Here is a 57,671-nt window from a genome sequence, read left to right as displayed (position 1 = left end):
GATGAAGTCCATCACGATCAGGAAGTAACCCGGGAAACCCATCTGGATGATGATGTCGAGCTCGAAGTCGAGGCGCTGCCGGTAGCGGGCGTCGATCTCGGCCCACTCGGCGCCGTCGCGCGGGTACTTCTCGGCCGGATAGAGGAAGTCGAGGCGTTCGGTGAGCCCGTCATGGGAGACCTTGCGGAAGAACTCGTCCTGGGTCATGCCCTCGGGAATCGCGAACTCCGGCAGGAATATCTCGCCCAGGCGCACGTCGACGCTGCAGCGTGCGGCGATCATCACGCTGTTCTCGAGCGCCTCGGGGATGTCGGCGAACAGCTCGGCCATCTCCGCGGGGCTCTTGAGGTACTGCTCCTCGGTGTAGCGCCGCTCGCGTCGCTTGTCGTCGAGTGCCTTGCCCTCGCCGATGGAGACCCGGGTCTCGTGGGCCCAGTAGTCGTCGCGCTCGAGGAAGCGCACGTCGTTGGTGGCCACTACCGGCGTGCCGGTCTCGATGGCCAGGTCCACCGACAGGTGCACGCACTCCTCTTCCATCGACCGGCCGGTGCGGATCAGCTCCAGGTAGAAGCGCCCGGGGAAGGCGGCGTTCCATCCCTCGAGCAGGGCGCGAGCCTCGTCGTGGTGATCGCTGAGCAGGTGCCGACCGATCTCGCCCTCGCGACCGCCCGAGAGCGCGATCAGCCCCTCGCTCGCCGCCAGCACCCAGGCCTTGTCGAGCAACGCCCGGCCCTGGCGCTGCCCCTCCATCCAGCCCCGCGAGATCAGCTCGGTGAGGTTGCGATAGCCGACGTCGTTCATCGCCAGCAGGGTCAACCGGTAAGGGTGCTCCTCGTCGTAGGGGTTGGCCAGCCACAGGTCGGCCCCGATGATCGGCTTGAGGCCGGCGCCTTCGGCGCCCTTGTAGAACTTGACCAGGCCGAACAGGTTGGCCTCGTCGGTGACCGCCAGCGCCGGCGCCTCGTGCGCCACCGACGCCTGGATCAGCGGCTTGAGCCGCACCAGGCCATCGACCAGGGAGTATTCGGTATGGACGCGGAGATGTACGAAGGGCGTGGTCATGTTGAACTCAAGGGTTTGGTGGTTCAGAACAGCGCCAGCTGACGCCTGACCGGGCCGAAGGAGCGGCGATGCTCGGGAAGCGCGCCGAGACGCTCCAGGGCGGCCAGGTGCTCGCGGGTCGGGTAGCCCTTGTGGCGGGCGAAGCCGTAGTCGGGATAGCGGGCATCCAGCGTCACCATGTCGGCATCCCGAGCCACCTTGGCGAGTATCGAGGCGGCGGCGATGGCCGGATGGCGGGCATCGCCCTTGACCACCGCCTGGCCAGGAACATGATGCCCGGGCAGGCGATTGCCGTCCACCAGCAGATACTCCGGGGCCACCGACAGGGCATCGATGGCCCGCCGCATCGCCAGGTGGGTGGCATGATAGATATTGAGCTCATCGATCTCGGCGGCGCTCGCCTCGGCCACGGCGAAGGCCAGCGCCCGGCTGCGGATCTCGGCATCCAGCGCCTCGCGCCGCCGGGCGCTCAACTGCTTGGAGTCGGAGAGCCCGGCGATGGGCCGGGCCGGGTCGAGGATCACCGCCGCCGCCACCACGCTACCCACCAGGGGGCCGCGACCGACCTCGTCGACCCCGGCCAGGCGGGTGCCGCGATAGCCGATCTCCAGCGGCGGCAGGTCACGCACGCTGCTCATTGGCCTACCCCCTCGGGCGTCGCCTCCAGGGTCGAGACGCTCTCGGGCAGCGCGCGACCCTCCACCAGCGCCTCTATCGCCTCGGCCGCGCGGCGGCTGGCATCACGCTGCAGCCCTGCATGCATCTCGGCGAAGCGAGTCTCCAGGGCCGCACGCCCCTCGGCATCGTCGAACATCGCCGCGAGCCGCTCGGCAATTGCCTGCGGGGTCGCCGCCTCCTGGATCAGTTCCGGCACCAGCGCCTCGCGGGCGATCAGGTTGGGCAACGAGATCCACTCGGTCTTGACCAGCCGCCTGGCCAGCCAATGGGTCGCCGGGGCCATCTTGTAGGCCACCAGCATGGCGCGATGGCAGAGCATCGCTTCCAGCGCCGCGGTGCCCGAGGCGAGCAGCACCGCGTCGCTGGCCACCATGGCCTCCCGGGCCTGGCCGTCGAGCAGGCTCACCCGTTCGGCCAGGCCAGGCCGCATATCCAGCAGCGACTCCAGTTCCTCGCGGCGCCTTGGCGTCGCCGCCGGCACCACTACCCGCAGCTCGGGACGCGAGGCACAGAGCCTCTCGGCGGCGTCGAGGAAGGTCGCCCCGAGGAAGCGGATCTCGTTGGCCCGGGAACCCGGCAGCACGGCAAGCACCGGCGCCTCGGGCGCCAGTCCCAGCTCACGTCGCGTGGCGGTGCGATCGTTGACCAGCGGCAACTCGTCGGCCAGCGGATGACCGACGAAGGCCACCGGCACCCGGTGGCGAGCATAGAAGGCCGCCTCGAAGGGCAGGAAGGTGAGCATGGCATCGACGGACCTGGCGATGCCCTTGACCCGGCCCTGGCGCCAGGCCCACACCGAGGGGCTGACGTAATGGGCGGTGGTGATACCGGCCTCGCGCAGCTGACGCTCCAGCCCCAGGTTGAAGTCGGGGGCATCGATGCCGACCATGATATCGGGCCGCCAGTCGAGGGCATCCTGCCGGAGGGTACGCCTGACCCGGATCAGCGCGGGCAGGTGCCTGATCACCTCCACCAGGCCCATCACCGAGAGGGTCTCCAGGGGAAAACGACTGTCGATGCCCTCGGCGATCATGCGCGGGCCGCCGATGCCACGGAACTCGACGCGCGGGTGGCGCGCCTTGAGCGCGCGCATCAAGCCGGCGCCGAGGATATCGCCGGAAAGCTCGCCCGCGACGAGGTAGACGCGTCGAACCGTCATCTCGGCGATACCATGATCAGCGGATGATACCGCGGGTCGACACCTCGATGGAGGTGGCGAAGACCTCGGTCTCGGGCAGGGAGAAGCGCTCGCGAATCCCCTTCAGCGCCTGCTCCACGGTCAGCCCCTGGCGGTAGACCAGCTTGTAGGCCTCGCCCAGTGCCTTGATCGCCTCCTTCGAGAAGCCACGGCGCTTGAGCCCCACCAGGTTGAGGCCATGGACCTCGGCCGGGTTGCCGTTGATCATCACGTAGGCCGGGGTATCCTTGGTGATGATCGAGCCGCCGCCGGCCATGGCGTGGGCACCGAAGTGACAGAACTGGTGAATGGCGGAGAGTCCGCCGAGAATCGCGTGGTCACCCAGGGCCACGTGGCCGGCCAGGGTCACCTGATTGGCCAGGATGCAGTCGTTGCCGATCACGCAATCGTGGCCCACATGCACGTAGGCCATGAACAGGTTGCGCGAACCGATGGTGGTCTCGCCACGGTCCTGGACGGTGCCGCGGTGCAGCGTCACCCCTTCGCGGATGACGTTGTCGTCCCCCATCACCAGGCGAGTCGGCTCACCGCTATACTTCTTGTCCTGGCAATCCTCGCCCACCGAGGCGAACTGGAAGATGCGGGTGCGTGCGCCGAGCACGGTGGGGCCCTTGACCACCACGTGCGGGCCGATCCGGCTCCCGGGCCCGACCTCGACGTCGGGCCCGATCACCGAGAAGGGCCCCACCTCGACGTCGTCGGCCAAGCGCGCCGCGGGATCGATGATGGCAGTGGGATGAATCAAGCGACCTTCCTCTCGGCACAGATGATTTCGGCCTCGCAGGCCAGCTCGCCGGCCACCGTGGCCCGGCAGGCGAATTTCCAGATGCCGCGCTTCTCGCGAACCACGTCGGCCCGCAGCACCAGCTGGTCGCCGGGCATCACCGGGCGCTTGAAGCGGACATTGTCGCTGCCGACCAGGTAGTAGACATAGCCGTCGGCGGGCAGCTTGTTGACGGTCTTGAAGCCGAGGATGCCGCAGGCCTGGGCCAGCGCCTCGATCACCAGCACCCCGGGCATGATCGGGTGGTGGGGGAAGTGGCCATTGAAGAACGGCTCGTTGATGCTGACATTCTTGTAGGCGACGATGGATTCGCCAAGGGCAAGCTCCGTCACCCTGTCCACCAGCAGGAAGGGATAGCGGTGGGGCAGATACTCACGAATCTCGTTGATGTCCATTACCATCGTTACGACCTCTGAAATGACGAAATGCCCGCGGCACGGCGGGCACGAGCCGGCGGCCTCGGCCGTCGGACAGGCGGTGGATTATAGCGCCCCTCACCGTGCGCTCAACCGCCCTCCCCTCCACGACAGCGTTCACGAGCGTGGCGGCCTCAGCCGCCACGCCCGGACTTCTCGAGTCGCACCAGTCGCTTGGCGAGATCGTCGAGCTGCTTGAAACGCACGGCATTCTTGCGCCACTGGGCGTTCTTCATTGCCCCGGTGCCCGACGAATAGACTCCCGGCTCGAGGATCGAGTTGGTCACCAGGCTCATCCCGGTGACCTGCACCCCGTCGCAGATGGTGAGATGGCCCGAGAGTCCCACGCCACCGCCGAGCATGCAGTGCTTCCCCACCCGGGTGGAGCCGGCGATGCCGACGCAACCGGCCAGGGCGCTGTGATCGCCGATCTGCACGTTGTGGGCGATCTGCACCTGGCTGTCGATCTTGACGCCGTTGCCGATGACCGTGTCACCCAGCGCCCCGCGGTCGATGCTCGAGCAACTGCCCACCTCGACGTCGTCGCCCAGCACCACGCCGCCGAGCTGGGCGATCTTGTGCCAACCCGCGCCGTCGTGAGCGAAGCCGAAGCCGTCGCCGCCGATCACGCAGCCGCTGTGCAGGATGGCCCGTTCGCCGATCATCACGCCATGGCAGATGGTGACATTGGCATGCAGGCGAGATCCCGCGCCGATACCCGAATCGGCGCCGACCACGCAGCCCGGGCCGATCACCACGTCGTCGCCCAGGGTGGCGCCCGCCTCGATCACCGCCTGGGGGCCGACCTCGACCCTCTCGCCGAGACGAGCACTCTTCGCCACCACCGCCGAGGGGTGGATGCCCGCCGGTGCACGACTGGCCAGGGGATCGAACAGCCGCGACAGTGCGGCATAGGCCAGGTAGGGGTTGGCCAGTTCCAGCCGGTCCACCGGGCACTCCTCGCCAAGCTCGGGCGAGAGCAGCACCGCGGCGGCACGGGTGCCCGGCAGGTCCTTGAGATAGGCACGGTTGGCCAGGAAGGCGACCTGCTCGGGCCCGGCGTCCCGCAGGGTGGCCAGGCCGCTCACCCGTCGGCCGGCATCGCCGATCAGATGGGCGTCGAGTCGCTCGGCGAGCTCGCCGAGGGTGAAAGTGGGGGAGTCTGGATGCGTCATGGGACCTGATCCGGTTGAGTCGCCCGCTCAGAAGAGCGAATTGAGGACCTGGGTCACCTCGTCGGTCAGGTCCGGCAAGTCACGGTCGGCGTGCAGCACCCCCTGGGGCTCCACCAGCACCTCGACGCCGTGACGCTCGATGACCTGGTCCACGGCCTGCTCCAGCTTGGGCTCGGCCTCCTGCAGGAACTGCTGCTCGGCCTGCTGCTGGGCCTGCATGATCTGGCCGCGGAGCTGTTCGAACTCGGCGCCCTTCTGCTGGAACTCCTGCATGGCCGACTGGCGGTCGGACTCGGACATCGCATCCCCTTCCTGCTGCAGGCGCTGCTGCATCTGCTGCAGTTCCTCGCCCAGCGACCGGGCCTGTTGCTGCTGGCCGCCGATGCGGCCCTCCAGGTCGCTCATGGAACGCTGGGCCGCATCGGTCTCCATCAAGGCACGGCGCCAGTCGAGCATGGCCACCTCGGCGGCCTGGGCCGGCAAGGCGAGAGCTGCGAGCAGCAGCAGGCTGAGGGCGGCGGTCAAGTGGCGCATGGTCTTGCTCCTTGCAAGGCTCGATCAGAAGGTCTGGCCGAGCGAGAACTGGAAGAACTGGGTATCGTCGCCACTCTCGTCATTGAGCGGCTCGGCGATGCTGAAGGTCAGCGGTCCCACCGGGGTCAGCCAGGAGAGGCCGATGCCCACGCTGTAGCGCAACTCGCCCAGGTCGACGCCGGAGCTGCAGTTCGAGGTGCCGTCCTGGGTGGCATAGCAGTCGGTCAGGAAGGTGTTGCCGGCATCCACGAACAGCGAGGTCTGCATCGAGCGGCGGTCCTCGACGAAGGGCAGCGGGAAGAGCAGCTCGGCGCTGCCCTGCATCATCACGTTGCCGCCCAGGGTGCGGTCGCGGTCGCCGCCCGGGGGCGGGGTGGCCCGCGGCCCCAGGGTATTGGCGGTGAAGCCGCGCACCGAGCCCAGGCCGCCGGCAAAGAAATTCTCGTAGAACGGATAGGGGTCGTTGCCGACGCTGTCGGCATAACCCACTTCGCCGCTGAACTTCAGGGCCCAGTCATGGGCCTCGCTGAGCGGGAAGAGCTGGCGGGCCTGGGCGCGGAGCTTGTAGTACTCGGCGTCGCTGCCCGGTACGGCGCTCTCCAGCGACAGGCGCTGGTAGTTGCCGGCGGTGGGCATGATGCCGCGATTGAGGTTGTTGCGGGTCCAGCTGGCGGTGAGCTTGAGGCTCTGGGCGTCGGCGCCCTGGTCCTCCACGTACTGCTGGATCTCCTGGGACGTGTCGCTGTAGGTCTTGATCGACAGGTCCTCCACCGAGGCGCCGAAGTTGAGCCGGGTCAACTCGTTGATCGGATAGCCGAAGTTGATGCCACCACCGTAGGCGTCGGTGGAGTAGGTGGAGATATCGGAGTCCTCGTAGTCGGTCTCGCGGTAGAAGAGGTTGTAGCCCCGCGAGATGCCGTCCAGGGTCCAGTAGGGATCGGTGAAGCCGAAGTTGACGCTGGTGAAGGTGTCGCTGCGCTGGGCGCCGATATTCACGCGGTTGCCGGTACCGAGGAAGTTGTTCTGGGCCAGCGCCGCGCCGTAGATCACGCCGGCGCTCTGGGAGAAGCCGATGCTCGCCGACACCGACCCCGAGGGCTGCTCCTCGACGGTGTAGGTGACGTCGAGCTTGTCGGACTCGCCGGCCACCGGCTGGGTCTCGACGTCGACCTGGCGGAAGAAGCCGAGACGCTCGAGGCGCTGGCGCGACTGGCTGATCGACTCGGTGGAGGCCGGCGCCCCCTCGAGCTGGATCATCTCGCGGCGCAGCACCTCGTCCTGGGTGGTGGTGTTGCCGATGAAATTGATGCGCCGCACGTAGGCGCGCTGCCCGGCATCCACCCGGAAGGTGAGATCCACGGTCTCGCCGTCGGCGGCGATCTCCGGCACGCCGTCGACGTTGGCGAAGGCGAAGCCCTCGGCACCCAGGCGCGAGCGCAGTGCTTCGGAGGAGGCGGTGACGTCGCTGCGCGAGAAGATCTCGCCACTCTCCACCTGCAGCAGGTCACGCGCCTCGCGCTCGCCGATCTTCAGGTCGCCGACGAAGCGGATGTCCCCCAGGCGGTACTGGCGCCCCTCGTCGACATTCACGGTGATGAAGATCTGCGACTTGTCGGGGCTGATCGAGACCTGGGTCGAGGTGATGGCGAAGTTCACGTAGCCACGATCGAGATAGAAGGAGCGCAGCCGCTCCAGGTCGCCGGAGAGCGCTTCTCGGGAGTACTCGTCGCTGGAGAACCAGCCGAACAGGCGCCCGGGCCGGTCGTCGAGCTCGAAGACGTCGCGCAGGGTCTCGTCGTCGAAGTCCTGGTTGCCAACGATGTTGATCTGGCGGATCCTCGCCACCGCCCCCTCGTTGATGTCGATGTCGACCTCGACCCGGCCCTCGTCGATCTCCTCGACGCTGGCATCGATGGTCGCGCTGTAGCGGCCCTGGCCCTGGTAGACCCCCTCGAGCTCGCGCTGGATCTCCTCCAGGGTGGAGAGCTGCAGCACCTGGCCTTCGGCCAGGCCGGCCTCCTCGAGGCCCTGGCGCAACTCGTCGTCGCCGATCTGGCTATTGCCGGTGATGTTGAGGCGGGTGATGGTGGGGCGCTCGACCACCTGGATGATCAGGACGTCGCCGTCGCGGGCGAGCTGGATGTCCTCGAACAGGCCGGTGGCGAACAGGTTGCGCGTCGCCTCCGCCAGTTCACGGTCATCCACGCGATCGCGGGCGCTGACAGGAAAGGCATTGAATACGGAGGCCGCGGAGACCCGCTGCAGTCCTTCTACCCGAATGTCGGAAACTTCGAAAGGTTCCGCCTGGGCCAGGGTGGCCCCGGCGAGCAGCAGTGTCGCCAATCCGATGGTCTTGATTTTCATGCAGTCGATTCGCTCGCGTTGATCTGCCAATCCTGTCCAGAACAGGCACCTTATACATTTGTGCGGGTAACTGACAAGGCTGGAGACCGGGCCCCACCTCCTTGTGCCGCCCACGCGTTCGCGCGCTACCAGAGTCGCATCAGATCGAAGTAGACCGCCATCAGCATCAGGGTGCCGACCAGCGCCAGGCCGATGCGCAGTCCGATGGCCTGGGTCTGCTCCGACACCGGCCGACCGCGCACGACTTCGACGAAATAGTAGAGCAGATGACCGCCGTCCAGCACCGGAATCGGCAGCAGGTTGAGCACCGCCAGGCTGATCGACAGGTAGGCCATGAAGCTGACGAAACTCTCGAGACCGGTGCGCGCCGTGTCGCCGGCCACCCGGGCGATGGTGATCGGCCCCGAGAGGTTGGTCGGCGAGATCAGCCCGACCAGCATCTTGCGGATGGCATCCAGGGTCAGCACCGTCATCTCGCCGGTGCGCGCCACGGCGTGGCCCACCGCCGCCACCGGGCCGTAACGGATCTCGCGGCGATACTCCTCGGGCCACGCCACCGGCTCGACGCCGGCCCCGATGTAGCCGATGGCGCCCCCCTCCTCGAGCTCGTTGCGCCCGGGGGTGATGGAGAGCCGGAGCCGTTCCCCGTCACGCAGCACCTCGAGGTCGAGGGTCTCACCGGGGCTGGCTCGAACGGTATCGACGAAGTGCATCCAGTCGTCGACCGGGGCACCGTCCACCGCGACCACCTCGTCGCCGGGCTCGAGCCCGGCCGCCGCCGCCGCCTCGCCCTCGACGACCTGGCCGAGCACCGCCGGGTAGGGCGGGCGCCAGGGGGTGACCCCCAGGCTGGGCAGGGGTTGGGGCGGGTCCTGGCGTACCAGCCAGTCCTCCACCGGCAGGCGATGCTCACGGGAAGTGGCAGCGGCGTCGTCGCGGGCATCGACGCTGAGCTCACCGTTCACCCCGATGGCCGCGATCAGCTTGAGGTTGATCTCGTCCCAGGAACGTACCGCCTGCCCCTGCACCGCGGTGATCTCCTGGCCGGGGCGCAGGCCCCCACGATCCGCGGGCGAGTCGGGCGTGACGTCACCGATCACCGGCGCCACGGTGGTCGTGCCGACCACGAACAGCGCCCAGTAGACGACGATGGCGAGCAGGAAGTTGGCCAGGGGGCCGGCGGCGACGATGGCGATACGCTGCCACACCGTCTTACGGTTGAAGGCCCGGTCGAGCTGGTCGACGGGCACCGGCGCCTCGCGCTCGTCGAGCATCTTGACGTAGCCACCGAGGGGAATCGCGGCCACGGCGAACTCGGTCCCGTGGCGGTCGACACGGGACCAGATCGGCTTGCCGAAGCCTACCGAGAAGCGCAGCACCTTGACACCACAGCGCCGTGCCACCCAGAAGTGACCGTACTCATGAAAGGTGATCAGCAGGCCCAGCACCACGATGACGGCCAGCACGTTCTGGATCACGCCCAAGGCGGTCTCCTGTCGGGTTGCAGTAAGGGTTGCATCAGCAACGGTTCAGCCAGTCACGCGCCGCCTGGCGGGCTCGCGCATCGGCCTCGAGAACCGTCTCGAGGTCGGCGACCACCTCCACCGGCCGGGCGTCACGCACCCGGGCCACCAGCTCGCCGATCCCGGTGAAGCCGAGCCGGCCCTCGAGGAAGGCCGCCACGGCCACCTCGTTGGCGGCATTGAGCACCGCCGGTGCCGTGCCGCCGGCGGCCATCGCCTCCCGCGCCAGGCGCAGGCAGGGGAAAGCCACCTCGTCAGGGGCCTCGAAGTCGAGCCGCGCCACCGCGAACAGGTCCAGGGCCTCGACCCCGGCGTCGATGCGCTCCGGCCAGGCCAGTCCGAAGGCGATCGGCGTACGCATGTCCGGATTGCCCAGCTGAGCGATCACCGAACCATCGGCGTAGGCGGCCATGGAGTGGATCACGCTCTGCGGATGCACCACCACCTGCACCTGCTCGGGGCGGGCGTCGAACAGCCAGCACGCCTCGATCAGCTCGAGCCCCTTGTTCATCAGGGTGGCGCTGTCCACCGAGATCTTGCGCCCCATGGACCAGTTGGGGTGGGCGCAGGCCTGCTCCGGGGTCACCGCCGCCAGCTCGGCACTGGCCCAGCCGCGGAAGGGGCCACCGGAGGCGGTCAACAGCAGCCGGGTGACCCCATGACGCCTCAGCCCGCCGCGGTGCTCGGCTGGTAGACACTGATAGATGGCATTATGTTCGGAATCGATGGGCAGCAGGGTCGCCCCGGAGCCGGCCACGGCCTCCATGAACAGCGCCCCGGACATCACCAGCGCCTCTTTGTTGGCCAGCAGCACCCGCTTGCCGGCGCGCACCGCGGCCAGGGTCGGCAGCAGGCCGGCGGCACCGACGATGGCCGACATCACCACGTCCACCTCGCCCGCCTCCGCCACCTCGACCAGCGCCTCGCCCCCGGCGAGCACCTCGGTGGAGAGTCCGGCCTCGCCGAGCCGCTCGCGCAGCCAGACGGCATCCGCTTCGGCCTCGAGCACGGCCACGGCGGGCCGATGCCGACGACACTGGGCAAGGAGTGCCTCGCGGGAACGGTGGGCGGTCAGGGCGTGCACCCGGTAGCGCTCGGGATGGCGGGCGATCACGTCCAGGGTACTGGACCCGATGGAGCCGGTGGCCCCCAGTACGGTCACCGTGCGCGGGTGGGCGAGTGTGCCGGTCATCTACAGCGCTCCCAGGTAGAGCAGCGCGAACAGCGGCAGTGCAGCGGTCAGGCTGTCGATGCGATCGAGCACACCGCCGTGACCGGGCAGCAGGTGGCTCGAGTCCTTGATGCCGCGGTGGCGCTTGAGCATGCTCTCGAGCAGGTCGCCCACTACCGAGGCCAGGGTCACTGCCAGGGCCGCCGCCACCAGGATCAGGCCACCGCCGGCGCCGAGCCCCTGCCAGATGGCATAGCACACCGCCAGCAGCGCGGCGGCGGCCATCCCGCCCCCTACCCCTTCCCAGCTCTTGCCGGGGCTGACCCTCGGTGCCAGCTTGCGCTTGCCGAAGGCGCGGCCGGCGAAGTAGGCGCCGATATCGGCGCACCACACCAGCAGCAGCACGAACAGCAGCCAGATGGCACCGGAGTCGCGCAACACGTTGAGGCCGACCCAGGCCGGCAGCAGTACCCAGAGCCCCATGGCCAGGCGTCGTGGCGTGGACTGCCACTGTACCCGCCGCTCGGGGTAGCGGGAGACCCAGTAGAGATTGGTCAGCCAGCCCGCCGCCGCCAGCCACAGCGGCCAGGCCGCCAGGGCGGCGCCGCCGGCCCACATCACGGCCATCAGCCCGGCCAGGGCACCGACCAGCAGGAGGCGATTGTCGCGCTCCTCGACGCCGGCCAGGTTGGTCCACTCCCAGCCGGCGAGCAGCACGATGCCCCCGGTGAAGAGCGCGAAGGCGCCCCCCGAGAGGCCGAACAGCCCGGCCAGCATCAGTGGCGCCAGCCAGGCCGCGGTGAGGATCCGCTGTCTAAGCACCTTGCGCCTCGACCTGTTCGTCGGTCATGCCGAAGCGTCGCTGGCGACGCTGGAAGTCGGCCAGCGCCAGATCGAAGGCCTCGGCATCGAAATCGGGCCACAGCAGCGGCGTGAAATGGAGCTCCGCATAGGCCATCTGCCACAGCAGGAAGTTGGAGATGCGCTGCTCGCCACTGGTGCGAATGCAGAGATCCACCGGCGCGTCAGCGGCCAGGCAGACCTCACCGTCCATGGCATGCTCGTCGATCGCATCCGGAGAGAGCTCGCCGGCGGCGACCCGTTCGGCCAGGCGCCGGGCGGCACCGGCGATGTCCCAGCGACCGCCGTAGTTGGCGGCGACGACCAGGTGCATGCGGGTGTTGTCGCGGGTCTTCTCCTCGGCCTTCGCGATGTACTTCTGGATCGAGTCGGAGAAGGCCGTGCGGTCGCCGATCACCGAGAGGCGGATGCCGTTGTCGTGGAGCTTCCTGACCTCGCGCTTGAGCGCCATCAGGAAGAGCTCCATCAGCGCGCTCACCTCGGCCTTGGGACGCTTCCAGTTCTCGCTGGAGAAGGCGAACAGGGTCAGGGTCTCGATGTCACGCTCGGCGGCACGCCGTATCACGGCGCGCACCGCCTCGACGCCGGCACGATGGCCGCGGACACCGGAGAGGCCGCGGGCCTTCGCCCAGCGGTTGTTGCCGTCCATGATGATGGCCACATGGCGTGGCACCCCGCCCTCGGGGGCAGCTTGGTCGCTATCCCCGGAGCGGGGCTTGGGGGGCTGCGGTGACGTCATGATGTCTCGCGTGGGGGAGTGTGCCGGGCCGGGCGGGCCCTCACTCGGCGCGCCAGGGCCGCGAGGAGAGGGTCACCCGACCATCCTCAGACCTGCATCAGGTCCTGTTCCTTGGATTCCAGCGTCTTGTCGATGTCGGCGATGTACTTGTCGGTCAACTTCTGGATCGCCTCCTCGGCCTGGTGCTGCTCGTCCTCGGTGATCTCCTTCTCCTTGAGCAGCGCCTTGATATCACCGTTGGCATCGCGGCGCACGTTGCGCACCGCCACCCGGGCGTGCTCGGCTTCCTGGCGGGCCTGCTTGATGTAGCCCTTGCGGGTCTCCTCGGTCAGCATCGGCATCGGCACGCGGATGTTGTTGCCGGCAGTCGAGGGGTTCAGGCCGAGATCGGAGGTCATGATGGCCTTTTCGATCTTGGGCACCATGTTCTGCTCCCAGGGCACCACCGACAGGGTACGCGCATCCTCGGTGTTGATGTTCGCCACCTGGTTGAGCGGCACCTGGGTGCCGTAGTAGTCCACGGTCACCGAATCCAGGATGCTGGAGTGCGCACGCCCGGTGCGGATCTTGTTCAGGTTGCCATGAAGGGCCTCGAGGCTCTTCTTCATGCGGGATTCCGCATCCTTCTTGATGTCATTGATCACGTTGTCAACCTCTGTCTATCAGCGTGCCTTCCTCGCCGCCCACCACCAGATTCAGCAGGGCGCCCGGCTTGTTCATGTTGAAGACCCGAACCGGCATGTCATGGTCCCGCACCAGGCAGATGGCGGTCAAATCCATCACCCCGAGCTTCTGGTCGAGGGCATCGTCATAGCTCAACTGGTCGTACTTCACCGCGTCGTCGAACTTGACCGGATCCTTGTCGTAGACCCCATCGACCTTGGTGGCCTTGACCACCACGTCGGCGTCGATCTCGATGCCGCGCAGGCAGGCCGCCGAGTCGGTGGTGAAGAAGGGATTGCCGGTGCCGGCCGAGAACAATACCACGTCCCCGGAGGTGAGGTAGCGGATGGCGGTACGACGGTCATAGTGCTCCACCACACCACTCATGGGAATCGCCGACATCACCCGCGAGCGGATGTTGGAGCGCTCCAGGGCATCACGCATGGCCAGGGCGTTCATCACCGTGGCCAGCATACCCATGTGGTCACCGGTGACCCGGTCCATGCCCGCGGCATTGAGGGCGGCGCCGCGGAACAGGTTGCCGCCGCCGATCACGATGCCGACCTGGACGCCGATGCCGACCAGTTGGCCGATCTCCAGCGCCATGCGGTCGAGCACCTTGGGGTCGATACCGAAATCGTGCTCACCCATCAGCGCCTCGCCGGAGAGCTTCAGCAGGATGCGCTTGTACTTCGACTTCTCCGAACGGGACTTGTCCGAACGAGAGATCTCGGCCTTGGACGGGCGATCGATCGGCATGTCGGCATGATCGGATGTGGGCATGGCATCTCTCCCTGGGGCGTCAGCAGTGGGCTTCAACGATGGCCGGATCCACCGGCCGGATACGCGAAGGCGTGCGCTCCCGCGCACGCCATCGTCGAACTGGAACCTGTGACCTCAGCTACGCTTGGCCTGTTCCATCACTTCCTTGGCGAAGTCGACCTCTTCCTTCTCGATGCCCTCGCCCACCTCGAAGCGGGTGAAGCCGATCACCTCGCCACCCGCCGCCTTGACGAACTCGGCGACGCTCTGGTTCGGATCCTTGACGAAGGGCTGCTCGGTCAGGCTGTTCTCGGCCAGGTACTTCTTCAGGCGACCCTGGACCATCTTCTCGGCGATCTGCTCGGGCTTGCCGGCCATGTCGGGCTGGGCGAGGATGATCGCCTTTTCCTGGTCGAGCTGCGCCTGGGGCATGTCCTCGGGGCGCGCCACGGCCGGATTGATGGCGGCGACGTGCATGGCGACGTCCTTGGCCACGTCGGCGTTACCGCCCTTGAGCACGGTCAGCACGCCGATGCGGCCACCGTGGACGTACTCGCCCACCAGGTTGCCGTCGCCGGCCTCGACCACCACGCAGCGACGCACGCCGATGTTCTCGCCGATCTTCTGCACCAGCTGCTCGCGGGCGGTCTCGAGATCGCCGGCCATGACCGCGGCAACGTCTTCGCTCCTGGCGGCGAAGAAGGCGTCGGCGATCTTGTCGGCGAAGGCCTTGAAGTTGTCGTCGCGGGCGACGAAGTCGGTCTCGGAATTGATCTCGACCATCACCCCGTAGCTGCCATCCTCGGCCACGCGGGTCACCACGGTGCCTTCGGCGGCGGTACGGCCGGCCTTCTTGGCGGCCTTGAGGCCGGAGCTCTTGCGCAGGTTCTCGATGGCGACCTCGATGTCACCGTCGGCCTCGGTGAGGGCCTTCTTGCACTCCATCATGCCGAGCCCGGTACGCTCGCGCAGTTCCTTGACCTGGGAGGCGCTGATAGCTGCCATGGGTTTCACCTCTGAATGGTTTTGCCTGACCGGACCCATCGATCATCGAGAGCCCGGAAAAGTCTGCCCTGGGGAGAAAAAAGGGGGCCAGGGCCCCCTTACTCGCCTGCCCGGCCGCCGCAGCCGACGAACGGACAGACGGGCCGCGATCACTCGGCGGCGCTGTCGCTTTCCGGTGCCACCTCGTCGGTGACCTCGACGAACTCGTCGGGACGACCCTCCTTGGCACGACCGCAGGCGTCGGCGATGGCCTTGACATAGATCTGGATCGCACGGATGGAGTCATCGTTGCCCGGGATCACGTAGTCGACGCCGTCCGGATCGGAGTTGGTGTCCACCACGCCGATGACCGGAATGCCCAGCTTGTTCGCCTCGTTGATGGCGATGCGCTCGTGGTCGACGTCGATCACGAACAGCGCGTCGGGCAGACCACCCATCTCCTTGATGCCGCCGATGGAACGCTCGAGCTTGTCCTGCTCGCGGGTCGCCATCAGGACTTCCTTCTTGGTCAGCTTCTCGAAGGTGCCGTCCTCGCGCATGGTCTCGAGGTCGCGCAGACGCTTGATCGACTGACGGATGGTCTTGTAGTTGGTCAGCATGCCGCCGAGCCAGCGATGGTTGACGAACGGCTGGCCGACGCGGTTGGCCTCTTCCTTGATGATCTTGCTCGCGCTGCGCTTGGTGCCGACGAACATGATCTTGTTGTTGGCCGCTGCCATCTTCTCGACCACATCGATGGCCTCGTTGAGGGCCGGCAGGGTGTGCTCGAGGTTGATGATGTGGATCTTGTTGCGAGCGCCGAAGATGAACTTGCTCATCTTCGGGTTCCAGTACTTGGTCTGGTGACCGAAGTGAGCGCCTGCCTTCAGCAGGTCCCGCATGTTGACGTGTGCCATGGATGACTCCTGAAAAATCGGGTTAGGCCTCCACGCACCCCATGGATCCGACCGCCGGGATGAGCCGACGGCACCCGGGACCATGTGCCGGTGCATGTGTGTTTTCAAGGCGTTGCATTGCATTTCGCCCTCACTGCCGCTGCCCCCCGGCACGCCTCGCCAGTGGACTGGCCAGAAGGCGGCACGACAGGGCACAGCGATTGCAGGAAAGCGCGCAGCTTTATACCATGGATCGACTCCGAGATGAAGTCGCCCGACCGCCGTTCGTGCCTGCCGACGCCGGGCGACCCCACCCTGACCCGAGACTCCATGAACGTTCCCATCAAGACGCCCGACGAGATCGAGAAGATGCGCGAGGCCGGTCGCCAGGCCGCCAGCGTGCTGGAGATGATCACCCCCCACGTGACGGCCGGCGCCAGTACCGGCGAACTCGACCGCCTCTGCCACGACTACATCGTCCACGAGCTCGGCTCCACGCCGGCCCCGCTCGACTACCACGGCTTCCCCAAGTCGATCTGCACGTCCATCAACCACGTGGTTTGCCACGGCATCCCCGATGACGCCAAGCGCCTCAAGAAAGGCGACATCATGAACATCGACATCACCGTGAAGACCGCCGACGGCTACCACGGCGACAGCAGCATGATGTTCATCATCGGCGAGAACATCCAGGGCGAGCGCCTGTGCCGCGTCACCCAGGAGTGCCTCTACCACAGCATCGCCCTGGTCCGGCCAGGCGTTCGCCTCTCCGAGCTCGCGCGAGTCATCCAACAGCACGCCGAGGCCAACGGCTACTCGGTGGTACGCGACTTCTGCGGCCACGGCATCGGCGCCACCTTCCACGAGGAACCCCAGGTGCTGCACTACGACGGCTACGCCCCCGAGGCCGATATCGCGCTGGCCGCCGGGATGTGTTTCACCATCGAACCGATGATCAACATCGGCTCCCACAAGACCAAGGTGCTGCGCGACGGCTGGACCGCGGTGACCCGCGACAAGAGCCTCTCCGCCCAGTGGGAGCACACCCTGCTGGTCACCGAAACTGGTGTCGAGGTGCTCACCGCTCGTGGCGAGGAAGACTTCGCCTTCCTCGAGCGCTGAACGCCATGCTGCTGCACCACTATCGCTTCGACCCCGACGAGACGCTGTTCGACGTCGCCCGCTTCCGCGACGAGCTGGCGGGCAGTCGCTCGCCCGTCGCCCCCTTCAAGGCGGCGCTGCGCGGCATCCAGGCGCGCCTCGACGAACGCTTCCACGCCGGCGCCGACATCCGCGACCTGGTGCACGGCCGGGCCTGGTGCCTCGACCGGCTGCTGACGGTGGCCTGGGAGCAGCATGAGTGGCCCGACGGTGGCGTGGCGCTGCTCGCCGTGGGCGGCTACGGACGCGGCGAGCTGCACCCCAGCTCCGACGTCGACCTGCTGCTGCTGCTCGAGGACGACGACGACGCACCGTATCGCGAGGCGCTTACGGCCTTCATCACCTTCCTGTGGGACATCGGCCTGGAGATCGGCCACAGCGTGCGCTCGCTGGCCGACTGCGAGCGCGAGGCCGAGGCCGATGTCACGGTGATCACCAACCTGCTGGAGTCGCGCACCCTGGCCGGCCCCGAGCGGTTGCGGGAGGCGATGCAATCGCGCCTGACCACCGAGCGACTGTGGCCCGCCTACCGCTTCTTCGAGGCCAAGTGGCAGGAGCAGATCACCCGCCACTACCGCTACAACAACTCCGAGTACCACCTCGAGCCCAACATCAAGAGCTCCCCCGGCGGGCTGCGCGACATCCAGATGATCGGCTGGGTGGCCAAGCGTCACTTCGGCAGCGAGCGCTACGAGGACCTGGTGGCCAACGGCTTCATGAACGACGCCGAGCTGCACATCCTCAGCCAGGGGCAGGCCTTCCTGTGGCAGGTGCGCTACGCCCTGCACATGCTGACCGGCCGTGCCGAGGACCGCCTGCTGTTCGACCACCAGCGCACCATCGCCGAACTCTTCGGCTACCGCGACACCCCGGAGCGCCTCGCCGTCGAGCAGTTCATGAAGCGCTACTACCGTCACGTCACGGCGCTCGCCGGGCTCAACGACATGCTGCTGCAGCACTTCGACGAGGCGATCCTGCGCGCCGGCGAGGAGCTCGCCACGGTACCGCTCAACGAGCGCTTCGAGATCAAGGGCGGCTACATCCAGGCCCGCTCGCGCAGCGTCTTCCGCCACCGGCCCGCGGCGCTGCTCGAGCTCTTCCTGCTGATGGCCGAGCACCCGGAGATCGAGGGGGTACGGGCCGATACCATCCGGCTGATCCGCGACCACCGCCACCTGATCGACGACCTCTACCGCGACGACGTGCGTCACCAGAGCCTGTTCATGGCGCTGCTGCGCTCCGGGGGCAACGTCGCCCGCCAGCTGCGCCGCATGAACCGCTACGGGGTGCTCGGCAAGTACCTGCCGGAGTTCGGCCGTGCCGTGGGACTGATGCAGCACGATCTCTTCCACGTCTATACCGTCGACGCCCACACCCTGCGCCTGCTCAAGTTCATCCACGGCTTCCGCAAGCCCGAGGCCCGCGAGGAGTTTCCGGTGGCGGCGGCGCTGATCCCCCAACTCCCCAAGCTGGAGCTGCTGTGGATAGCCGGGCTCTACCACGACATCGGCAAGGGCCGCGGCGGCGACCACTCGCAGATCGGCGCCCGGGACGTCGAGGCCTTCGCCGAGCGCCACGGGCTCTCGCCCCGCGACACCCGCCTGGTCAGCTGGCTGGTGGAGCACCACCTGACCATGTCGATGATCGCCCAGAAGCGCGACATCACCGATCCCGACGTGATCGCCGACTTCGCCCGCATCGTCGGTGACGAGACCCGCCTCGACTACCTCTACGTGCTCACCGTGGCCGACATCAACGCCACCAACCCCACCCTGTGGAACGGCTGGCGCGCCACCCTGCTGCGCCAGTTGCACGGTGAGACCAAGCGCGCCCTGCGGCGCGGCCTGGAGAACCCGCTGGAGCGCGACGACTGGGTGCAGGAGACACGCAGCGAGGCGCGCTCGCTGCTCGCCGTGGTCGGCGCCGACATGTCCCGCGTCGACCGACTCTGGGAGTCCCTCGGCGAGGACTACTTCCTGCAGTACGCGCCCAGCGAGATCGTCTGGCAGACCCAGGGCATCCTGGCCCACGACGGCTCGGAGTTGCCGCTGATCCTGATCAATGCGCCCACCGAGGACATGGCCGAAGGCGGCACCAAGGTGTTCATCCACACCCGCTCGGTGAACGACCTCTTCGCCGCCACCTCGGCGGCCCTGGACCAGTTGGATCTCTCCATCCACGACGCCCGCATCGCCACCTCGAGCAACGACTGGACGCTGAACACCTTCATCGTGCTCGACGACGATGGCCTGGCGATCCGCGACCCCCGCCGTATCGAGGAGATCCGCCGCCACCTGGTCGAGGAACTCGACGACCCCGAGGACTACCCGCAGATCGTCACCCGCCACACCCCGCGCCAGCTCAAGCACTTCCGGGTGCCCACCGAGGTACTCATCGAGCAGGACCCGGCCAACGAGCGCACCATGCTCGAGCTCACCGCCCCCGACCGTCCCGGCCTGCTGGCCCGGGTCGGGCGTATCTTCATGGAGCAGGACATCGCGCTCTCGGCGGCCAAGATCGCCACCCTGGGCGAACGGGTCGAGGACGTCTTCTTCATCACCGACAAGGCCGGCGCCCCCCTCACCGATCCGGAGCGCCAGGCCCGCCTGCGCGCGCGGCTGATCGAGGTGCTGGACGTGTCGGGTTGAGCCCGTTTGAGGCCATCCGGCGCCTTCCCTATAATCGAGCCCCTTCCGACCACGACAACGACGCCCGAGGCCACGGCCGGAGCGGCGCACCTGGACACCCATGAACCCGGATCTCGACGCCCTCAAGCCCTACCCCTTCGAGCGGCTCGCCGCCCTCAAGGCCGGCGTGACCCCGCCCGAGGGGCTGGCCCATATCCCGCTGACCATCGGCGAGCCGCAGCATGCCCCCTTCGCCGCGGCCCTGGAGACGCTGGTCGCCCACCGCCACGAGATGGCCCGCTACCCGGCCACCGCCGGCATGGCCGAACTGCGCGGCGCCATCGCCGACTGGGCGACCCGGCGCTTCGGCCTCGCGGGCCTCGACCCGGCGACCCAGGTGCTGCCGGTCAACGGCACCCGGGAGGCGATCTTTGCCTTCGTCCAGGCGGCACTCGACCGCACCCGGCCGGCCCGGGTGGTGGTGCCCAACCCCTTCTATCAGATCTACGAGGGGGCCACGCTGCTCGCCGGCGGCGAGCCGCTCTACCTGGACTGCCGCGCCGAGACCGGCTTTCGCCCCGACTTCGACAGCGTGCCCGCCGAGACCTGGCGCGACGTCCAACTGGTGTTCCTCTGCTCGCCGGGCAACCCCACCGGGGCGGTGACCCCGCTGGCCGACTTCGAGCGCCTGATCGCGCTGGCCGATGAGCACGATTTCCTGATCGCCTCCGACGAGTGCTACTCGGAGCTCTACCTCGACGAGGCTGCGCCGCCGCCGGGCCTGCTCGAGGCCTGTGCCCGGCTGGGCCGCCACGACTACCGTCGCTGCCTGGTGTTCCACTCGCTCTCCAAGCGCTCCAACCTGCCGGGGCTGCGCTCCGGCTTCGTGGCAGGCAGTGCCGAGCTGATCGCCCCCTTCAGGCGCTACCGCACCTACCACGGCTGCGCCATGTCGCTGCCCGTGCAGCAGGCCTCGATCACCGCCTGGAACGACGAGGCCCATGTGCGCACCAACCGTGAGGCCTATCGCGAGAAGTTCGCCGCCGTGACCGAGCTCCTGGCCCCGGTGCTGGACTTCCCCGCCCCCGAGGCGAGCTTCTACCTCTGGCCGGCGGTGCCGGGCGGCGGCGACGAGGCCTTCACCCGGGCGCTCTACGCCGAGGAACATGTCAGCGTACTGCCCGGTTCGTATATGGGTCGCGGCGGCAGCGGTCGCAATCCCGGCGCCGGGCGACTGCGCCTGGCGCTGGTGGCCGAGCGAGAGGCCACGGTCGAGGCCGCCCGACGCATCCGCCGTTTCATCGAGAGGAGCGCCTGATGCCAATCCTTTACGTGATCAACACCTGCGACACCTGCCGCCGCGCTCGCCAGGCGCTGGACGCCAAGGGCATTCCCTACCGGCTCCACGACCTGCGCGAGGACGGCCTCTCCGCGGCCCTGCTCGAGCACCTCCTCGAAAGGGTGCCGGTGATGACGCTGCTCAACAAGCGCAGCACCACCTGGCGCAACCTGGACGAGGCCGACAAGGCCGGCATCGACGCCAACAAGGCCCGCGAGCTGATGATGGCGCACCCGACGCTGCTCAAGCGCCCGCTGCTCGATACCGGCGACGAGATTCGCGTCGGCTACCGCGACGGCGACTACGACGACCTATCCCCCATGTGACGAGCGTTTCCGCTCCGACGAGCCTTCCCACCTTGACGAGGACACCCCCATGCTGAGCTTTGCACTCGGAATCGGCACCCAGAACACCCAGGGCGACTGGCTGGAGATCTATTACCCGGCGCCGCTGCTCCATCCCGACACCGGCCTGGTCGAGGCCGCCGGCCAGGTGCTGGATGCCCCGGCCGGCAATGCCGCCGTCAGCTTCCTGCCCGAGCAGTGCGGCGACCTGGCCGCGGCCCTCAGGAGCGCCGGCCAGCCCGAACAGGCCGAGCTTGCCGAGTCCCTGGCGGCAAGCCGGCGGCCGCTGGTGGCCATGTTCCTGGAGAACGACCTGCCGCCCCAGAGCGTGCCGGAGGCCTATCTCAAGCTGCACCTGCTCTCCCACCGCCTGGTCAAGCCCCACGGCCTGGACCTCACCGGCATGTTCGGCCTGCTGCGCAACGTCGCCTGGACCAGCGAGGGCCCCATCGACATCGAGGAGCTGCCGGCCCGCCGCCTGCGCGCGCGCCTCGAGGGCCGTTCGATCTCGGTGGACTGCGTCGACAAGTTCCCCAAGATGACCGACTACGTGGTGCCGAGCGGCGTGCGCATCGCCGACACCGCCCGGGTACGCCTGGGCGCCCACCTGGGCGAGGGCACCACCGTGATGCACGAGGGCTTCGTCAACTTCAATGCCGGCACCGAGGGCCCGGGCATGATCGAGGGCCGCATCTCCGCCGGCGTGATGGTCGGCAAGGGCTCCGACCTGGGGGGCGGCTGCTCCACCATGGGCACCCTCTCCGGCGGCGGCAACATCGTCATCAAGGTCGGCGAGGGCTGCCTGATCGGGGCCAACGCCGGCATCGGCATCCCGCTCGGCGACCGCTGCACCGTGGAGGCGGGCCTCTACATCACCGCCGGCGCCAAGGTAGCCCTGCTCGACGACCAGGGCCAGGAAGTCAAGACCGTGGCCGCCCGCGAGCTCGCCGGCCAGGACGACCTGCTGCTGCGCCGCAACTCGCGCAACGGCCGCATCGAATGCCTGACCAACAAGAGTGCCATCGCGCTCAACGAGGCACTGCATGCCAACGACTGAGGCCCTCTCCCCGACCCTCCAGCTTGCCTTCGAGCTGATCCGACGCCCCTCGGTCACCCCCGACGACCTGGGCTGCCAGGCGCTGATGATCGAGCGGCTCGAGCGGCTCGGCTTCCACGTCGAGCGCCTGCCCTTCGGTGACGTGGAGAACTTCTGGGCGACCCGCGGCCACCACGGGCCGATGCTGGCCTTCGCCGGGCACACCGACGTGGTACCCAGCGGCCCCCACCTGCACTGGGATCATCCGCCCTTCGAGCCCTGTATCGACGATGAGGGAATGCTCAGGGGGAGAGGCGCCGCCGACATGAAGGGCAGCCTGGCGGCCATGCTCACTGCGGTGGAGCGCTTCGTCACCGCCCACCCGGATCACCACGGCAAGCTCGGCTTTTTGATCACCTCCGACGAGGAGGGCCCGGCGGTGGATGGCACCCGGGCGGTGGTCGAGCACCTGCGCGAGGCCCACGAACGGCTCGACTACTGCATCGTCGGCGAGCCCTCCTCCACCGCGCGGCTGGGCGACGCGATCAAGAACGGCCGGCGCGGCTCGCTCGGCGGCGTGCTGCACATCAAGGGCGTGCAGGGCCATGTGGCCTACCCCCACCTGGCGCGCAACCCCATCCACCAGGCGCTGCCGGCACTCGACGCCCTGGCCCGCGAGCACTGGGATGCGGGCAACGCCTTCTTCCCGGCCACCAGCTTCCAGATCTCCAACGTCCGTGCCGGCACCGGGGCCACCAACGTGATCCCCGGCGACGTGGAGGTGGTCTTCAACTTCCGCTTCTCCACCGAGGTGACCCACGAGCAGCTGCGAGTCCGCACCGAGGCGCTGCTCGACGCCCACGGCCTCGAGTACCAGCTCGACTGGACGCTCAACGGCGAGCCCTTCCTCACCGCCGAGGGCGAGCTGGTCGATGCCGCCGTGGCCGGGGTGGAAGAGGTGATGGGCTATCGTCCCGAGTTGTCGACCTCGGGGGGCACCTCGGATGGCCGCTTCATCGCCACCCTGGGGAGCCAGGTGGTCGAACTCGGCCCGCTCAACGCCACCATCCACAAGGTCAACGAGCGCGTGCGCGCCGCGGATCTCGAGGATCTCAGCCGGGTCTACGAGGCCATCCTCGCCAGGCTCTTCGTCAACGGCACCGCCCAGCCCTGAGGACGCCCATGCAACGCTATCCGGATATCGAGATCTACCTGTCGACGGCCCCGCTGGATGCCCTGAGCGCCTGGCTGGGCGAGGCGCTGGATGCCGAGCCCCTCGCCCCCGCCGGCAAGCACAAGTGGCGCACCCGGGGCCGGCTCGGTGGCCGGGAGATCCCGGTGCTGCTGGTGGAAAAGGCCGCCGACGGTTTCGCGAGTCTCTGGCTCGACAGCCCCGACACCCCGTGGGAGAGCGACCAGGCCTGCGCCCGCGCCGCGGCGACCCGGCTCGGCTGCGAGGTGCGCTGCTCGCTGGGCGGCTGGCAGCCCGGCGACGATCCGGACCGCTTCCTTCAGGTACTGCCCGACGGCAGCGAGCTGGAGATCGACTGGCCCGACTCCGGCCAGTAGCCCCCGAAACGACATCGCCCCGCAGGTGCGGGGCGATGTCATTAGAGGCAGGGCCACCTTGCCTAGGTGATGACGGTGACGTCATCCGCCTGCAACCCACGCTCGTTCTCGATCACGTGATAACGCACCTTCTGGCCCTCGGCCAGGGTACGATGGCCACGGCCGCGAATGGCCCGGAAGTGCACGAAGACATCCTCGCCGTCGTCACGGGTGATGAAGCCGTAGCCCTTGTTGACGTTGAACCACTTGACCTCGCCGACCTCGCGGTCGTCGTCCTCGACCTCGGCCAGGTTGACCAGCTGCGGGGTGAGGGCATTGACCGCCAGGGTGGCCACCAGCAGCAACAGGAAGACGGCGGCAGCGGCGGCGAAATAGACCACTGCCACACCGCCTACCTCGAGACTGGCGAACAGTTCCCGTGACAGCACGCCACCGGTGAGGTGAACGAACAGTGCGATCAGCAGGGGGGCCGGCGCGGCCAGCAGAAGACTGATGAAACTACAACGAAGCACGACCTTTCGATTCATGGAACTGAGAGACTCTCTTGTAGGGGTGAAAGGAAGGAATGAACCATCATGAAGGTGCCACGATGAACGGCGACACACAGCGCGAGAATTCTATCACGGGCGGAGAGCGTGCGCCCGCTGACCTGGCCCGGCGCCTGGACGCCCTGGAGAGCCGCATCGCCTACCAGGAGCACTGGCTCGACACCCTCGACGAGGCGGTGACCGTGCAGGAGAAGCGCCTCTCGCAGCTCGAGCGGATCAATGCGCTGATGCAGGAGAAGCTGCGCGACCAGCAGCGGGCGCTGCAGGACGCCGATGCGGAGACGCCTCGGCCAGGGGATGAGGTGCCGCCACACTACTAGCGTGCGGGGATCACTACTCCCGGCCGTAGCCTGACGGGTTGCGGCCTCCTGCTCTTGTCTTATTACACTCACACGATTTCTTTATAACAAGTTCGTCTTTACTAAAATTAACCACATGTCTCTTAAACCAGACAAACCATCACATAAATATTCTTTCGGTAAATAATTGCTGGAATTCTCATCCCTCGCTTACTAGCTTGAATCATGCATCCCACTGTAAGCGCAGCACCGTGTTTTCGAACTACGGCGCGGGGGTAGTCGTGTGTACAGCGCCGGTCAACTTCCTGAAAGAGGAACCGCGTCATGCCAGCTTCCTTGACGTATCCCGGCGTTTATATTGAAGAAATCCCTAGCGGCGTTCGAACCATCACCGGGGTTGCCACCTCTATCACGGCCTTCGTCGGGCGCGCGCCGCGCGGCCCGGTCAATGCCTCGGTACGGGTGCAGAGTTTCGCCGAGTACTCGCGCCTGTTCGGTGGGCTGTGGCAACCCAGCACGATGAGTCATGCCGTCAACCAGTTCTTTCAGCACGGCGGCAGCGATGCGCTGATCGTGCGGGTGTTCAATGGCAACATCGCCGACAGTACGGCCACCCTCACACTGCCCACCAGCTCAGGCACTCTGGTGCTCGAGGCGGCCAGTCCCGGTCTGTGGGGGAATGCGCTGCGCGCGACGGTCGATCACGAGACGCGCGACACCGACGACGACCTGCTGTTCAACCTGCTCATCGAGGCGCTGGACCGCCCGGGCGGGACCACGGTGGCCGGCTCCGAGCAGTTCCGCAACGTCTCGGTCGACCCGTTGAGCCCACGCTTCGTCGATACCATTCTCAACGAGCAGTCGTCGCTGGTCAGTGTGCGTAGCTCAGCCCCGGACGACGAGAGCCCCAGCGACGCCACCGTGGCGGTGACCGACGCCGACGGTGCGGTGATAGCCCCGGCCACGTTGGGTAGCGACGGCAGCGAGATCACCGACGGCCAGATCACCGGCGATCGCGATGCCCGCACCGGCCTCTTCGCCCTCGAGGCGGCCGACCTGTTCAACCTGCTGTGTATCCCGCCGCTAGCCCCCGCCGTCGATGTCGCCGATGCCACCTGGGCCGCGGCGGCCAGCTACTGCCAGGAGCGTCGCGCGGTGCTGATCGTCGATGCTCCGGCGGCATGGACCGCCAATCCCGACACCGCGATCGCCGATGCCGAGACCGGCGTCAATGGCCTGCGCGCCACCATCGGCAACGATACGGCGATCAACGCCATGGCGTACTTCCCGCGCCTGCGCATGCCCGACCCGCTCCACGAGAACCGGCTCGCCGACTTCGCCCCCTGCGGCGCAGTGGCCGGCATCATCGCCCGCACCGATGGCCAGCGCGGGGTGTGGAAGGCCCCGGCCGGGCTGGCGGCGTCGTTCTCCGGCATCCAGGGCTTCACCTACACCATGACCGACCGGCAGAACGGTGTGCTCAACCCGGTCGGCCTCAATTGCCTGCGCAGCTTCCCCGTCGCCGGGCACCTGGTATGGGGCTCGCGTACCCTCGCCGGGGCCGACCTGCTGGCCTCGGAATGGAAATACATCCCGGTGCGCCGGCTGGCGCTGTTCCTCGAAGAGAGCCTGTTCCGCGGCACCCAGTGGGTGGTGTTCGAGCCTAACGACGAGCCGCTCTGGGCGCAGATCCGCCTCAATATCGGCGCCTTCATGCAGAACCTGTTCCGCCAGGGCGCCTTCCAGGGCGCGAGCCCGCGCGACGCCTACTTCGTCAAGTGCGACCGCGAGACCACCACCCAGAACGATATCGACCGCGGCATCGTGAACATTCTGGTCGGCTTCGCACCGCTCAAGCCGGCCGAGTTCGTGGTCATCAAGCTCCAGCAAATGGCCGGTCAACTCGAGGTGTAAGGAGACACTCCCATGGCACAGTTCAGCGTCAACGCACAGCGCTTCGATCCGTACAAGAACTTCAAATTCCGCGTGAAGTGGGATGGCCGCTATGTGGCGGGCGTCAGCAAGGTCGGCGCGCTCAAGCGCAGCACCGAGCTGGTCGAGCATCGCGAAGGCGGCGACCCGTCGACCTCGCGCAAGTCGCCCGGCCGCACCAAGTACGAGGCCATCACCCTGGAGCGCGGCGTTACCCATGACGTCGAATTCGAGCAATGGGCCAACAAGGTGTGGAACTTCGGCGCTGGGCTGGGGGCGGAGGTTTCGCTGCAGGATTTCCGCAAGGACATCATCATCGAAGTGTACAACGAGGCCGGCCAGCTCGCGCTTGCCTACAAGGTCTACCGCTGCTGGGTGTCGGAATACCAGGCGCTGCCCGATCTCGACGCCAACGCCAACGCCGTCGCCATCCAGACCCTCAAGCTCGAGAACGAGGGGTGGGAGCGCGACGTCGACGTCACCGAACCGTCCGAACCAAGCTTCACCGAGCCGGCCTGACGACCATGGTCGCCCTGACTGCGCAGCGTGTCCTCTCCGTCTGGGAGCACGGCCTGCGGCGCCATCCCATCGACCGCGCGCTGCTGCTCTACGCGCTGGCCGACCCGGACCTGCCGTCGGGACAGTTGGCCGATGCCCCGCTCGGCGCCCGCAATGCCGCCCTGCTGCGATGGCGCCAGGCGTGCTTCGGCACCCGACTGGAGGCATGGCTCGACTGCCCGGCATGCGGCGAGCGGATGGAATTCGAGATCGACGCGAGCCAATGGCCCTCACCCCCCACCGACGGTTCGGATACGCTCGAGGTCCGGGGGCACCGCTTCCAGCGCCCCACCAGTCGGCACCTCGCCCGCCTGACGGAATGCGATGACGAGCAGGCGGCCGCCCGGCGGCTGCTGCTCGAGTGCGCCGTGGCGGCCGACGCGCTGCCGCGGGACGAGCCGGCCCTTGCCGAACTGCTTGATGCCGTCGACGTCGCCATGGACGCGGCCGATCCCTGGGCCGACCTGTCGCTCGCCATGCGCTGCCCGGCCTGCGGTCACGACGACGACGCAAGCTTCGATATCGCCGGCTACCTGTGGGAAGAAATCGACAGCCAGGCCCGGCGCCTGCTCGATGACATCCATGCCCTGGCGCAGGCCTATGGCTGGACCGAGCCCGTCATTCTCGCACTGAGCGAGACCCGCCGCGCCGCCTACCTGGCGAGGGTGCAGCCATGAGTGGCCTGTTGCGACGCCTCGCCCGGCAGGCCACCGGCCATGCCTTGCCCAGGGTCCACGCCCCGGCGCGCCTGCCCTACCATGCCGCCCCCGAACTGTTGCCCGAGGAAGTGTCGAGCGCAGCGACAATGGCCGCAGCGCCGGCACGGCACGCGCTGAGCGAGCCGGGTACGCCGCCCCCGACCAACGCCACGGTCGAGGCACCGACCATCGTCGGCACGACGGCACCGGGGGCAACGTCGCTCGATACCCTACCGGCGCCGCTGATCGGGGAAGTACCGCCAGTCGACAGAAGTGACATAAACGACCCGGCACCGACCGATGCCGGGACGCCAGCACCCCGCCAGGCATCGCCGATCCAGCCGAAAGAGGCGCCCGGCGCGGTGCACACCACAACAAAAGGGCCGAATGAGACGCCCGATTCATGGATCGCACGCATCGAGCCGGTCAGCGTCGCGAGCCGAGTCGAGGCGGCGAATACGCCAACCTCGAAGGCACCGAGTGTGATGGCCACATCGGCATTCGACACACCGTACCCACCCGAGCCCGAGTGGCAAGCGCCATCCCCACCGCCCGAGGCCCTGCTGCCGCCGCTCGTCACATCGCAGCTCCCCCCGCGGTCGACCGCCATGGCCATGCCCCCCGTCGTCGCCGGCAGCCCGGCCGAGGTGCACGTGCATATCGGCCGCATCGAGGTGACGACGGTGCAGGAACCAGCCCCGACCAAGCGACCCTCGAAGCGCGGGCAGCCCCCCATGTCACTGGATGAATATCTGGCCAGGCGCCGGGGGAGCCGACCATGAGCAATGCCCTGGCCATCGCCGGCGTCACCGCCGTGCTGCGCGACCGGCTCAACGACGGGCTGGTCAACCACAACGTCAGCGGCGTACTCGGCAGCACCGTCGCGGTCAGCGTGCTGCCGCCCGATCGTGTCGTTCCCGTCGACGGCACGGAATCGAGCCAGCTCAACCTGTTCCTCTACCGGGTCACCCCCAACACCGGCTGGCGCAACGAAGACCTACCCGCCCACGACGCCGCCGGTCGCCAGCGGCTCACCAACCCACCGCTGGCCCTCGACCTGCATTACCTGATCTCCGCCTACAGCGGCGGCGACCTGCACGCGGAGATCCTGCTCGGCTACGCCATGCAGCTGATGCACGAATTCCCGGTGATCACGCGCGCCATGATCCGAACCGCCCTCACCCCCTCGCCCGACGTGGGGTTGGATCTGCCGCCGGCACTGCGTGCGCTGGCCGACTGCGGCCTGGCCGACCAGGTGGAGCAATTGCGCATCACCCCGCAGTTTCTCAACCCGGAGGAGATGTCCAAGCTGTGGACCGCCACCCAGTCCAACTACCGCCCCACCGCGGCCTATCAGGTGTCGGTGGTGCTGATCGCGGCGAGCCGAGCCACGCGTCCCACCCTGCCGGTCCTCACGCGTGGTGAGGTCGATCCGCTGTCGGGCCGCGAGCGCGGCGTGGTGGTGACCCCGAGCCTGATTCCGCCACTGCCGACGATCGAGGCCGTCGTCCCTGCCGACAACCAGCCCGTGGTGCGGCTGGGCGAGACGGTCACCCTCGAGGGGCACCACCTCGATGGCGGCTCGCGGGAGGTGGCCCTGCGCAACGAGCGCGCGAGCGTCGAAGAGCTGCTGCCCGCCAGCGGCCCGAGTTCGGCCGAGCAGATGGAGTTCGTCATTCCCGCCGCGCGGGCGGACGATTTCCCGGTCGGGGTCTACGACGTGACCGCCCGGCTGGTGCGTCCGGACGAGGTCGAGGCCCGCCAGACCAATCGCCTCGCCTGCATCGTCGCGCCCAACATCACCAACCTGCCGCAGGCGGTGGCGCGTGACGGCAGTGGCGATGCCCATATCACGATCGACTTCACGCCCACGCTGCACCCCGGCCAGACGGCATCGCTGCTGCTGGGACAGCACGAGATCATGCCCGAGAGCTTCGTGGCCCCCACCGCCACGCTCGAGTTCATCGTGGAAAATGCCGCCGCCGGCGCCCCACTCGCGCGCCTGCGCATCGATGGCATCGACAGCCCGGAGGTGGATCGCAGCACCACGCCGCCGACCTTCTTCGATCACCGGGTCACGATCACATGAATGCGCCCTTCGATCTCGACTGGACCGTTGCCAATCAGCAACTGCTGGTGGCCGAGTTCGCGCGGCTGCGTGCGCTGCTCGGCATCGGTGAAGTGGCACCGGCACAGACGGAGGTCGAGACCCTGCGCCGGCGCCTGCCGGCGCCCGCGGCCATCGACACCCTCGCTCGGCTGTTCGAGCTGAGCGCGTTCGAGCGCGATGTGCTGCTGCTCGCCGCCGGGGTGGAGATGGACGCACGGCTCGCCGCCCTGTGCGGCGACGCCCTGGGCCGGCCGCAATGTCCCTGGGCCACCTTCGGCCTCGCCCTCGCCGCCCTGCCCGAAGCACACTGGAGCGCCATCGCCCCCGTCGAAGCACTGCGCCGCTGGCGGCTGATCGAGGTCGACGACCGGGCCGGCCTCACCGCCGGGCGCCTGTCCCTCGACGAGCGCGTGCTGCATTTCATCGGCGGGCTGAACTATCTCGATCATCGCCTGCTCCCGATGTTCACGGCCGTGCCGCCGGCCGGCCTGATGGTCGCGGCCCATCGCAGCATCGCCACCGACGCCGCGGCGCGACTACAGGCGCATCGGGGTCGGCTGCCGGTGGTGATGCTCACGGGCGACGATGCTGGCGGCCAACGCGATGTCGCCGCCACCCTGGCCGAGGCGCTTGGGGTCTCGCTGTTTCAATTGCGCGCCGCCGACATCCCCAGTGCGGCGCATGAACAGGCCTCACTGGCCGCGCTATGGCAGCGCGAAGCTGCCCTGCTCGGTAGCGGGCTGCTGATCCGCCAAGACGACGCCGATGCCGACACCGGGCTGGTGCGCTTCGCCGAGCAGGTGGACGGCCTGGTTATCGTCGCCGGCCACGATGCGCCACGGCTGGACGGCGACCGCCTGCGCTTCGCGGTCGACAAGGCCGATGCCCCGGAGCAGCGCCGGCTCTGGCACACCGCGCTGGGTGAAAAAGCGGGACCGCTGAGCGACGCACTCGATGGCCTCGCCAGCCAGTACCGACTCACGGCGCGTCGCATCGCCCACGCCGCCGCGCAGCTCGACGGCGAGGATATCGCCGGCGACCGCGCCACCCTGCACCGGCTATGCCGTGGCGATGGCGGCGGGCTGAGCGAACTGGCCCAGCCCATCGATGCGCGCGCCACCTGGGACGACCTCGTGCTGCCCGACGCCCAGCGCCGCGGCCTGGAACAGATCGCCGTGCACACGCGCTACCGCATCACCGTGCATCACGATTGGGGGTTCGCCGGCAAGAGCGCACGCGGGCTCGGCATCAGCACGCTGTTCACCGGCGAGAGCGGCACCGGCAAGACGCTCGCCGCCGAGGTGCTGGCCAATACGCTTGGCCTGGCGCTCTATCGCATCGACCTGTCCGCCGTGGTCAGCAAGTATATCGGCGAGACGGAAAAGAACCTACGCAGGGTGTTCGACGCCGCCGAGGACATCGGCGCCATCCTGCTGTTCGACGAGGCCGATGCGCTGTTCGGCAAGCGCAGCGAGGTCAAGGACAGTCACGACCGCTACGCCAACATCGAGGTGAGCTACCTGCTCCAGCGCATGGAGGCCTACCGCGGCCTGGCCATCCTCACCACCAATCACAAGGCCGCCCTCGACAGCGCCTTCCAGCGCCGCCTGCGCTTCGTGGTGCACTTCCCGTTCCCGGATGCGGCACAACGCGAGGCGATCTGGCGCGGCATCTTCCCCGCCGGCACGCCGCTGGGCGAACTCGACCCCGTCAAGCTGGCCCGCCTCAACGTGGCCGGTGGCACTATCCGTAATATCGCGCTCGGCGCCGCTTTTCTCGCCGCCGAAGCCGGCACGCCGGTGACCATGGCCCACCTGCGGCGCGCCGCCCATCTCGAGGCCGCCAAACGCGAAAGGGCCCCCTCGGACGCCGAAACCCGGGGGTGGTCATGACGCGCCTGGTGATTCATATCGACAAGCTGGTGCTGCGCGGCATCGACCGTAGCGATGCGGCCGCCGTCGCCGCCGGCGTTCAGGCCGAGCTGCAGCGCCTGTTGGCCGAGCCGGGCGCCGCCAGCACACTGATCGAGGGCGGCGACAGATATCGGCTCAAGGCCGGGACCGTCCAATCAGCGCCCGCCAGTGGCGGCCGTGCCCTCGGCCAGGCCATCGCCGGTGGCATCGTCGGGGGGACACGATCATGACGCATCAGGCCCTGCTTCGCCCCACGGCCAATACAGCCGACACCACGACAGGCATTCTTCAGCGTAAGTGCGCCTGCGGCAATGCCGCCTCGGGCCTCACCGGCGAGTGCGAGGAGTGCCAGCGAGACAAGGCACTCGGGGTACAGACCAAATTGACGATCGGCGCCAGCGACGATCCGCTCGAGCACGAAGCCGACCGCGCCGCGGCGCAGGTGATGCGCATGGGGCATGCCGATGTGAAAGCCAGCGGCTCGCTGCCCACCCTCACCCGTCGCAGCAACCGTGCACAAGCCGGACACCAGGCCGAGGCACCGGCTAGCGTGCAACGTACCCTGCAGACCTCCGGTGAGCCACTGACGCGCTCGGCTCGCGCCTTCTTCGAGCCGCGCTTCGGCCACGACTTCGGCAAGGTTCGGGTGCATCGCGACGCCACGGCGGCCCAATCGGCAAGCGACGTCAAGGCCCATGCCTATGCCGTCGGTCGGCACATCGCCTTCGATCACGGCCAGTATGCGCCGGACAGTCACGCCGGGCGCGAACTGATCGCCCATGAGCTGGCCCACGTCGTGCAGCAAGGCAACGCGGGAACGCAAGCAGCCCACTCCCTCCCTCTGCGCCGGCGCAATATCTTTCAGGAGATCGCGGGTCTCTTCGCAGGCGATGATTTCGATGAACAGACGCTGCAGGACTACCTGAGTCGCTTGCGTCGCACCCACCAGATCGAAGACTTTACCGACAGCGACAACAAGGCTCGCGCAATCGTCAAGGCGTGGCACAAGGGCGACAGCCCCTATGTTCTCACCCAGGATCTCAAGGCCCTGCTCATCGAGGAGATGCTCAGTGGTTTTACCGGCAACGATGATGAACGCGCCATTCTGGAACTGCTGGAACGCTCATACAACTACGAATTGAGTTACATCTTCGGTACCGGCGGCATCACCGTGGATGCCCTCAACCGGGCCTTCCAGGGCAGCGAGCAAGCCTGCCTGAGCGACTTCTTCACGCGTCGCTTCCGGGGCGGGGAAGGCGCACTGGCAAGTGGCACCATCGAACCGCAAGGCGAAGCGACCCCCTTCGGCGACGAGGTGCCGACGCAATGTGCCAACAACGTCCGCTTTCCCGGCCTGGGGGTGGAGTGGTCGCTTCCCTGTGTCCTGGGCATCCTGTGCTCGGAAGATCGGCAAGTCGTCGACGATCTTACCCGCTTCGATGTCGAGGCAGTGAACCGCATCGAAGTGGACAAGTGGGAGTATCAGGGCGGCAACTGGAGCATCGCGGACACCCGCTCGCCATCCGGCGCCGCCGATCCTAATGCCACGCCTCCCGAAGTAAAGATCCTCTCTGGACGCAGCTGTGCTCAGGCGGCACGCATCATCGTGCACGAAGTGCGTCATCAGAATCAGCCACCCGGCAGTCGTTTCCAGCGCGAGCGCGACGCCTACATCTATACCGAACAGTGGGCCATCGATCGTGGCCTGCCCGGCTACGGCAACACTCTCCGGTCCACCGACCCACAGAGCGGCGCCCAGACCGTCGACACGTCCGCCGTCGAAGCCTATGTCAGGCAGCGCTATCCCGGTACCCAGGGCAGTGCCAATGAAACTATCGTCGGCCACCGTAGCAGCGACGACTTCACGGAAATCGCACCAGCCAATGGGCCCCACTATTTCCGCGCGCCCCAGCCCGGTGACAGTCATTGGGGCACGCCCCGCTTCCCAGGCACTCGTCCCATTCCCCCCAGCGATTGGGTGTGCCCCGGACCACACCCGGCGGTCAGTCCCTCGCTGCCACCCGGCGTGATCCGGCGCGACTTCAACGACCGACTTCGCGATTCCGCGAGGGAGCTGTGAGATGAAGCCTGCCTATCTGCGTGCCACACGGCCATCACCGACCACTGCACCTGCCTGCCTGGGCTGTGGCGTATGTCCGCAGTGTCAGGCACCCCGACCGGGCTCGACGATGGTGCCATCGTCGGCGCCGCTGACCCCCTCGGTGCGTGGGCCAATGGAGCACGCTTTCGGCATCGATTTCGCCAATGTTCGTGTCCATGCGGATGCAACGGCTGCGGCACAGGCGGCACAACGTGGTGCCGCCGCCTTCGCGCAAGGCAACGATATCCACTTTGCCGCCGGGCGTTACGCGCCGGACACGACCAAGGGACGCCACCTGTTGGCACACGAGCTGGCTCATGTCGCCCAGCAACGGATCCCTGACGGAAAGGTGGGCGACATGACGGCGGAACGAGAGGCCGAAGGGGCGGCCGAGCACGCCAGGCGAGGAGAGCCAGTCAGCGTACGCCGGGCTGGCACCGGTATACAGCATCAGAATTCCCCCCATGACCGCATGATCGTCGAGCGAGCGCGCCGTCGCCTGGCACTGCTCGAACAGTACGAAGCGCAGTGGCAGGCACGCGAGGCGCGCCGCCTGCGCATCCGCCGTGAACGCGATCAGCGTCTCGCGGAACGCACGGCACTCGATCGCGCCGCGGCCGACAGCGGCGCCGATCTCGTCGAAGGTGTTGCCCCCGGTTCGCGCGAAGAGAGCGAACGTGACCTCATGGCAGGACTCAATCGCCAACCGCTCACCATCGACGTGAGCGAAGATGCCGTGACCTTCACGGTGCGTTTCCATATCCGTTTCGAAGACCCGGCCATGTCGGACCGTTACACCGAGCTGACCTCGGCCCTCCAGCAAGGGCTTGACCTGGTCTGGAACCAGCCGCTGAACAGCGACGTCTTCAGCGGACGGCGCATGCAGGTGATTGCCCAGAACACCCCGGTCGCTCACGACGCGCCTCGCGACCATCGCTATTGGCTGATCACCGTACGCCCCACCGATAGCGCGCCCATCGAGTATCCCGGCTGCAACCTGCCGCAGAACGATTCTGGCGTGCCGACATCGGCGACAGATGCCACCTGCGACGGCGGTGTGATGAGCATTCCCCCACGTCACATCACCATGGGGGGAGTGCTTGGCCATGAGCTGCTGCACCTGTTGGGGCTGGTGGACCGCTACACCAACATCGTCAGCGTCCGCCCCGACGGGACACGCATCAATGAAAACGCGCCCACTCGCGACACGCCGGACCGTCTCGATCCGCTGGGGGCGGAAGAGGGTCCCGTGCTACGCGAGGATCTCGCTTTCCTCTTCGAACACCTGGGGGTATACGAGATGGAAGCCAATCGGGCGCTGGATGTCCTGACCCGGTTGGAAGGGGAGGGACTGAGTATCGGCCGGGTACGCGGCGAAATGCATCGGCTACGCGAGATCATCCGGCTAGGCTACGACCCCAACAGCCTGATCCGCCCACGCCGCGACTTTACCGACCGGCTCATTCGCTCGGCGGAGGATCTTTGAGATGGGTGACTTCGAACGCGCCCCGAACCGGCTCGCTACCCGCGTGCGCGCCGCCGTTCAACTGGAGATCCCGTTCCGATGACCGGCTTCCCCAACTCCCCGCGCGTCGTCAAAGGCGGCCTGGTGCTGCTCGATCCGGCCTCGGCGCAGGTGCAGCGCGTGATCGCGCTGCAGTACAACCCGGACACCCTCACCCGCACGTTGCAGGCCCAGCACCTCGGCGAAGGCGCGGAGCGCGCCGAGGCCCTGCGGCTCAAGGGCCCCGCCGTGGAGACGCTCAAGCTCGAGGCGGAGATCGATGCGGTCGATCAGCTCGAGTTCCCGGGCCAGCACAAGACCGTGGTCGAGTCCGGCATCGCGGCGCAGCTGGCGGTGCTCGAATCGCTGATCAATCCCGCGGCGGCGGACCTGCTGGCCAACCAGGCGCTGGCCGCCGCGGGCACGCTGGAGATCGCCCCCATGGAATCGGCGCTGGTGCTGTTCGTGTGGGGAGTCAATCGCATCGTGCCGGTGCGCGTGACCGACTTCTCGATCACCGAGGAGGCCTTCGATCCGGCGCTGAACCCGATCCGCGCCAAGGTCAATCTGGGGCTGCGCGTGCTGTCGATCGACGACCTGGGCTTCGATCACCGCGGCGGCAACCTGTTCATGGCCTACCTGCAATCGCGCGAACGACTCGCCGCGAAGGCCGCCACGGTCGGCTTCGAGGCCCTGGGTATCGGAGGCATCCCATGACTGATCCGCTCAAGGCCTTCATGCAGGCCAACGCCCTCACCGCGCCGGCCTTCGCGCCGGACAGCCGCTATCACGGGCTGGACACCGCGCAATGGACGCGGCCCGACGGCGAGCTGGTCAGCTATGTGCGCCGGCGCTTCATCCCGCCACCGGAGAATTTCGCCACCCTGCACACCCACCGCGTGGCCGAGGGCGACCGGTCGGACAACCTCGCCGCGACCTATCTCGGCGATCCGCAGCAATACTGGCGCCTGTGCGACGGCAACGGGGTGATGCGCGCGGATGAGCTGATCGAGACCCTTGGCCGGCGCCTGCGCATCACGCTGCCCGAAGGCGTGCCGGGAGGGACGGATGTCTAGCGCCATCCACCTGAGCCTGCTGATGGGGCCGATCGTGCCGGTGCCCGTGCCGGCGCTGCTGATCGACGCCTTCGAGCAGGCCACGGTGACCAGCAGCGCCGGTGCGGCCAGCGGCTTTCAGCTGCGCTTCAAGATAAGCAGCAGGTCGCAGCTGAATACTCTCTTCCTGATCGCCGTCGGCCAGAACACCAGCGTGGGCACGCCGCCGCTGCGCGTGGTGCTGATCGTCACCCTGAACGGCCGGCCGCAGCCGCTGTTCGACGGCGTGGTGACCAATGTGGAGGTGCAGGCCGGGCAGCAGGGCCAGCCGGGCAGCATTACGGTGACCGGCGAGGACCTCACCAAGGTGATGGACCTGCTCGACTTCAGCGGCCTGCCCTATCCGGCCATGCCGATCGAGGCTCGTGTGGCGCTGATCTGCGCCAAATACGCCGCCTTCGGCATCATCCCCCTGCCCATCCCGGCGCTGTTCCCGGACGTGCCGATCCCGATCGAGCGCATCCCGGCGCAGCAGGGCACGGACCTGGCCTATCTGCGACAACTGGCCGAGCAGGTGGGCCATGTGTTCTACATCGAGCCGGGCGAGGCGCCGCTGACGAACATTGCCTACTTCGGCCCCGAGATCAAGGTCGGTCCGCCGCAGCCCGCGCTCAACATCGACATGGACGCCCACACCAACGTCGAGTCGCTGAACTTCAGCTTCGATCCGACCAAGGGCGTGCTGCCGGTGGTGCTGATCCAGAATCCGCTTACCCGGGTGCCGATCCCGATTCCCATCCCGGACCTGAATCCGCTGCAGCCACCCCTCGGCGCCCTGCCGGCGCCCATCGCCAACCTGCGGATGCTGAAGGACACCGCCAAGATGAACCCCATGCAGGCCCTCTCCACGGGCCTGAACGAGGCGAAGAAATCGCAGGACGCGGTGAGCGGGACCGGCACCCTGGATGTGCTGCGCTACGGGCGCCTGCTCAAGGCGCGCAAACTGGTCGGGGTGCGCGGTGCGGGCGTCGCCTACGACGGCCTGTACTACGTCTCGAGCGTGACCAGCACCCTCAAGCGCGGCGAGTTCAAGCAAAACTTCAACCTCACCCGAAACGGGCTCGTTTCCCTCACCCCGACGGTGCCGACATGACCGAACACTACTACGGAAAATATCGCGGCCTGGTGCTCAACAACGTCGACCCGCTGCAGCAGGGCCGCCTGCAGATTCAGGTGCCGGACGTGGCCGGGCTGACGCCCACCAGCTGGGCCATGCCCTGCGTGCCGCTGGCTGGCCTGCAGAACGGCATGGTGGCGCTGCCGGTGGTCGGCTCGGGCGTGTGGGTAGAGTTCGAGCAGGGCAATCCGGACTACCCGGTCTGGGTCGGCTGCTTCTGGGGCAGCGCGGCCGAGGTGCCGGCGCTGGCGCTGGCCTCGCCACCGGGCACCCCCGCCATCACCTTCCAGACGCCGCTGCAGAACGGCCTGACGATCTCCGACCTGCCCGGCCCCACCGGCGGGATCATGCTCAAGAGCGCCACCGGCGCCACCCTGATCGTCAACGACACCGGCATCTATATCCAGAACGGTAAGGGCGCGGCGCTCACGCTGGTCGGCCCGACCGTGACCATCAACAACGGCGCACTCACGGTGACCTGATATGCCTGGCCCACTCCTGCATCTCGGCGCAAGCGTCCTGTGTGCCCACGGCGGCACCGCCACCCCCACCACGCCCAACCCGCGCGTGCTGGTCAATGGCCAGCCGACGGCGGTGATGAGCGCACCCTGGGCGATCGCCGGCTGCCCGTTCAATGTCTCGGGCGGCCCTTCGCCCTGCGTGACGGGGCAGTGGGTGGTGGCCGCCACCCGGGTGATGTCGAACGGCCAGCCGCTGGTGCTGATGGACAGCCAGGCGGTGTGCGCGCCCAACGGCACGCCGCTGTCGCCCGTGGCGGCCCAGACCCGTGTCATCGGGAGCTGACCATGACCCTTCGTGCCCACTTCCCCTACCAGTTCGACGGCCGCGGTCGCACCCGCGAGGACGATCACGCGGCGTGGATCCGTGGGCTGATCGAACAGGTGCTGTTCACCGCCCCGGGCGAGCGCGTCATGCGACCGGACTTCGGCAGCGGGTTGCGCGAACTGGTGTTCGCCCCCAACAGCCCGGAACTGGCGGCCACCACCCAGGTCCTGGTGCAGGGCGCATTGCAGCAGTGGCTGGGTGAGCTGATCGAGATCGAGGCGGTCGCCGTCGAGGCCGTCGAGGCGCGCCTGACGGTGACCGTGCAATATCGCATCCGCAGCAGCGACAGCCGCCAGCGCGAGACCTTCGCGCAGGGAGGCATCGCATGATCTACACCTGCTGCGAGGAAAACCGCCGGCTGGCGGTGGATGCCCACCCCAGGCTCAACGGCATCGACTGGCTCGAGGTGCTCGACCTCGATGCTCCCGCGGGCAGCCCGCGCCAGCGCACGCTGATGGTCCGGCTGCTCAAGCCGGTGCCGGCCGGCATCACGGCGGAGCACCTGCGCATCGCCGGCGGCGAGCGCATCCGCCGCGTCGGCATCGAATGGGTAGGCATCGCCAGCGCTCCTCCGTTAGACCCCGGTGCCGAGCATGACTTCTTCACCGCCCTGCCGGACGCCGACCAGATCCTGCTGGTGCGCACCGACAGCGAAGGCGACCACTCCACCTATCGCCTGCACCTGCAACAGGGCAGCGGCAACCCGGCGCCACTGCCGGATTTCGACCCACGGCTCTCGGCCATCGACTTCGCCTTCAAGGTCGAATGCCCGAGCCCCTTCGACTGTGCCCCGCGCCTCGACTGCCCGGAAGACCCTAAGCCGGTGCCGGACCTCTCCTATCTCGCCCGGGACTATGCCAGCCTGCGTCGTCTGATCATCGACCGTCTCAGCCGCCAGATGCCGGGCTGGCGCGACCGCAGCCCCGCCGATCTGACCACGACCCTGGCCGAGCTGATCGCCTATGTCGGTGACCTGCAGCACTACCGGCTCGACGCCATAGGCACCGAAGCCTACCTGCACACCGCGCGCCGGCGCAGCAGCCTGCGGCGTCACGCCTTGCTGGTCGACTACGCCATGCACGAAGGCTGCAATGCGCGCGCCTGGCTGCATGTCGAGGTCAGCGGCGGCCCCTTTGCGCTGCCCGAGGACCTGCGCTGCTACACCCGCGTGCCGGGCGTACCGCAGCGCGTAGCGCCCGACTCGCCCGACGAGCGCACCGCGCTGCGGGCCGCGCCGCTGGTGTTCGAGCCGCTGCTGCCAGACGAGACCTCGCCACGGCCCACGCTGCGCCTCGAGCACAACGACTTCGCCTTCTACACCTGGGGCGATGCCCGCTGCTGCCTGCCGATCGGGGCCACCGCCGCCACCCTGCGCGGCCACTGGCCCGACTTGGCACCCGGCGACGTACTCATCTTCCAGGAGACGATAGGGTCGCTCACCGGCCTGGCCGAGGATGCCGACCCGACGCATCGCCACGCCGTGCGGCTCACCGCCGTACGCGCCTTCGACGGCGCCGAGGCGCTGGTCGATCCGCTCGACGGCACCGAGATCACCGACATCCGCTGGCACCGGGACGACGCCCTGCCGTTCCCGCTGTGCCTGTCGAGCGAGACCGACGAGGCCCACGGCGGTGCATTTATCGACGACGTGAGCATCGCGCTGGGCAACAACATCCTGGTCGATCACGGCCGCAGCATCGCAGACGAATCGCTGGGCAGCGTGCCCGAGCCGCGCCTGCAGTTTCCCGCCGCCACCGGCGATGCCTGCGCGCGCGTCGCACCCGAACCGTTGCCGCCGCGCTTCCGCCCGCTGCTCGCCGAAGCACCGGTCACCCATCAGGGCACGCTGCTCAAGACGCACTTCGAACATGGCCTGCAGCGCCGCGAACGCCTGCGGTTCGACCCCGAGGCGTCGGCCGGCGCCGCCTTCGTCTGGCGTACCGCCGATGCACTCCCGGCGATCACCCTGGAAAGCGCGTCGGGCATCAGCAACGACCACTGGCGCCCCCGCCGCGACCTGCTCGCCAGCCGCGCGACGGACCGCCACTTCGTCCTCGAAAGCGAGGACGACGGCAGTACCCGCCTGCGCTTCGGCGACGACCGGCACGGCCGCCGCCCCAATGCCGGCACCGCCGTCACGGCCCGCTACCGCATCGGCAACGGCCCGGAGGGGAACGTGGGGGCCGACAGCATCGCCCATGCCGTCACCCTCGAGGGTCGCATCGAACGGGTGACCAACCCGCTGCCCGCCCGCGGCGGAGTGGCCCGCGAGAGCGCCACCGAGATGCGCCGCCGCGCGCCTCATGCCTTCCGCACCCAGGAGCGTGCCGTCACCCCGGCCGACTACGCCGAGGTCACCGAACGGCTCGACGGCGTCCAGCGCGCCGCCGCCGGCCTGCGCTGGACGGGTAGCTGGCACACGCTGTTCGCCACCGTCGACCGCGAAGGCGGCGACCCCGTCGATGCCGACTTCGCCGCCACGGCGATCGCCCATCTGGACCACTACCGCATGGCCGGCCACGACCTGCGCATCAACGACCCGCTGCATGTCTCGCTGGAGATCGACCTGCTGGTCTGCGTCGACGCGGGCTATTTCCGCAGCGATGTGCGTCGCGGACTGCTCGACGTGCTCGGCAGCCATACACGGGCCGACGGTACCCGCGGCCTGTTCCATCCGGACAATTTCAGCTTCGCGCAGACCGTGTTCCTCAGTCCGCTGTATGCCGCCGCGCGTCGGGTGCCCGGCGTGGCCTCGGTGCAGGTCACACGTTTCCACCGCCAGGGCCAGGAAGATCCCAAGCCGCTGGCCGATGGTTTCCTGCCGCTCGGCCGGCTGGAAATCGCGCGGCTGGACAACGATCCGAATTTCCCCGAGCACGGCGTGCTGCGCCTCGACCTGCACGGAGGCAAGTGATGAGCCCGGTCCGACCCCTGACGCCCGATTGCCACTGCTGCGCCGGCATCGACGCCGCCACGCCGCGGCGCCTCGACAACCCGCCGGGGCTCAGCGCTATCGCCTACCGCATCGGCCGCCATGGCGACTTCCTCGAGTCGATACGCGCGCGCCTGTCGAGCGCCGACTACCCTGCGCTGGCGGCCCTCACCTCCCGCGAGGAAAGCGACCTGACCCTCGCGCTCGGCGACGCCCTGGCCAGTTCCCTCGAGGTGCTCGGCTTCTACACCGAGCGCATCGCCAACGAGCACTACCTGCGCACCGCCACCGAGCGCCTGTCGGTGCTGGAGATGGCGCGGCTGATCGGCTACCAACCGGCACCGGGCGTGGCCGCGGGCACGCACCTCGCCTTCACCCTGCAAGCCACTCCGGGCGCGCCGGTCGAGTCCATCACCATCCCGGCCGGTACCCGCGTGCAGAGCGTGCCCGGTCAGGACGAGGTGGCGCAGACCTTCGAGACCGTCGCCGCGGTGCCCGCGCGCGCCGACTGGAACGCGATAGCGGTGCAGACGGTCACGCCCTGGCGGCCCCAGTTCGGCGACACGGCGCTGTGGCTCGACGGCGTGGTCACCCGGTTGCAGCCCGGCGATGCCCTCCTGATCGTCGGCGCCGACCGCCTGAGCGACCCCGGCAGCGAGCGCTGGGATGTGCGCGTGCTGGCCGGCGTCGAGCCCGACAACGCCAACGGCCGCACCCGCGTGCGCTGGGACCATCCGCTCGGCAGCGTCTTCCCGGCCATGAGCCCGGCCAGCGCCGATGTCCGGGTATACGCCTTCCGCCAGCACACCGCCCTGTTCGGCCACAATGCCCCCGATCCCAATCTGATGAGCCTCCGGGGCTCGAATATCCGTCAACGGATCGACACGGACATCACCCCCTGGCAGTGGAAGAACTTCGCGATCGACCCGGATGCGATCGATCTCGACACCGACAACCCCAAGATCACCGCCGGCAGCTGGATCGCGCTGGTCTCCAACGAGCCCGGCCTGGGCAGCGCCGCGTTGCCCGGTTACACCGAGCTGTATCGCGCGAGCAAGGTCATGCATCGCAGCCGCAACGCCTTCGGGATCTCCGCCAAGGTCACGCGCATCATCCCCGACACCACGGAGAACCTCACGGCCAGCCGCTACCCGCTGCGCCGCACCCTGGTGCTGGCCCACAGCGAACGGCTGGCCACGGTCGACACGCCGCTGGCTCACCCGGTGCATGGCGATGCCCTCACCCTGGGTCGCCGCGTGGAAGGCCTGCAGCCCGGCCAGCCGCTGGCCCTGAGCGGCCAACGCCAGCGTATCGCCCTGACCGCCCAGGCCACCGGGCTGTCGCTCGTCCTCGACGAGGGCGGCAGCACGGCGCTCGACGCGGGGGACGAACTATTCCTGCTTGCCCCGGCCGCCCGCCTGATCGGCACCACGCCGGTCGCGCTCGCTGCCGAGACGTTCGCCGCGCTGATCGGCCTCGCCCACGTGACCCTGCGACTCAATCTGCTGGACCGCGACGGGCGCCGTGGCACCCTGGTCGCCAAGGGCAGTGATATCCGGCTCGCCGCCAACGCCAAGGATGATGCGAGCGTGACGGAAATCGCCTATATCGACACCGCACACGACCCGATCAGCCACGACCGCGACCACAGCCACCTCAAGCTGCAGGCGCCGTTGCAACACGTCTATGCGCGCGCCACGCTGCGCCTCAACGCCAATGTCGCCCCCGCCACCCATGGCGAGACCGTCGAGGCCCTCCTCGGCAGCGGCGACGCCAGCACACCCGACCAGCGCTTCGTACTGAACCAGGCGCCGCTGACCTTCGTCAGTGCCAACACGCCGAGCGGGCGTGCCTCGACGCTGGAAGTGCGCATCGACGATGTACTGTGGACCGAGGTGCCCACCCTTTACCGGGCGGCGCCCGACGCGCGCCGCTACGAGACGTCGCAGAACGACACCGGGCACACCAGCGTGCGGTTCGGCGACGGGCGGGAAGGCACGCGCCTGCCCAGCGGCGAGAGCAACGTGCGCGTGCGCTACCGCAAGGGCCTGGGCGCGGCGGGCAATCTGGACGCCGGCAAGCTCACCACCCTGCTCTCGCGCCCGCTGGGAGTCAGCGAGGCCACCAACCCGACCCCGGCCACCGGCGGTGAGGACGCCGAGCCCCTCGACCGTGCCCGCGACAACGCGCCGCTCACCGTGCTCACGCTCGAGCGGGCGGTGTCGATCGAGGACTATGCCGACTTCGCCTGCACCTTCGCCGGCATCGACAAGGCGCATGCGCTGTGGATTCCGACCGGCCCGGCACGCGGGGTCTTCCTCACCATCGCCGGCGGGGATGGTGCCGTGGTGCCCGAGTCGAGTGACACCTTTCACCACCTGAGCGACGCGCTCACCCGCTATGGTGACCCGCTGGTGCCGCTGCGCCTGGTCAATTACGCCGATGCACGCTTCCGCTGCCGACTAGCGGTCAAGGTGGACGACGCCTTCGAGCCCGATACCGTGCTCGACGCCATGGCGGCCCGGCTGCGCGCGCACTTCGGCTTCGCGCGCCGCGACTTCGGCCAGACCGTGACGGTAGATGAAGTGGCCGCCGAGGCCCAGGCCGTCAAGGGCGTGGTGGCGGTGCACGTCACCCGGCTGCACCGGCTCGGCCAGGCGCCGGCCGTGGTGCCGCGCCTGTTCGCCAGCCTGCCCGTGGCCTCGTTGACCGGCCTGCCACCGGCCGCCGAGCTGCTCACGCTGGCGGACGATTCCCTCGAACTGGAGGTGCTGCCGTGAGCGTCGATGCCCAGACGTTGTTCGCGCTGCTGCCGGCGATCCATCGCATCCGCGATGCCGAACTGGCGCAGGCCAGCGGCCTGCCGCGCGGCCCGCTGGAGGAGTTCATCGCGGTACTCGCCGAGCAGCTCAGTGTGGCCGAGGAGAGCCTCGACCAACTGCATGACGACCTGTTCATCGAAACCTGCGCGGACTGGGTCGTGCCCTACATCGGCGACCTGATCGGCTACCGCAGCCTGCACCGGGTGGCCAGGGTGGCCAGCCCACGTGCCGAGGTGGCACACACCATCGCGCTGCGCCGGCGCAAGGGCACCGTGCTGGTGCTCGAGCAGCTCGCCCGCGATGTCACGGGCTGGGACGCGCGGGCGGTCGAATACTTCCAGCACCTCTGCACCACCCAGTACATGAACCATCCCCGGCCGCACAATCGGCAGTCGCCCGATCTACGCCACGGCGAACCGCTCGAATGGATCGGCACCGCCTTCGAGACGGCCAACCGCACGGTGGATGTGCGGCGCATCGAATCCGGCCGCGGGCGCCACAACATTCCCAATGTCGGCCTGCACCTGTGGCGCATCCAGGCCTATCCGCACCGCGACTCGTCCACCTTCCGCGATGGCGCGCGGCGCTACCGGGCCAGCCCGCTCAACCACGACCTGCCGCTGTACAACCGCCCCGTCGCGGAGGACGACATCACCCATCTGGCGAAGCCGGACAACGTGCCCTGGCCACTGTCACGCCGCCGCCTGCACGCCCACCTGGCCCGCCATTATGGCGAACGGGCCAGCGTCGGGGCCCCGCTCGACAATCCCCAGCCGAGCCTCATCCTCACGGTGGACGGCACGCCGATCGAGCGCGACCAGGTGCACATCTGCAACCTCGCCGACGACGCCGGCAGTTGGGCGCACACCCCGCCGCCCGACGGCATCTATGCCATCGACCCGGTGCTCGGTCGCATCGCCCTGCCTCTGGACGCGCCCGACCCCGCCGATGTGCGTCTCAGTTGGCACGAAGGCTTCAGTGCCGACATCGGTGGCGGCGAATACGAACGCGGCGGGAGCCTGCCTACTCCACCCGACGGCGCCAGCGTGGTGCGTGTGCCGAACGACCACCCCACCCTCGCCGCGGCGCTCACCGCCATCGCCGGCAACGGCGTGGTCGAGATCACCGACAGCCGCCGCTATGTCGAGGCGTTGACCCTCGAGGTGGCGGCGGATGGCAGTGTGGAGATCCGGGCCGCCAATGGGCGTCGTCCGGCGCTCGACCTGAGTGAACTGACCATCACCGGCGGCGAGCACGCCGCCTGCACGCTCAATGGTCTGCTGATCAGCGGCGCCCCGCTGGGCGTCCCCGACGTCGCCGGCAACGCCCTGGCACGGCTCGATCTGCGCCACTGCACGCTGGTGCCGGGCATCGCGCTCCACCCCGACGGCACTCCCGTGCAGCCCACGCTACCCAGCCTGCAATTGGCCCTCACCGGGTTGGAGACCACACTAGAGCGCTGCATCGTCGGCGGCATTCGCAGCCACGAGCGTGCCAGCCTCACCGCCAGCGACAGCCTGATCGACGCCACGGCCAGCGACGGCGTGGCCTTCGCCGCCATGGACGACGACGCCCCCGGGGCGGCTCTGTCGCTGGTCGCCTGCACGGTGGTCGGCAAGGTGCACGCCCGGGAGGTGGAACTGATCTCCAACAGCCTCCTGCTCGCCACGCTGGCCGGTGGTGACAGCTGGGCCGCGCCGGTGCGCGCGGCGCGCAAGCAGGTCGGCTGCGTACGCTTCTCGTGGCTGCCGCATGACGCCATCGTGCCGGCACGCCACCGCTGCCAGCCGGATTCGGCGCAGGCGGCGGGGCGCATCGCACCACGCTTCACCTCGCTGCACTACGGCACGCCTGCCTACGGCCAGCTCACCACCTCTACGTCCGTCGAGATCCGGCACGGCGCCGACGACGAGAGCGAAATGGGCGTGTTCCACCATCTCCATGGCGCGCAGCGCGAAACCAACCTGCGCATCCGTCTCGCCGAGTACCTGCGGGTGAGTCTGCGCGCCGGGATCTTCTACGAATCGTGAAGGAGCACGCATCATGAGCTTCGATCTGAGCCGTATCCGCTTCGACGCCCGCAAGGATTTTCTCGGGGTCGTCATGCAGCAGGGCCGCGTCCAGTTGGACGCCGACTGGAACGAATGGATCGCCCAACTCGCGCGCCGCCTGCAGGCCGGCACGCTGGATACCTTCGGCGGCGCCCCGGGGAGTGGCATCGTGCCGCGGATCACGCCGGATGGCTTCCGCATCGAGGCCAGCGGTGGCGGACTCACCATCGGCGCGGGTCGGGTCTATGTCGACGGTCTGCTGGCGGAGAATCATGGCGGCGCGCCCGAGGCCTGGGAGCCGCGCCTCGCCGAGTCGACCGGCACCACACCGCTCGACTACGGCGCCCAACCCTATTATCCCGAGCCGCCCGCGCTGCCCGACGGCGGCCCGCACCTGGTGTATCTGGATGTGTGGCAGCGCGATGTCACCCCCCTGCAGGAGCCCGACCTCATCGAAAAGGCCGTCGGCATCGACACCACCGGCCGGCGCCAGACCGTATGGCAGGTCAAGGTTCTGCCCGAGGTGGGCAGCATCACCTGCGCCACGCCGGTCGAGGAGATCCCGGGCTGGCAGGAAGCCACGGCGCCCTCGGCGGCGCGGCTGACCACCGCCATCGGCGACCCCGGCTTCGATCCCGACCCCTGCCAGGTGCCGCCGGCCGCCGGCTATCGCGGGCTGGAAAATCAGCTCTACCGCGTGGAAGTGCACACCGGCGGCGCGCTGGGGATGGCCACCTTCAAGTGGTCACGCGACAACGCCACGGTGGCCTCGCGGGTCACCCATATCAACCCGGCGCGCGATCGCGTCACGGTCGAGAGCATCGGCCGCGACGACCTGCTGCGCTTCCATGACGGCGACTGGGTAGAGGTGACCGACGACTGGCGCGAGCTACACGGCCTGCCCGGCGAACTGCGCCGCATCCGCGTGGCCGGTGGCGTGGACGAAACCGCCCGCACCCTGGAATTCGAGTCGCCGCTGTCCGCCGGTCTGTTTCCCACCGATGCCCAGCAAGCCACCGACGCCTTGCGCAACACTCGCGTACGCCGCTGGGACCAGTCCGGCCAGGTGCGACGCGAGGACGGCACCGCGGTGCAGGATCTCGACGCCGCCGGCAGCGCGGGCGACATCATCATCCCCGCTGCCGGCACCCGTCTGTTCCTCGAACACGGCATCCTCGTCGATTTCGACCTCGCCCCGGCCGGCGGCGACTTCAAGAGCGGCGACCACTGGGTGTTCGCCGCACGCAGCGTCGATGCCACCATCGAGCTCCTCGATGACGCCCCGCCGCTGGGTATCCATCATCACTATGCGCGCCTGGCCGTCGTCACCTTCCCCGATACCGAGACCGATTGCCGCGTGCTGTGGCCGCCGATCGTCGAGGGCGAAGGCTGCGACTGCAGCATTTGCGTCAGCGCCGAAGGGCACAACGGCGGCACCGCCACGCTGCAACAGGCCATCGACAGCATCAAGGACATCGGCGGCACGGTCTGTCTTGGCATCGGCAGCTACGCCATCGCCGCCCCGCTCAACATCGATGGCGCCCGCTCACTGCGCCTGCGCGGCCAGGGCTGGGGCACGCTGCTGGTCGGCAGCCAGCCCGGCGGCCTCGTCGAGATCACCGACAGCACCGGCGTGGCGCTGGAAAATCTCACCTTGATCGGCTCGAGCAGCGGTTCGGGCGTCACCAGTGTCATCGGCGCGCGCAATGTCGTCGACCTGCGCCTCGAGCACCTCAACGTGCTGGGTCTGGCGGTGGGCGACAGCACCAGCGTGGGCATCGGCATCGCCGGCAACCTGCTTGGCATGAGCATTGCCGACTGCGCCCTCGTGGCCGAACGCGGTATCGCCAACGTGGCGGGTGGCGATCGCAACCATGTGCTCACCGGGGAGTTGCGTATCGCGCGCAACCTCTTCTTCTGCAGCCAGCGTGGGGTGAGTCTCGACGGCACCAGCCTTCACTACGGCAACACGCGCATCGAGGGTAACCTCATGCTGGTGGGCAACCAGGCCGCCATCGTCGCCACCGGTGCGGTGCTGCCCGGCTCGCCGATGGCCATCGCGGACAATGTGATCTATACCTCGGGACACGGCATCCGCGCCGGCGTGGATGGGCTCGCCATCGAGCGCAACGAGATCGCCGGCGCCGGGAGCCGCAGCGGTGACGGCATCGTGCTCGAGGAGGGGCTCGACCCGGTGGCGCTGGATCAGGTGCGCATCACCGGCAACCGTCTGCTGGCCCTGCAGGGTAACGGCATCGCCATCAGCCACCGGGTCGAGCTGGCGATCATCGCCGACAACTTGATCGACGGCATGGGGCTGGGGGCGCTGGTCATGGGCGATGGCGCCAGCGCCGGCCATCTGAGCGTCACCGGCAATCGCTGCCTCAACCTCGGCCAGGCGCTGAACGACGCCGAGACCGCCTTCGCCGGCGTGCAGCTGATCCGCGTACAGCACGGCGATGTCCTCGACAACGTGATCGCCAACGTCGCGCGGCAGGCCATCGCCAGCCCCGGCATCGACGCCTTGCGCGCCGGCGCCGTCGGCCAGTTGCGCATGGCCGGCAATTGCTTCTACGGCATCGGGCCCGATCGCATCAGCGCTCCCGTCAGCGCGGCTCGCCTGCTGCCCCCCTTCGACCGCGTGGCCGTCGACGACAACAGCATCGAGCGCCTCGAGGACGACGACCAGCAGCCCAACGTCATCGAGTGGCACGCCATCAATATTGCGCCGGAACCCCTCGGCGCGGTCACCCACTTCGCCGCCGCCAGCTACTTCGTCGCCGCCGACGCCGCCTATCTGCTCACCGCCACAGCGGCGATTGCCCTGCCCCTGCGACGCTCGAACGTGTCCATTCGCGGCAACCAGTTGCGCGGCCACCTCACTGCCGTGCCGCTCAACCAGTGCGCTTCGGTCGATCACTGCCTGTTCGCCGACAACCACTGCGAGGTCGTGGGCGAAGGTGGTGGGGAGCGGGAACCGCTACTCGGCCGCCTCGCCGCGCGCACGCTCAACGCCAGCCACAACCGGCTCATCGCCCCGGGTGACCTCGACACCCTGCATCTGCATCCCCAGGTCGAGCAGGCCATCGTCATGGGCAACACCAGCACCGGCAACATCCGCGTGCAAGGCGGCGCGCCCGTCCCGGCCGACATCGGCCTGAGCAACATTCTTGGTGTTTGAAGGAGACCCAACCATGCCCATCGCCACCTTTCGCGGCGAACGCAGCGTCGCCGAGGTCGTCGACAAGCTGTACGTCAAGCTGACGCCCCGCCAGCGTGAAACGGTCGAAGCGGCGATCCTCAAGGCCAACCCGCGGCTGCGCGACATCGGCAATCTGCGCGACGGCACCATCCTGCACGTGCCCGACTTGCCCAAGCTGCGTGCCAAGACCCGGACCAATCGCACGCTGGAAAACCCCGTCACCCAGGTCGCCGCGACCCTGGTCGACGACCTCGACGGCTACGGCCGGCGCCTCGCCGAGCGTGTCAGGGTCGACCAACAGGACGCGAAGGCTCAGCTCACGCTGCTCAAGAGCGCCAGGTTCAAGGCCGCGCTGGGGGGCGCCCCCCATCTGCAGGAACTGGCCGAGCAGGCCGCTCGAGCCATCGAGGCACGCAGCAAGACGATCAAGGAGCGGCAAGGGACGCTCGAGACGGCGCTCAAGCGGGCCCTGGCCGACCTTGAAGAGATGAAGAGGTGATTATCCCGTCACACCGACTCGTCGAGGTAGCGCTCGGCGTCCAGCGCCGCCATGCAGCCGCTGCCGGCGGAGGTCACGGCCTGGCGATAGACATGGTCCATGACGTCGCCGGCGGCGAACACGCCCGGCACGCTGGTGGCGGTGGCGTTGCCCTGGAGGCCCGACTTCACCTTGATGTAGCCGCCGGCCATCTCCAGTTGCCCCTCGAAGATGCCGGTGTTGGGGGTGTGGCCGATGGCGATGAACAGGCCCGGCGCGGCGAGCTCCCGGGTGCTGCCGTCGACGGTGGACTTCAGCCGCACGCCGGTCACCCCGGTATTGTCACCCAGTACCTCGTCGAGGGTCTGGTTCCACACAAGCTCGATGTTGCCGGTCTCGGCCTTCTCGAACAGCTTGTCCTGGAGGATCTTCTCGGCGCGCAGGGCGTCGCGGCGGTGCACCAGGGTCACCTTGGAGGCGATGTTGGCGAGATAGAGCGCCTCCTCCACGGCGGTGTTGCCACCACCCACCACCACGACCTCCTGATTGCGGTAGAAGAAGCCGTCGCAGGTGGCACAGGCCGAGACGCCCTGGCCCATGAACTGCTGCTCCGAGGGCAGGCCCAGGTAGCGGGCGCTGGCCCCGGTGGCGATGATCAGCGCGTCACAGGTGTAGCTGCCGTTGTCGCCCTTGAGGGTGAAGGGGCGTTCGCGTAGCTCCACCTCGTGGATATGGTCGAAGAGCACCTCGGTATCGAAGCGTTCGGCATGCCGCTTCATGCGCTCCATCAGCTCCGGCCCCTGGACGCCGATATCGTCGCCCGGCCAGTTGTCCACGTCGGTGGTGGTGGTCAGCTGGCCACCGGCCTGGATGCCGGTGATCAGCAGCGGCTTGAGGTTGGCCCGGGCCGCATAGACGGCCGCGGTGTAACCCGCCGGGCCGGAGCCGAGAATGATCAGGCGTTCGTGACGCGCTTCGCTCATGGATAACCTCACTCATCGTTCATGGGTCGTGCAGGAAGCACCCGCTCCCCCACGAGGGCATCGGCCCCGGTTCATGCCGGCCGGACACGGCGACGGCGACGGCGACGGCGGTCCATTGTAGCAGCCGAAACCGCCGCGATCCGCCCGTCACAGCACGTCGTCGTCGCGCCCCAGGGTCACGCTCTCCAGCTCGCCGTCCGGTGACACCTCGATGCGCAGCTGGATCGGGGCACAGCAGCGGGGACAGTCCTCCCAGGTTTCCTGGTTCCCCTCGGACCGGTCCACCAGTAGCTCGAAGGGCGCGTCGCAGTAGGGACAGCGCACCGGGTGACGATCGAGTTGCTCCTCGTGCATGGTCTTCCTCCGTGCACTCGTCGGATGGTTGATGGGGGCCGGCCGCCACTTTTCAAGCCGGGGCGCACCGGCCCGTCTGGCCTCGAGCACGGGCAGTGGTTGAAAGTGGCGCCTATCATGACCATGTAACCACGGATACCAGGAAGGTTTGTTCACTCCCCCGCGACAGGAGGACAGCATGAGCACCGAGTCCACACCGGATACCCTGCAGACGCTCGAGGCAGGCGGCACCACCTACCACTACCATAGCCTGCCGAAGGCCGCCGAGGCACTCGGTGACATCGACCGGCTGCCGATGACGCTGAAGATCCTGCTCGAGAACCAGCTGCGCTTCGCCGGTGAGCCGAGCGTTTCCCGCGACGACATGCAGGCCCTGGTCGACTGGCAGCGAGAGGCCCGCTCCGACCGCGAGATCGGCTATCGCCCGGCCCGGGTGCTGATGCAGGACTTCACCGGCGTGCCGGGGGTGGTGGATCTCGCCGCCATGCGCGCCGCGGTGGAGACACTGGGCGAGAACCCGGACCGCATCAACCCGCTATCCCCGGTGGACCTGGTCATCGACCACTCGGTGATGGTCGACAAGTTCGGCAATGCCACCGCCTTCCGCGACAACGTCGCCATCGAGATGCAGCGCAACCGCGAGCGCTACGAGTTCCTGCGCTGGGGCCAGCAGGCCTTCGACAACTTCCGCGTGGTGCCGCCGGGCACTGGCATCTGCCACCAGGTGAACCTGGAGTACCTGGGCAAGACCGTCTGGAGCCGGGAGGAGGACGGCAAGACCCTCGCCTACCCCGACACCCTGGTGGGCACCGACTCCCACACCACCATGATCAACGGCCTGGGCGTGCTCGGCTGGGGCGTGGGCGGCATCGAGGCCGAAGCGGCCATGCTCGGCCAGCCGGTGTCGATGCTGATCCCCGAGGTGATCGGCTTCAAGCTTACCGGCAAGCTGCGCGAGGGCATCACCGCCACCGACCTGGTGCTGACGGTGACCGAGATGCTGCGCGCGAAGGGCGTGGTGGGCAAGTTCGTCGAGTTCTACGGCGACGGCCTGGCCGACCTGCCGCTGGCCGACCGCGCCACCATCGCCAACATGGCACCCGAGTACGGCGCCACCTGCGGCTTCTTCCCGGTGGACGAGGAGACGCTGACCTACCTGCGCCTGACCGGCCGCGACGATGCCCAGGTGGCGCTGGTCGAGGCCTACTGCAAGGCCCAGGGCCTGTGGCGCGAGCCCGGCCATGAGCCGATCTTCAGCGACACCCTGCACCTGGACATGGACGAGGTGGAGGCGAGCCTGGCCGGCCCCAAGCGGCCCCAGGACCGGGTCGCCCTGAAGGACATGCCCCAGGCCTTCGCCAGGGTGATGGGGGACGAGGGCAAGCAGCCCTCCTCTGCCACCGAGAACGGCAAGCTGATGTCCGAGGGTGGCCAGACCGCCGTCGGCGTGCAGGACAGCTACGAGCATCACGATAGCCGGGACGTCACGCTCGATGGCGAGGCCTTCAGGCTCAACCCCGGCGCCGTGGTCATCGCCGCCATCACCTCCTGCACCAACACCTCCAACCCCAGCGTGATGATGGCCGCCGGCCTGCTGGCCAGGAACGCCCTGGCCAGGGGGCTCAGGACCAAGCCCTGGGTCAAGACCTCCCTGGCCCCGGGCTCCAAGGTGGTCACCAAGTACCTCGAGGCCGGCGGCGTCAGCGACGACCTCGATGCGCTGGGCTTCCAGCTGGTGGGCTACGGCTGCACCACCTGCATCGGCAACTCCGGCCCGCTGCACGAGGCCATCGAGCAGGCTATCGAGGACGGCGACCTCACCGTGGCGTCGGTGCTCTCCGGCAACCGCAACTTCGAGGGCCGCATCCACCCGCTGGTCAAGACCAACTGGCTCGCCTCGCCGCCGCTGGTGGTGGCCTACGCCCTGGCCGGCAATGTCCGGCTCGATCTGACCCGCGACCCGCTGGGGGTCGACCAGCACGGCCAGCCGGTCACCCTCAAGGACATCTGGCCCAGCCAGGCGGAGATCGCCGAGGCCGTGGAGAAGGTCAAGACCGAGATGTTCCGCAAGGAGTATGCCGAGGTGTTCGACGGCGACGAGACCTGGCAGGCGCTCGAGGTCCCCGAGAGCCAGGTCTACGCGTGGTCGGCGGATTCCACCTACATCCAGCACCCGCCCTTCTTCGAGGGCATGGGCAGGACGCCCGAGGCCATCGAGGACGTCAGGGAGGCCCGGATACTGGCCATGCTCGGTGACTCGGTGACCACCGACCACATCTCTCCGGCCGGCTCGATCAAGCCCGACAGCCCCGCCGGGCGCTACCTGCAGGAGCGCGGCATCAAGCCGGTCGACTTCAACTCCTACGGCTCGCGCCGCGGCAACCACGAGGTGATGATGCGCGGCACCTTCGCCAACGTGAGGATCAAGAACGAGATGCTCGACGGCGTGGTCGGCGGCGAGACCCGTCATGTGCCCAGCGGCGAGCAGATGGCGATCTACGATGCGGCCATGGCCTACCAGCAGGAAGGCACGCCGCTCGTCGTGATCGCCGGCAAGGAGTACGGCACCGGCTCCTCCCGCGACTGGGCGGCCAAGGGCACCCGACTGCTCGGCGTGCGCGCCGTGCTCGCCGAGTCCTACGAACGCATCCACCGCTCCAACCTGATCGGCATGGGCGTGGTGCCGCTGCAGTTCCCCGAGGGCGAGAACCGCAAGACCCTGGGCCTGACCGGCGACGAGCGGGTCTCCGTCGAGGGGCTTTCCGAGCTCACCCCGGGCGGCCGGGTCAAGGTGACCATCAAGTCGGACAAGGGCGAGAAGACGCTCGAGGCGCTCTGCCGCATCGACACCGCCAACGAGCTGGAGTACTACCGCCACGGCGGCATCCTGCACTATGTGCTGCGCAACATGATCGGGGCGGCCTGAGCACAGCGGTATCCTGCCACTCATTGCAAAGGCCCCGCTTGGCGGGGCCTTTTCGATTCTGTCCGAGCGATCGTCAGAACGACCGGCGTCGGTAGCGGCGATACTCCGGGTTCCAGCTGTTGCGCTCGATGGCGTCACGCAGCTTGGTGCCATTGGTCTTCGGCGCCACGCCCTCCCCCTGGGCCTGGGCGGCGACATCGAAGGCGATCGCCTTGGAGAGCTCGCGGATCTGGGAAAGCCGCGGCAGCAACGCGCCCTCGCCCTCCTTGACCAGCGGGGCCTCCCGCGCCAGCGCCCGCGAGGCCGACATCAGCATCGCATCGGTGACCCGCTTGGCCCCGCTGGCCACCACGCCCAGGCCGATGCCGGGGAAGATATAGGCGTTGTTGCACTGGGCGATGGGGTAGGTGACGCCGTCGTGCACCACCGGAGCGAAGGGGCTGCCGGTGGCCACCAGCGCCTGGCCGTCGGTCCAGGTGAGCACGTCCTCCGGCGTCGCCTCGGCCCGGGAGGTGGGGTTGGAGAGCGGCATGATCAACGGCCGGGAGCAGCCAGCGTGCATGGCACGCACCACCTCCTCGGTGAAGATGCCCGGCTGGCCACAGACACCGATCAGCACCGTGGGACGCACCTGGGTGACCACTTCCAGCAGGTCGCGCCCATGCCAGTCGTTGAGCAGGGTCGGGTCCTGGGCGAGGCGGCGCTGGAAGTCCCACAACCCTTCCATGTCGGCGGTCACCAGGCCATCCCGGTCGACCATGAAGACCCGACTGCGCGCCTCCCGTTCGGTCAGCCCCTCCGCCTGCATCGCCACCACGATCTGCTCGGCGATGCCACACCCCGCCGAGCCACCACCGACGAACACCACCCGCTGCTGCCCGACCCCCTCGTCGCGCGCCTGGCAGGCCGCCATCAGGGTGCCCACACAGACCGACGCCGTGCCCTGGACGTCGTCGTTGAAGCAGCAGAGCTGATCGCGATAGCGCTCGAGCAGCGGCAGGGCGTTGGCCTGGGCGAAGTCCTCGAACTGCAGCAGCGCCTTGGGCCAGCGGCGCTTCAACGCGGCGATGAACTCCTCCATGAAGGCGTCGTATTCGGCCTGGGCGATGCGCGGGTGGCGCCAGCCCATGTACATGGGGTCGTCGAGCAGCGTCCGGTTATTGGTGCCCACGTCGAGCATGATCGGCAGCGTATAGGCCGGGCTGATGCCGCCGCAGGCGGTATAGAGCGAGAGCTTGCCGATGGGAATGCCCATCCCGCCGATGCCCTGGTCGCCGAGGCCGAGGATGCGCTCGCCGTCGGTGACCACGATGACCTTGACCTGGTCCTTGGTGGCGCAGCGCAGGATGTCGTCCATGCGATCGCGGTCCGGGTAGGAGACGAAGAGCCCGCGGTGGTTGCGATAGATGTTGGAGAACTCCTCGCAGGCCTTGCCCACCGTGGGCGTATAGATGATCGGCAGCATCTCCTCGAGGTGCTCGGAGACCAGGCGGAAATAGAGGGTCTCGTTGTCGTCCTGGATGGCGCGCAGATAGATATGGCGATCCAGGTCGTTCTGGCACTGGCGATATTGTCGGTAGGCCCGTTCCGCCTGCTCCTCGATGGTCTCCACGTTCTGAGGCAGCAGACCGATCAGGTTGAACTCGATGCGCTCCTCGCGGGTGAAGGCACTGCCCTTGTTGAGCAGCGGCATCTCGAGCAGCGGAGGGCCAGCATAGGGAATATAGAGGGGACGCTTGGATTCGGTGGTCATCTCTCGTCTCGATGCGGTGACTGGAACGGGCCGTTGACGCTCTGGACGGCGTCTCTGGCGCTAACTCTACCACGCCGAAAACGACAGCGCCCCGACCTGGTGAACTGACCCCCAATAGTTGGACGGTTCGTTCAGCCGGCGCCCAAGGCCTGAGTCCTGTACTGTACGGGGCTCAGGCCTTTTAGTTTCAGCCTGATGCGCTCGTGGTTGTAGTAATGGATGTAACGATCGAGGCCTTGCTGCAACTGCTCAACCGTATCGAACCGGTTCAGGTGGAAATACTCGGCCTTCAGGGTGCCGAAGAAGCTCTCCATGGCGGCATTGTCCAAGCAGTTGCCCTTGCGTGACATGCTCTGGGTCAGCGCCTGTCCTGCCAACAGGGCGCGATAGGTGGGATGCTGGTAATGCCACCCCTGATCGGAATGCAGCAGTGGCCGGTCCGAGTGCTTCAAGCGGGCAAAGGCCTGCTGCAGCATGTGCTTCACCAGTGAGAGTACGGGACGCCTGCTGGTCTGATAGGCGACGATCTCGCCGTTGTAGAGATCCATGATGGGGGACAGATACAGCTTCTGTCCGTCGACGTTGAACTCCGTGATGTCGGTCACCCACTTCTGATTCGGTCCTTCTGCCTGAAACTGCCGGTCGAGTACGTTGGGAGCCACATGTCCCACTGCTCCTCGGTAGGCGCGATACCGCTTTGGGCGAACCAGGGACTTCAAGCCCAGCTGTTGCATCAAGCGCTGGACGGCCTTGTGGTTGATCACTTCACCTGCCTGCCGTAGGGCAGCAGTGATGCGGCGATAACCATAGCGCCCTTTGTGGCTATCGTAGATCGCCCGGATACGCGCCTTCAGGGGCGCGCACTGATCGTCAGCGCCCAGGGCCTTGAGCTGGTAGTAGAACGTGCTGCGCGGTAGCTCTGCCGCACGCAGCAGCAGAGCCAGCGAATGCTCGTGCCTTAACCCTTGGACGGCTTGGGCTTTCTGCCCTGCGTTGCCGCCTGCTTCTCCCGGATCAAGGCATCGAGCTTTTTTAGATAGGCGTTCTCCGCCCGCAGATACGCCAACTCTTTGAGCAACTCCTCATGAGAGCGCTCTTCATCAGGTGGGGGTGGTGGTGAAGGCGGCTTTTTGACCATCGGGCGGCGTCCCTTTCGCTTTGGCGATAACGCAGTCAGGCCACCACTATGGTACTGCTGCTCCCATATGCCAATAGCGGCATCTCCGCGAATATCGAACAGGGTGGCAGCCTGCCGGCGTGACAAGCCATCTCGCCACATTCTCTCGAGTACCGCCAGCTTGAAGGCAGCACTGTAGTGACTGTACTTCTTGCCTAGCCCCGGCGCGCCATGCTGGCGGTAGCGTTCCCGCCATTTACGCACCAGGGAATGGTCAAGGCGATGCTGGCGAGCCACCTCGCGTAGGCTAGTGTCCTCATGCAAACACTGCTGCACCACTAGCAGCTTGAACCACTCGTCGTATCGATTGCTCATAGAAACACCCCGAGGGTTGGATTAGGTGTCCAACTTTCGGGGTGCAGTTCA

50 protein-coding genes (1 of these 50 running past the window's edge) are annotated in these 57,671 nt (G+C 68.0%); 29 read left to right on the top strand and 21 right to left on the bottom strand.

The features are described from left to right. The 16 genes from dnaE to rpsB all read right to left on the bottom strand — a co-directional run. Window positions 1-1,062 carry the start of a DNA polymerase III subunit alpha gene (gene dnaE / locus QLQ85_RS16130; protein ID WP_282739929.1) on the bottom strand. The gene continues 2,439 nt to the left of window position 1, outside the view, so only the first 1,062 of its 3,501 coding nucleotides appear in the window; the start codon lies at window positions 1,060-1,062; its stop codon lies beyond the left edge, outside the window. A gap of 23 nt (window positions 1,063-1,085) precedes the next feature. Beyond that, window positions 1,086-1,700, bottom strand: a complete 615-nt coding sequence (gene rnhB, locus QLQ85_RS16125; RefSeq protein WP_282739928.1) for a ribonuclease HII — start codon at window positions 1,698-1,700, stop codon at window positions 1,086-1,088. Beyond that, window positions 1,697-2,899, bottom strand: coding sequence for a lipid-A-disaccharide synthase (gene lpxB / locus QLQ85_RS16120; protein ID WP_282739927.1), 1,203 nt, complete (start codon window positions 2,897-2,899; stop codon window positions 1,697-1,699). The genes rnhB and lpxB overlap by 4 nt, the downstream gene beginning before the upstream one ends. A gap of 16 nt (window positions 2,900-2,915) precedes the next feature. Beyond that, window positions 2,916-3,683, bottom strand: coding sequence for an acyl-ACP--UDP-N-acetylglucosamine O-acyltransferase (gene lpxA / locus QLQ85_RS16115; RefSeq protein ID WP_282719867.1), 768 nt, complete (start codon window positions 3,681-3,683; stop codon window positions 2,916-2,918). After that, the gene (fabZ, locus tag QLQ85_RS16110; protein WP_110282967.1) at window positions 3,680-4,123 is read right to left on the bottom strand and encodes a 3-hydroxyacyl-ACP dehydratase FabZ; all 444 of its coding nucleotides are present in this window, start codon (window positions 4,121-4,123) and stop codon (window positions 3,680-3,682) included. The genes lpxA and fabZ overlap by 4 nt, the downstream gene beginning before the upstream one ends. 149 nt (window positions 4,124-4,272) lie before the next feature. Continuing rightward, on the bottom strand, window positions 4,273-5,313 hold the full coding sequence (gene lpxD / locus QLQ85_RS16105) for a UDP-3-O-(3-hydroxymyristoyl)glucosamine N-acyltransferase (RefSeq protein ID WP_282739926.1): 1,041 nt from the start codon (window positions 5,311-5,313) through the stop codon (window positions 4,273-4,275). A 27-nt stretch (window positions 5,314-5,340) separates the two neighbouring features. Further along, window positions 5,341-5,847, bottom strand: coding sequence for an OmpH family outer membrane protein (locus QLQ85_RS16100; RefSeq protein WP_282719866.1), 507 nt, complete (start codon window positions 5,845-5,847; stop codon window positions 5,341-5,343). A gap of 24 nt (window positions 5,848-5,871) precedes the next feature. Then, window positions 5,872-8,211, bottom strand: coding sequence for an outer membrane protein assembly factor BamA (gene bamA, locus QLQ85_RS16095; protein ID WP_282739925.1), 2,340 nt, complete (start codon window positions 8,209-8,211; stop codon window positions 5,872-5,874). A 125-nt stretch (window positions 8,212-8,336) separates the two neighbouring features. Next, window positions 8,337-9,695, bottom strand: coding sequence for an RIP metalloprotease RseP (gene rseP, locus QLQ85_RS16090; RefSeq protein ID WP_282739924.1), 1,359 nt, complete (start codon window positions 9,693-9,695; stop codon window positions 8,337-8,339). A 34-nt stretch (window positions 9,696-9,729) separates the two neighbouring features. Further along, window positions 9,730-10,926, bottom strand: a complete 1,197-nt coding sequence (gene ispC, locus QLQ85_RS16085) for a 1-deoxy-D-xylulose-5-phosphate reductoisomerase (RefSeq protein ID WP_282739923.1) — start codon at window positions 10,924-10,926, stop codon at window positions 9,730-9,732. Beyond that, window positions 10,927-11,727, bottom strand: coding sequence for a phosphatidate cytidylyltransferase (locus QLQ85_RS16080; protein WP_282739922.1), 801 nt, complete (start codon window positions 11,725-11,727; stop codon window positions 10,927-10,929). It lies immediately after the preceding gene. Then, the gene (uppS, locus tag QLQ85_RS16075) at window positions 11,720-12,505 is read right to left on the bottom strand and encodes a polyprenyl diphosphate synthase (protein WP_282739921.1); all 786 of its coding nucleotides are present in this window, start codon (window positions 12,503-12,505) and stop codon (window positions 11,720-11,722) included. Before uppS ends, QLQ85_RS16080 begins: the two co-directional genes overlap by 8 nt. Window positions 12,506-12,591: 86 nt before the next feature. Beyond that, window positions 12,592-13,149, bottom strand: coding sequence for a ribosome recycling factor (gene frr / locus QLQ85_RS16070; protein WP_282739920.1), 558 nt, complete (start codon window positions 13,147-13,149; stop codon window positions 12,592-12,594). 4 nt (window positions 13,150-13,153) lie between these two features. Further along, window positions 13,154-13,927, bottom strand: a complete 774-nt coding sequence (gene pyrH, locus QLQ85_RS16065; RefSeq protein ID WP_282740004.1) for a UMP kinase — start codon at window positions 13,925-13,927, stop codon at window positions 13,154-13,156. Window positions 13,928-14,065: 138 nt separating this feature from the next. Next, window positions 14,066-14,935 carry a translation elongation factor Ts gene (gene tsf / locus QLQ85_RS16060; RefSeq protein WP_282719857.1) on the bottom strand — a complete coding sequence of 290 codons (870 nt, stop codon included), beginning with the start codon at window positions 14,933-14,935 and terminating at the stop codon, window positions 14,066-14,068. A gap of 149 nt (window positions 14,936-15,084) precedes the next feature. Then, a complete protein-coding gene (rpsB, locus tag QLQ85_RS16055; RefSeq protein ID WP_282719856.1) occupies window positions 15,085-15,831 on the bottom strand; it encodes a 30S ribosomal protein S2 in 747 nt (248 codons plus the stop codon). Between the two features lie 309 nt (window positions 15,832-16,140). Here rpsB and map point away from each other — a divergent pair, with 309 nt between their 5' ends. From map to QLQ85_RS16020, 7 genes are all read left to right on the top strand, one after another. After that, entirely contained in the window at window positions 16,141-16,932 is a 792-nt protein-coding gene (gene map, locus QLQ85_RS16050; RefSeq protein WP_282739919.1) for a type I methionyl aminopeptidase, read from the top strand. A gap of 5 nt (window positions 16,933-16,937) precedes the next feature. Then, the gene (locus QLQ85_RS16045) at window positions 16,938-19,619 is read left to right on the top strand and encodes a [protein-PII] uridylyltransferase (protein ID WP_282739917.1); all 2,682 of its coding nucleotides are present in this window, start codon (window positions 16,938-16,940) and stop codon (window positions 19,617-19,619) included. Window positions 19,620-19,719: 100 nt separating this feature from the next. Further along, complete coding sequence (gene dapC / locus QLQ85_RS16040) at window positions 19,720-20,916, top strand: succinyldiaminopimelate transaminase (protein ID WP_282739916.1); 1,197 nt, start codon at window positions 19,720-19,722, stop codon at window positions 20,914-20,916. Beyond that, on the top strand, window positions 20,916-21,263 hold the full coding sequence (locus tag QLQ85_RS16035; RefSeq protein WP_282739915.1) for a Spx/MgsR family RNA polymerase-binding regulatory protein: 348 nt from the start codon (window positions 20,916-20,918) through the stop codon (window positions 21,261-21,263). The genes dapC and QLQ85_RS16035 overlap by 1 nt, the downstream gene beginning before the upstream one ends. A 49-nt stretch (window positions 21,264-21,312) precedes the next feature. Beyond that, window positions 21,313-22,338 (top strand): 2,3,4,5-tetrahydropyridine-2,6-dicarboxylate N-succinyltransferase, encoded by a 1,026-nt coding sequence (gene dapD, locus QLQ85_RS16030; protein ID WP_282739914.1) that lies wholly within the window; start codon window positions 21,313-21,315, stop codon window positions 22,336-22,338. Then, on the top strand, window positions 22,325-23,491 hold the full coding sequence (gene dapE / locus QLQ85_RS16025) for a succinyl-diaminopimelate desuccinylase (protein WP_282739913.1): 1,167 nt from the start codon (window positions 22,325-22,327) through the stop codon (window positions 23,489-23,491). Before dapD ends, dapE begins: the two co-directional genes overlap by 14 nt. Window positions 23,492-23,499: 8 nt before the next feature. Next, window positions 23,500-23,886 (top strand): hypothetical protein, encoded by a 387-nt coding sequence (locus tag QLQ85_RS16020; RefSeq protein WP_282739912.1) that lies wholly within the window; start codon window positions 23,500-23,502, stop codon window positions 23,884-23,886. 62 nt (window positions 23,887-23,948) lie between these two features. On the opposite strand, the gene QLQ85_RS16015 is transcribed toward QLQ85_RS16020, so the two are convergent. Beyond that, window positions 23,949-24,413: a cold-shock protein gene (locus QLQ85_RS16015; protein WP_282719849.1), complete on the bottom strand. Its 465-nt coding sequence runs from the start codon at window positions 24,411-24,413 to the stop codon at window positions 23,949-23,951. A gap of 62 nt (window positions 24,414-24,475) precedes the next feature. On the opposite strand from QLQ85_RS16015, the gene QLQ85_RS16010 reads away from it, so the two are divergent. From QLQ85_RS16010 to QLQ85_RS15910, 21 genes are all read left to right on the top strand, one after another. After that, on the top strand, window positions 24,476-24,754 hold the full coding sequence (locus tag QLQ85_RS16010; RefSeq protein WP_282739911.1) for a SlyX family protein: 279 nt from the start codon (window positions 24,476-24,478) through the stop codon (window positions 24,752-24,754). A 303-nt stretch (window positions 24,755-25,057) separates the two neighbouring features. Continuing rightward, on the top strand, window positions 25,058-26,647 hold the full coding sequence (locus tag QLQ85_RS16005; RefSeq protein ID WP_282739910.1) for a phage tail sheath family protein: 1,590 nt from the start codon (window positions 25,058-25,060) through the stop codon (window positions 26,645-26,647). Between the two features lie 12 nt (window positions 26,648-26,659). Beyond that, window positions 26,660-27,184, top strand: coding sequence for a phage tail protein (locus QLQ85_RS16000; protein WP_102630058.1), 525 nt, complete (start codon window positions 26,660-26,662; stop codon window positions 27,182-27,184). A gap of 5 nt (window positions 27,185-27,189) precedes the next feature. Further along, complete coding sequence (locus tag QLQ85_RS15995) at window positions 27,190-27,900, top strand: hypothetical protein (protein ID WP_282739909.1); 711 nt, start codon at window positions 27,190-27,192, stop codon at window positions 27,898-27,900. Continuing rightward, entirely contained in the window at window positions 27,897-28,703 is an 807-nt protein-coding gene (locus QLQ85_RS15990; RefSeq protein WP_282739908.1) for a hypothetical protein, read from the top strand. Before QLQ85_RS15995 ends, QLQ85_RS15990 begins: the two co-directional genes overlap by 4 nt. After that, entirely contained in the window at window positions 28,700-30,010 is a 1,311-nt protein-coding gene (locus tag QLQ85_RS15985) for a DUF4255 domain-containing protein (protein WP_282739907.1), read from the top strand. The genes QLQ85_RS15990 and QLQ85_RS15985 overlap by 4 nt, the downstream gene beginning before the upstream one ends. Then, window positions 30,007-31,923: an ATP-binding protein gene (locus tag QLQ85_RS15980; RefSeq protein WP_282739906.1), complete on the top strand. Its 1,917-nt coding sequence runs from the start codon at window positions 30,007-30,009 to the stop codon at window positions 31,921-31,923. Before QLQ85_RS15985 ends, QLQ85_RS15980 begins: the two co-directional genes overlap by 4 nt. Next, window positions 31,920-32,174 (top strand): hypothetical protein, encoded by a 255-nt coding sequence (locus tag QLQ85_RS15975; protein ID WP_282739905.1) that lies wholly within the window; start codon window positions 31,920-31,922, stop codon window positions 32,172-32,174. Before QLQ85_RS15980 ends, QLQ85_RS15975 begins: the two co-directional genes overlap by 4 nt. Further along, complete coding sequence (locus tag QLQ85_RS15970; RefSeq protein ID WP_282739904.1) at window positions 32,171-34,024, top strand: eCIS core domain-containing protein; 1,854 nt, start codon at window positions 32,171-32,173, stop codon at window positions 34,022-34,024. Before QLQ85_RS15975 ends, QLQ85_RS15970 begins: the two co-directional genes overlap by 4 nt. 1 nt (window position 34,025) lies before the next feature. After that, entirely contained in the window at window positions 34,026-35,531 is a 1,506-nt protein-coding gene (locus QLQ85_RS15965; protein ID WP_326521386.1) for an eCIS core domain-containing protein, read from the top strand. A gap of 78 nt (window positions 35,532-35,609) precedes the next feature. Next, a complete protein-coding gene (locus QLQ85_RS15960) occupies window positions 35,610-36,266 on the top strand; it encodes a hypothetical protein (RefSeq protein ID WP_282739903.1) in 657 nt (218 codons plus the stop codon). After that, window positions 36,263-36,625: a hypothetical protein gene (locus QLQ85_RS15955; protein WP_282739902.1), complete on the top strand. Its 363-nt coding sequence runs from the start codon at window positions 36,263-36,265 to the stop codon at window positions 36,623-36,625. The genes QLQ85_RS15960 and QLQ85_RS15955 overlap by 4 nt, the downstream gene beginning before the upstream one ends. Beyond that, entirely contained in the window at window positions 36,618-37,757 is a 1,140-nt protein-coding gene (locus QLQ85_RS15950) for a hypothetical protein (RefSeq protein WP_282739901.1), read from the top strand. Before QLQ85_RS15955 ends, QLQ85_RS15950 begins: the two co-directional genes overlap by 8 nt. Then, window positions 37,754-38,263 (top strand): phage baseplate assembly protein V, encoded by a 510-nt coding sequence (locus QLQ85_RS15945; RefSeq protein WP_282739900.1) that lies wholly within the window; start codon window positions 37,754-37,756, stop codon window positions 38,261-38,263. The genes QLQ85_RS15950 and QLQ85_RS15945 overlap by 4 nt, the downstream gene beginning before the upstream one ends. Before the next feature lies 1 nt (window position 38,264). After that, window positions 38,265-38,585, top strand: a complete 321-nt coding sequence (locus QLQ85_RS15940) for a hypothetical protein (RefSeq protein WP_282739899.1) — start codon at window positions 38,265-38,267, stop codon at window positions 38,583-38,585. Between the two features lie 2 nt (window positions 38,586-38,587). Continuing rightward, window positions 38,588-38,956: a GPW/gp25 family protein gene (locus QLQ85_RS15935; protein WP_282739898.1), complete on the top strand. Its 369-nt coding sequence runs from the start codon at window positions 38,588-38,590 to the stop codon at window positions 38,954-38,956. Then, a complete protein-coding gene (locus tag QLQ85_RS15930; protein ID WP_282739897.1) occupies window positions 38,953-41,541 on the top strand; it encodes a putative baseplate assembly protein in 2,589 nt (862 codons plus the stop codon). The genes QLQ85_RS15935 and QLQ85_RS15930 overlap by 4 nt, the downstream gene beginning before the upstream one ends. Further along, complete coding sequence (locus QLQ85_RS15925) at window positions 41,541-44,339, top strand: putative baseplate assembly protein (RefSeq protein ID WP_282739896.1); 2,799 nt, start codon at window positions 41,541-41,543, stop codon at window positions 44,337-44,339. The genes QLQ85_RS15930 and QLQ85_RS15925 overlap by 1 nt, the downstream gene beginning before the upstream one ends. Further along, entirely contained in the window at window positions 44,336-46,411 is a 2,076-nt protein-coding gene (locus QLQ85_RS15920) for a hypothetical protein (protein WP_282739895.1), read from the top strand. Before QLQ85_RS15925 ends, QLQ85_RS15920 begins: the two co-directional genes overlap by 4 nt. Before the next feature lie 13 nt (window positions 46,412-46,424). After that, window positions 46,425-49,613, top strand: a complete 3,189-nt coding sequence (locus QLQ85_RS15915) for a DUF6519 domain-containing protein (RefSeq protein ID WP_282739894.1) — start codon at window positions 46,425-46,427, stop codon at window positions 49,611-49,613. Between the two features lie 13 nt (window positions 49,614-49,626). Then, entirely contained in the window at window positions 49,627-50,133 is a 507-nt protein-coding gene (locus QLQ85_RS15910; RefSeq protein WP_282739893.1) for a tail protein X, read from the top strand. An 8-nt stretch (window positions 50,134-50,141) separates the two neighbouring features. On the opposite strand, the gene trxB is transcribed toward QLQ85_RS15910, so the two are convergent. Continuing rightward, window positions 50,142-51,095 carry a thioredoxin-disulfide reductase gene (trxB, locus tag QLQ85_RS15905; RefSeq protein WP_282739892.1) on the bottom strand — a complete coding sequence of 318 codons (954 nt, stop codon included), beginning with the start codon at window positions 51,093-51,095 and terminating at the stop codon, window positions 50,142-50,144. Window positions 51,096-51,242: 147 nt separating this feature from the next. After that, complete coding sequence (locus QLQ85_RS15900) at window positions 51,243-51,449, bottom strand: CPXCG motif-containing cysteine-rich protein (RefSeq protein WP_282739891.1); 207 nt, start codon at window positions 51,447-51,449, stop codon at window positions 51,243-51,245. A gap of 178 nt (window positions 51,450-51,627) precedes the next feature. Here QLQ85_RS15900 and acnA point away from each other — a divergent pair, with 178 nt between their 5' ends. Further along, a complete protein-coding gene (acnA, locus tag QLQ85_RS15895; RefSeq protein WP_282739890.1) occupies window positions 51,628-54,375 on the top strand; it encodes an aconitate hydratase AcnA in 2,748 nt (915 codons plus the stop codon). Window positions 54,376-54,448: 73 nt separating this feature from the next. Here acnA and QLQ85_RS15890 read toward each other — a convergent pair whose 3' ends face one another. After that, window positions 54,449-56,128 carry an NAD-dependent malic enzyme gene (locus QLQ85_RS15890; protein WP_282739889.1) on the bottom strand — a complete coding sequence of 560 codons (1,680 nt, stop codon included), beginning with the start codon at window positions 56,126-56,128 and terminating at the stop codon, window positions 54,449-54,451. A 131-nt stretch (window positions 56,129-56,259) separates the two neighbouring features. Then, a protein-coding gene (locus QLQ85_RS15885; protein WP_407650358.1) for an IS3 family transposase occupies window positions 56,260-57,620 on the bottom strand; the annotation gives its coding sequence in 2 pieces (ribosomal slippage) (window positions 56,260-57,155 and window positions 57,155-57,620; 1,362 coding nt in all). Between the last annotated feature and the right edge of the window lie 51 nt (window positions 57,621-57,671).

The sequence above is a fragment of the Halomonas kalidii genome (assembly GCF_030010475.1).
Taxonomy (GTDB): Bacteria; Pseudomonadota; Gammaproteobacteria; order Pseudomonadales; family Halomonadaceae; genus Halomonas; species Halomonas heilongjiangensis.
This window is presented reverse-complemented; position numbering and strand designations above follow the sequence as displayed.

Coding starts and splice junctions, on each gene's coding strand:
- QLQ85_RS15935 (WP_282739898.1), top strand. CDS start 38,588: ATGACCCTTCGTGCCCACTTCCCCTACCAGTTCGACGGCCGCGGTCGC.
- QLQ85_RS15945 (WP_282739900.1), top strand. CDS start 37,754: ATGACCGAACACTACTACGGAAAATATCGCGGCCTGGTGCTCAACAAC.
- QLQ85_RS15970 (WP_282739904.1), top strand. CDS start 32,171: ATGACGCATCAGGCCCTGCTTCGCCCCACGGCCAATACAGCCGACACC.
- bamA (WP_282739925.1), bottom strand. CDS start 8,211: ATGAAAATCAAGACCATCGGATTGGCGACACTGCTGCTCGCCGGGGCC.
- lpxD (WP_282739926.1), bottom strand. CDS start 5,313: ATGACGCATCCAGACTCCCCCACTTTCACCCTCGGCGAGCTCGCCGAG.
- QLQ85_RS16045 (WP_282739917.1), top strand. CDS start 16,938: ATGCTGCTGCACCACTATCGCTTCGACCCCGACGAGACGCTGTTCGAC.
- dapD (WP_282739914.1), top strand. CDS start 21,313: ATGCTGAGCTTTGCACTCGGAATCGGCACCCAGAACACCCAGGGCGAC.
- QLQ85_RS15930 (WP_282739897.1), top strand. CDS start 38,953: ATGATCTACACCTGCTGCGAGGAAAACCGCCGGCTGGCGGTGGATGCC.
- QLQ85_RS15900 (WP_282739891.1), bottom strand. CDS start 51,449: ATGCACGAGGAGCAACTCGATCGTCACCCGGTGCGCTGTCCCTACTGC.
- dapE (WP_282739913.1), top strand. CDS start 22,325: ATGCCAACGACTGAGGCCCTCTCCCCGACCCTCCAGCTTGCCTTCGAG.
- QLQ85_RS15980 (WP_282739906.1), top strand. CDS start 30,007: ATGAATGCGCCCTTCGATCTCGACTGGACCGTTGCCAATCAGCAACTG.
- QLQ85_RS15985 (WP_282739907.1), top strand. CDS start 28,700: ATGAGCAATGCCCTGGCCATCGCCGGCGTCACCGCCGTGCTGCGCGAC.
- tsf (WP_282719857.1), bottom strand. CDS start 14,935: ATGGCAGCTATCAGCGCCTCCCAGGTCAAGGAACTGCGCGAGCGTACC.
- QLQ85_RS15940 (WP_282739899.1), top strand. CDS start 38,265: ATGCCTGGCCCACTCCTGCATCTCGGCGCAAGCGTCCTGTGTGCCCAC.
- ispC (WP_282739923.1), bottom strand. CDS start 10,926: ATGACCGGCACACTCGCCCACCCGCGCACGGTGACCGTACTGGGGGCC.
- QLQ85_RS16100 (WP_282719866.1), bottom strand. CDS start 5,847: ATGCGCCACTTGACCGCCGCCCTCAGCCTGCTGCTGCTCGCAGCTCTC.
- QLQ85_RS16000 (WP_102630058.1), top strand. CDS start 26,660: ATGGCACAGTTCAGCGTCAACGCACAGCGCTTCGATCCGTACAAGAAC.
- QLQ85_RS15955 (WP_282739902.1), top strand. CDS start 36,263: ATGACTGATCCGCTCAAGGCCTTCATGCAGGCCAACGCCCTCACCGCG.
- QLQ85_RS15990 (WP_282739908.1), top strand. CDS start 27,897: ATGAGTGGCCTGTTGCGACGCCTCGCCCGGCAGGCCACCGGCCATGCC.
- map (WP_282739919.1), top strand. CDS start 16,141: ATGAACGTTCCCATCAAGACGCCCGACGAGATCGAGAAGATGCGCGAG.
- QLQ85_RS16035 (WP_282739915.1), top strand. CDS start 20,916: ATGCCAATCCTTTACGTGATCAACACCTGCGACACCTGCCGCCGCGCT.
- fabZ (WP_110282967.1), bottom strand. CDS start 4,123: ATGGTAATGGACATCAACGAGATTCGTGAGTATCTGCCCCACCGCTAT.
- QLQ85_RS15915 (WP_282739894.1), top strand. CDS start 46,425: ATGAGCTTCGATCTGAGCCGTATCCGCTTCGACGCCCGCAAGGATTTT.
- QLQ85_RS16020 (WP_282739912.1), top strand. CDS start 23,500: ATGCAACGCTATCCGGATATCGAGATCTACCTGTCGACGGCCCCGCTG.
- pyrH (WP_282740004.1), bottom strand. CDS start 13,927: ATGCCGATCGATCGCCCGTCCAAGGCCGAGATCTCTCGTTCGGACAAG.
- trxB (WP_282739892.1), bottom strand. CDS start 51,095: ATGAGCGAAGCGCGTCACGAACGCCTGATCATTCTCGGCTCCGGCCCG.
- rnhB (WP_282739928.1), bottom strand. CDS start 1,700: ATGAGCAGCGTGCGTGACCTGCCGCCGCTGGAGATCGGCTATCGCGGC.
- QLQ85_RS16005 (WP_282739910.1), top strand. CDS start 25,058: ATGCCAGCTTCCTTGACGTATCCCGGCGTTTATATTGAAGAAATCCCT.
- lpxB (WP_282739927.1), bottom strand. CDS start 2,899: ATGACGGTTCGACGCGTCTACCTCGTCGCGGGCGAGCTTTCCGGCGAT.
- QLQ85_RS15925 (WP_282739896.1), top strand. CDS start 41,541: ATGAGCCCGGTCCGACCCCTGACGCCCGATTGCCACTGCTGCGCCGGC.
- QLQ85_RS15975 (WP_282739905.1), top strand. CDS start 31,920: ATGACGCGCCTGGTGATTCATATCGACAAGCTGGTGCTGCGCGGCATC.
- QLQ85_RS15910 (WP_282739893.1), top strand. CDS start 49,627: ATGCCCATCGCCACCTTTCGCGGCGAACGCAGCGTCGCCGAGGTCGTC.
- acnA (WP_282739890.1), top strand. CDS start 51,628: ATGAGCACCGAGTCCACACCGGATACCCTGCAGACGCTCGAGGCAGGC.
- QLQ85_RS15890 (WP_282739889.1), bottom strand. CDS start 56,128: ATGACCACCGAATCCAAGCGTCCCCTCTATATTCCCTATGCTGGCCCT.
- dapC (WP_282739916.1), top strand. CDS start 19,720: ATGAACCCGGATCTCGACGCCCTCAAGCCCTACCCCTTCGAGCGGCTC.
- QLQ85_RS16015 (WP_282719849.1), bottom strand. CDS start 24,413: ATGAATCGAAAGGTCGTGCTTCGTTGTAGTTTCATCAGTCTTCTGCTG.
- QLQ85_RS15950 (WP_282739901.1), top strand. CDS start 36,618: ATGTCTAGCGCCATCCACCTGAGCCTGCTGATGGGGCCGATCGTGCCG.
- QLQ85_RS16010 (WP_282739911.1), top strand. CDS start 24,476: ATGAACGGCGACACACAGCGCGAGAATTCTATCACGGGCGGAGAGCGT.
- uppS (WP_282739921.1), bottom strand. CDS start 12,505: ATGACGTCACCGCAGCCCCCCAAGCCCCGCTCCGGGGATAGCGACCAA.
- QLQ85_RS15995 (WP_282739909.1), top strand. CDS start 27,190: ATGGTCGCCCTGACTGCGCAGCGTGTCCTCTCCGTCTGGGAGCACGGC.
- rpsB (WP_282719856.1), bottom strand. CDS start 15,831: ATGGCACACGTCAACATGCGGGACCTGCTGAAGGCAGGCGCTCACTTC.
- QLQ85_RS15965 (WP_326521386.1), top strand. CDS start 34,026: ATGAAGCCTGCCTATCTGCGTGCCACACGGCCATCACCGACCACTGCA.
- QLQ85_RS15960 (WP_282739903.1), top strand. CDS start 35,610: ATGACCGGCTTCCCCAACTCCCCGCGCGTCGTCAAAGGCGGCCTGGTG.